52 protein-coding genes (1 of these 52 only partly in view) are annotated in these 56,612 nt (G+C 61.7%); 28 read left to right on the plus strand and 24 right to left on the minus strand.

Going from position 1 to position 56,612, the window contains the following annotated elements; translation table 11 throughout:
- Positions 1 to 4: 4 nt before the first annotated feature.
- Positions 5 to 454 carry a DUF4879 domain-containing protein gene (locus tag AC1RBR_RS23275; RefSeq protein WP_492566761.1) on the minus strand — a complete coding sequence of 150 codons (450 nt, stop codon included), beginning with the start codon at positions 452 to 454 and terminating at the stop codon, positions 5 to 7.
- Between the two features lie 224 nt (positions 455 to 678).
- Here AC1RBR_RS23275 and AC1RBR_RS23280 point away from each other — a divergent pair, with 224 nt between their 5' ends.
- The 4 genes from AC1RBR_RS23280 (at position 679) to AC1RBR_RS23295 (ending at position 4,549) form a co-directional block, all read left to right on the plus strand.
- Positions 679 to 1,974, plus strand: a complete 1,296-nt coding sequence (locus AC1RBR_RS23280; protein ID WP_007963748.1) for an NCS2 family permease — start codon at positions 679 to 681, stop codon at positions 1,972 to 1,974.
- Positions 1,971 to 3,050, plus strand: a complete 1,080-nt coding sequence (gene trmA, locus AC1RBR_RS23285; RefSeq protein WP_095139271.1) for a tRNA (uridine(54)-C5)-methyltransferase TrmA — start codon at positions 1,971 to 1,973, stop codon at positions 3,048 to 3,050. Before AC1RBR_RS23280 ends, trmA begins: the two co-directional genes overlap by 4 nt.
- A 198-nt stretch (positions 3,051 to 3,248) precedes the next feature.
- Complete coding sequence (gene aroQ / locus AC1RBR_RS23290) at positions 3,249 to 3,698, plus strand: type II 3-dehydroquinate dehydratase (protein ID WP_025108744.1); 450 nt, start codon at positions 3,249 to 3,251, stop codon at positions 3,696 to 3,698.
- Positions 3,695 to 4,549 (plus strand): shikimate dehydrogenase, encoded by an 855-nt coding sequence (locus tag AC1RBR_RS23295; RefSeq protein WP_492566764.1) that lies wholly within the window; start codon positions 3,695 to 3,697, stop codon positions 4,547 to 4,549. Before aroQ ends, AC1RBR_RS23295 begins: the two co-directional genes overlap by 4 nt.
- Before the next feature lie 117 nt (positions 4,550 to 4,666).
- Here the strand turns inward: AC1RBR_RS23295 and AC1RBR_RS23300 are convergent, their stop codons facing one another.
- Positions 4,667 to 5,344, minus strand: coding sequence for a TetR/AcrR family transcriptional regulator (locus AC1RBR_RS23300; RefSeq protein ID WP_115986800.1), 678 nt, complete (start codon positions 5,342 to 5,344; stop codon positions 4,667 to 4,669).
- 102 nt (positions 5,345 to 5,446) lie between these two features.
- Complete coding sequence (quiC, locus tag AC1RBR_RS23305; RefSeq protein ID WP_492566766.1) at positions 5,447 to 7,348, minus strand: 3-dehydroshikimate dehydratase QuiC; 1,902 nt, start codon at positions 7,346 to 7,348, stop codon at positions 5,447 to 5,449.
- Positions 7,349 to 7,691: 343 nt separating this feature from the next.
- On the opposite strand from quiC, the gene AC1RBR_RS23310 reads away from it, so the two are divergent.
- Entirely contained in the window at positions 7,692 to 9,029 is a 1,338-nt protein-coding gene (locus tag AC1RBR_RS23310; RefSeq protein ID WP_492566767.1) for an MFS transporter, read from the plus strand.
- 128 nt (positions 9,030 to 9,157) lie between these two features.
- Here the strand turns inward: AC1RBR_RS23310 and AC1RBR_RS23315 are convergent, their stop codons facing one another.
- The 4 genes from AC1RBR_RS23315 to AC1RBR_RS23330 all read right to left on the minus strand — a co-directional run bounded on the left by AC1RBR_RS23315 (position 9,158) and on the right by AC1RBR_RS23330 (position 12,981).
- Positions 9,158 to 10,036, minus strand: coding sequence for a DMT family transporter (locus AC1RBR_RS23315; protein ID WP_007963736.1), 879 nt, complete (start codon positions 10,034 to 10,036; stop codon positions 9,158 to 9,160).
- A gap of 64 nt (positions 10,037 to 10,100) precedes the next feature.
- Entirely contained in the window at positions 10,101 to 10,916 is an 816-nt protein-coding gene (locus AC1RBR_RS23320; RefSeq protein ID WP_492566769.1) for a sugar phosphate isomerase/epimerase family protein, read from the minus strand.
- Between the two features lie 2 nt (positions 10,917 to 10,918).
- Positions 10,919 to 11,980: a Gfo/Idh/MocA family protein gene (locus tag AC1RBR_RS23325; RefSeq protein ID WP_492566771.1), complete on the minus strand. Its 1,062-nt coding sequence runs from the start codon at positions 11,978 to 11,980 to the stop codon at positions 10,919 to 10,921.
- Positions 11,981 to 12,204: 224 nt separating this feature from the next.
- Entirely contained in the window at positions 12,205 to 12,981 is a 777-nt protein-coding gene (locus tag AC1RBR_RS23330) for an IclR family transcriptional regulator (RefSeq protein ID WP_492566773.1), read from the minus strand.
- 176 nt (positions 12,982 to 13,157) lie between these two features.
- Here AC1RBR_RS23330 and AC1RBR_RS23335 point away from each other — a divergent pair, with 176 nt between their 5' ends.
- From AC1RBR_RS23335 to AC1RBR_RS23350, 4 genes are all read left to right on the plus strand, one after another.
- Complete coding sequence (locus AC1RBR_RS23335; RefSeq protein WP_492566774.1) at positions 13,158 to 14,897, plus strand: FAD-dependent oxidoreductase; 1,740 nt, start codon at positions 13,158 to 13,160, stop codon at positions 14,895 to 14,897.
- Positions 14,881 to 15,714, plus strand: a complete 834-nt coding sequence (locus AC1RBR_RS23340) for an aldo/keto reductase (RefSeq protein ID WP_492566775.1) — start codon at positions 14,881 to 14,883, stop codon at positions 15,712 to 15,714. The genes AC1RBR_RS23335 and AC1RBR_RS23340 overlap by 17 nt, the downstream gene beginning before the upstream one ends.
- A gap of 190 nt (positions 15,715 to 15,904) precedes the next feature.
- Positions 15,905 to 16,795 carry a KPN_02809 family neutral zinc metallopeptidase gene (gene ypfJ, locus AC1RBR_RS23345; RefSeq protein ID WP_204895964.1) on the plus strand — a complete coding sequence of 297 codons (891 nt, stop codon included), beginning with the start codon at positions 15,905 to 15,907 and terminating at the stop codon, positions 16,793 to 16,795.
- Complete coding sequence (locus AC1RBR_RS23350) at positions 16,796 to 17,746, plus strand: alpha/beta hydrolase (protein ID WP_492566777.1); 951 nt, start codon at positions 16,796 to 16,798, stop codon at positions 17,744 to 17,746.
- 117 nt (positions 17,747 to 17,863) lie between these two features.
- Here AC1RBR_RS23350 and AC1RBR_RS23355 read toward each other — a convergent pair whose 3' ends face one another.
- From AC1RBR_RS23355 to AC1RBR_RS23365, 3 genes are all read right to left on the minus strand, one after another.
- Positions 17,864 to 18,457 carry an HAD family hydrolase gene (locus AC1RBR_RS23355; RefSeq protein WP_492566779.1) on the minus strand — a complete coding sequence of 198 codons (594 nt, stop codon included), beginning with the start codon at positions 18,455 to 18,457 and terminating at the stop codon, positions 17,864 to 17,866.
- Complete coding sequence (gene tesB, locus AC1RBR_RS23360) at positions 18,454 to 19,323, minus strand: acyl-CoA thioesterase II (RefSeq protein ID WP_003228466.1); 870 nt, start codon at positions 19,321 to 19,323, stop codon at positions 18,454 to 18,456. The genes AC1RBR_RS23355 and tesB overlap by 4 nt, the downstream gene beginning before the upstream one ends.
- Before the next feature lie 105 nt (positions 19,324 to 19,428).
- Positions 19,429 to 19,998: a GNAT family N-acetyltransferase gene (locus AC1RBR_RS23365; protein ID WP_095139254.1), complete on the minus strand. Its 570-nt coding sequence runs from the start codon at positions 19,996 to 19,998 to the stop codon at positions 19,429 to 19,431.
- An 82-nt stretch (positions 19,999 to 20,080) separates the two neighbouring features.
- Here AC1RBR_RS23365 and AC1RBR_RS23370 point away from each other — a divergent pair, with 82 nt between their 5' ends.
- The gene (locus tag AC1RBR_RS23370) at positions 20,081 to 21,001 is read left to right on the plus strand and encodes a histone deacetylase family protein (RefSeq protein ID WP_492566781.1); all 921 of its coding nucleotides are present in this window, start codon (positions 20,081 to 20,083) and stop codon (positions 20,999 to 21,001) included.
- A 281-nt stretch (positions 21,002 to 21,282) separates the two neighbouring features.
- On the plus strand, positions 21,283 to 22,524 hold the full coding sequence (locus AC1RBR_RS23375; protein ID WP_492566783.1) for a TIGR03862 family flavoprotein: 1,242 nt from the start codon (positions 21,283 to 21,285) through the stop codon (positions 22,522 to 22,524).
- A gap of 117 nt (positions 22,525 to 22,641) precedes the next feature.
- Here AC1RBR_RS23375 and rhlE1 read toward each other — a convergent pair whose 3' ends face one another.
- Entirely contained in the window at positions 22,642 to 23,982 is a 1,341-nt protein-coding gene (rhlE1, locus tag AC1RBR_RS23380; RefSeq protein ID WP_115986815.1) for an RNA helicase RhlE1, read from the minus strand.
- Positions 23,983 to 24,047: 65 nt separating this feature from the next.
- Positions 24,048 to 24,989, minus strand: a complete 942-nt coding sequence (yedA, locus tag AC1RBR_RS23385) for a drug/metabolite exporter YedA (protein WP_456017991.1) — start codon at positions 24,987 to 24,989, stop codon at positions 24,048 to 24,050.
- A gap of 163 nt (positions 24,990 to 25,152) precedes the next feature.
- On the opposite strand from yedA, the gene AC1RBR_RS23390 reads away from it, so the two are divergent.
- Positions 25,153 to 25,605 carry an Lrp/AsnC family transcriptional regulator gene (locus tag AC1RBR_RS23390; RefSeq protein WP_492566786.1) on the plus strand — a complete coding sequence of 151 codons (453 nt, stop codon included), beginning with the start codon at positions 25,153 to 25,155 and terminating at the stop codon, positions 25,603 to 25,605.
- Positions 25,606 to 25,739: 134 nt separating this feature from the next.
- Here the strand turns inward: AC1RBR_RS23390 and AC1RBR_RS23395 are convergent, their stop codons facing one another.
- The 3 genes from AC1RBR_RS23395 to AC1RBR_RS23405 all read right to left on the minus strand — a co-directional run bounded on the left by AC1RBR_RS23395 (position 25,740) and on the right by AC1RBR_RS23405 (position 27,833).
- Positions 25,740 to 26,345, minus strand: coding sequence for a 3'-5' exonuclease (locus AC1RBR_RS23395; RefSeq protein WP_492566788.1), 606 nt, complete (start codon positions 26,343 to 26,345; stop codon positions 25,740 to 25,742).
- Between the two features lie 24 nt (positions 26,346 to 26,369).
- Positions 26,370 to 26,849 carry a LabA-like NYN domain-containing protein gene (locus tag AC1RBR_RS23400; RefSeq protein ID WP_007963710.1) on the minus strand — a complete coding sequence of 160 codons (480 nt, stop codon included), beginning with the start codon at positions 26,847 to 26,849 and terminating at the stop codon, positions 26,370 to 26,372.
- A 231-nt stretch (positions 26,850 to 27,080) separates the two neighbouring features.
- Positions 27,081 to 27,833, minus strand: coding sequence for a DUF2076 domain-containing protein (locus AC1RBR_RS23405; RefSeq protein WP_492566790.1), 753 nt, complete (start codon positions 27,831 to 27,833; stop codon positions 27,081 to 27,083).
- Between the two features lie 178 nt (positions 27,834 to 28,011).
- On the opposite strand from AC1RBR_RS23405, the gene AC1RBR_RS23410 reads away from it, so the two are divergent.
- The gene (locus tag AC1RBR_RS23410; protein WP_115986818.1) at positions 28,012 to 28,686 is read left to right on the plus strand and encodes a YciC family protein; all 675 of its coding nucleotides are present in this window, start codon (positions 28,012 to 28,014) and stop codon (positions 28,684 to 28,686) included.
- Positions 28,687 to 28,760: 74 nt separating this feature from the next.
- Entirely contained in the window at positions 28,761 to 29,840 is a 1,080-nt protein-coding gene (locus AC1RBR_RS23415) for an endonuclease/exonuclease/phosphatase family protein (RefSeq protein ID WP_492566792.1), read from the plus strand.
- Between the two features lie 161 nt (positions 29,841 to 30,001).
- Here the strand turns inward: AC1RBR_RS23415 and hrpB are convergent, their stop codons facing one another.
- On the minus strand, positions 30,002 to 32,521 hold the full coding sequence (hrpB, locus tag AC1RBR_RS23420) for an ATP-dependent helicase HrpB (RefSeq protein WP_492566794.1): 2,520 nt from the start codon (positions 32,519 to 32,521) through the stop codon (positions 30,002 to 30,004).
- Between the two features lie 109 nt (positions 32,522 to 32,630).
- Between hrpB and AC1RBR_RS23425 the strand changes: the two genes are divergently transcribed.
- Both AC1RBR_RS23425 and AC1RBR_RS23430 read left to right on the plus strand, forming a co-directional pair.
- On the plus strand, positions 32,631 to 33,050 hold the full coding sequence (locus AC1RBR_RS23425) for a polyribonucleotide nucleotidyltransferase (RefSeq protein WP_115986821.1): 420 nt from the start codon (positions 32,631 to 32,633) through the stop codon (positions 33,048 to 33,050).
- Positions 33,051 to 33,065: 15 nt separating this feature from the next.
- On the plus strand, positions 33,066 to 33,974 hold the full coding sequence (locus AC1RBR_RS23430; RefSeq protein WP_492566796.1) for a cation diffusion facilitator family transporter: 909 nt from the start codon (positions 33,066 to 33,068) through the stop codon (positions 33,972 to 33,974).
- Here the strand turns inward: AC1RBR_RS23430 and AC1RBR_RS23435 are convergent.
- Positions 33,968 to 34,999, minus strand: a complete 1,032-nt coding sequence (locus tag AC1RBR_RS23435) for a DUF6515 family protein (RefSeq protein WP_115986823.1) — start codon at positions 34,997 to 34,999, stop codon at positions 33,968 to 33,970. The two genes, AC1RBR_RS23430 and AC1RBR_RS23435, sit on opposite strands and share 7 nt — an antisense overlap.
- 455 nt (positions 35,000 to 35,454) lie before the next feature.
- Between AC1RBR_RS23435 and AC1RBR_RS23440 the strand changes: the two genes are divergently transcribed.
- Together AC1RBR_RS23440 and AC1RBR_RS23445 are read left to right on the plus strand one after the other, a co-directional pair.
- The gene (locus AC1RBR_RS23440) at positions 35,455 to 35,934 is read left to right on the plus strand and encodes an Lrp/AsnC family transcriptional regulator (protein ID WP_008081091.1); all 480 of its coding nucleotides are present in this window, start codon (positions 35,455 to 35,457) and stop codon (positions 35,932 to 35,934) included.
- Positions 35,935 to 36,521: 587 nt separating this feature from the next.
- Positions 36,522 to 36,731, plus strand: coding sequence for a DUF2788 domain-containing protein (locus AC1RBR_RS23445; RefSeq protein WP_003228500.1), 210 nt, complete (start codon positions 36,522 to 36,524; stop codon positions 36,729 to 36,731).
- On the opposite strand, the gene AC1RBR_RS23450 is transcribed toward AC1RBR_RS23445, so the two are convergent.
- From AC1RBR_RS23450 to AC1RBR_RS23465, 4 genes are all read right to left on the minus strand, one after another.
- Positions 36,726 to 37,361, minus strand: a complete 636-nt coding sequence (locus AC1RBR_RS23450; RefSeq protein ID WP_492566798.1) for a pseudouridine synthase — start codon at positions 37,359 to 37,361, stop codon at positions 36,726 to 36,728. The genes AC1RBR_RS23445 and AC1RBR_RS23450 overlap by 6 nt on opposite strands.
- A gap of 70 nt (positions 37,362 to 37,431) precedes the next feature.
- Positions 37,432 to 38,931 carry an AMP nucleosidase gene (amn, locus tag AC1RBR_RS23455; RefSeq protein WP_166497266.1) on the minus strand — a complete coding sequence of 500 codons (1,500 nt, stop codon included), beginning with the start codon at positions 38,929 to 38,931 and terminating at the stop codon, positions 37,432 to 37,434.
- Positions 38,932 to 39,113: 182 nt separating this feature from the next.
- Positions 39,114 to 40,763: an acyl-CoA dehydrogenase family protein gene (locus tag AC1RBR_RS23460; protein WP_492566800.1), complete on the minus strand. Its 1,650-nt coding sequence runs from the start codon at positions 40,761 to 40,763 to the stop codon at positions 39,114 to 39,116.
- 97 nt (positions 40,764 to 40,860) lie between these two features.
- Complete coding sequence (locus AC1RBR_RS23465) at positions 40,861 to 43,215, minus strand: hybrid sensor histidine kinase/response regulator (protein WP_492566802.1); 2,355 nt, start codon at positions 43,213 to 43,215, stop codon at positions 40,861 to 40,863.
- Positions 43,216 to 43,656: 441 nt separating this feature from the next.
- Here AC1RBR_RS23465 and AC1RBR_RS23470 point away from each other — a divergent pair, with 441 nt between their 5' ends.
- From AC1RBR_RS23470 to AC1RBR_RS23485, 4 genes are all read left to right on the plus strand, one after another.
- Positions 43,657 to 44,454, plus strand: coding sequence for a hydroxymethylpyrimidine/phosphomethylpyrimidine kinase (locus tag AC1RBR_RS23470; protein WP_492566804.1), 798 nt, complete (start codon positions 43,657 to 43,659; stop codon positions 44,452 to 44,454).
- 18 nt (positions 44,455 to 44,472) lie between these two features.
- A complete protein-coding gene (thiE, locus tag AC1RBR_RS23475) occupies positions 44,473 to 45,096 on the plus strand; it encodes a thiamine phosphate synthase (RefSeq protein ID WP_481395846.1) in 624 nt (207 codons plus the stop codon).
- Between the two features lie 15 nt (positions 45,097 to 45,111).
- Positions 45,112 to 46,395, plus strand: coding sequence for a glutamate-1-semialdehyde 2,1-aminomutase (gene hemL, locus AC1RBR_RS23480; RefSeq protein ID WP_115986827.1), 1,284 nt, complete (start codon positions 45,112 to 45,114; stop codon positions 46,393 to 46,395).
- Between the two features lie 225 nt (positions 46,396 to 46,620).
- Entirely contained in the window at positions 46,621 to 47,175 is a 555-nt protein-coding gene (locus tag AC1RBR_RS23485; RefSeq protein WP_003228518.1) for a tetratricopeptide repeat protein, read from the plus strand.
- 166 nt (positions 47,176 to 47,341) lie between these two features.
- Here the strand turns inward: AC1RBR_RS23485 and AC1RBR_RS23490 are convergent, their stop codons facing one another.
- Positions 47,342 to 47,671 (minus strand): DUF1820 family protein, encoded by a 330-nt coding sequence (locus AC1RBR_RS23490; RefSeq protein ID WP_003185742.1) that lies wholly within the window; start codon positions 47,669 to 47,671, stop codon positions 47,342 to 47,344.
- A 132-nt stretch (positions 47,672 to 47,803) separates the two neighbouring features.
- On the opposite strand from AC1RBR_RS23490, the gene miaB reads away from it, so the two are divergent.
- The 5 genes from miaB to lnt all read left to right on the plus strand — a co-directional run bounded on the left by miaB (position 47,804) and on the right by lnt (position 53,254).
- A complete protein-coding gene (gene miaB, locus AC1RBR_RS23495; RefSeq protein ID WP_003228520.1) occupies positions 47,804 to 49,132 on the plus strand; it encodes a tRNA (N6-isopentenyl adenosine(37)-C2)-methylthiotransferase MiaB in 1,329 nt (442 codons plus the stop codon).
- 250 nt (positions 49,133 to 49,382) lie between these two features.
- On the plus strand, positions 49,383 to 50,381 hold the full coding sequence (locus AC1RBR_RS23500) for a PhoH family protein (RefSeq protein ID WP_095139208.1): 999 nt from the start codon (positions 49,383 to 49,385) through the stop codon (positions 50,379 to 50,381).
- Positions 50,374 to 50,868: an rRNA maturation RNase YbeY gene (gene ybeY / locus AC1RBR_RS23505; protein WP_095139206.1), complete on the plus strand. Its 495-nt coding sequence runs from the start codon at positions 50,374 to 50,376 to the stop codon at positions 50,866 to 50,868. Before AC1RBR_RS23500 ends, ybeY begins: the two co-directional genes overlap by 8 nt.
- Positions 50,869 to 50,873: 5 nt before the next feature.
- A complete protein-coding gene (locus tag AC1RBR_RS23510; RefSeq protein ID WP_027612886.1) occupies positions 50,874 to 51,713 on the plus strand; it encodes a CorC family transporter in 840 nt (279 codons plus the stop codon).
- Between the two features lie 17 nt (positions 51,714 to 51,730).
- Positions 51,731 to 53,254, plus strand: a complete 1,524-nt coding sequence (gene lnt / locus AC1RBR_RS23515) for an apolipoprotein N-acyltransferase (RefSeq protein ID WP_492566808.1) — start codon at positions 51,731 to 51,733, stop codon at positions 53,252 to 53,254.
- A gap of 91 nt (positions 53,255 to 53,345) precedes the next feature.
- Here the strand turns inward: lnt and AC1RBR_RS23520 are convergent, their stop codons facing one another.
- Positions 53,346 to 54,125, minus strand: a complete 780-nt coding sequence (locus AC1RBR_RS23520) for a YdcF family protein (RefSeq protein WP_492566810.1) — start codon at positions 54,123 to 54,125, stop codon at positions 53,346 to 53,348.
- Between the two features lie 105 nt (positions 54,126 to 54,230).
- Complete coding sequence (locus AC1RBR_RS23525) at positions 54,231 to 54,554, minus strand: hypothetical protein (RefSeq protein ID WP_096796296.1); 324 nt, start codon at positions 54,552 to 54,554, stop codon at positions 54,231 to 54,233.
- Positions 54,555 to 54,810: 256 nt separating this feature from the next.
- Between AC1RBR_RS23525 and leuS the strand changes: the two genes are divergently transcribed.
- A protein-coding gene (leuS, locus tag AC1RBR_RS23530) for a leucine--tRNA ligase (protein WP_492566812.1) crosses the window boundary here: on the plus strand, positions 54,811 to 56,612 show its 5' portion. Its footprint extends 805 nt past the window's final position; only the first 1,802 of its 2,607 coding nucleotides appear in the window; the start codon lies at positions 54,811 to 54,813; its stop codon lies off the right edge, out of view.

The following is a 56,612-nucleotide window of genomic DNA, read 5'->3' on the forward strand; positions in this document are numbered from 1 at the left end:
GCCGTTACTTGATGTAAAGCTGGGTCGACATCGTGTTGCGTGGCGCGTTGATCGAGGTGTTACTGAAGGTGAAGGTGCCTTCCTGCTTGCCCGCCAGATCAAAGGTATACAGTGAGCCGACGGTGTTGCTGCCGGGCGTGCACTCGGTCAGATTGCCGTTATCAAAAGCGCACACCGGCGCCCGGGTGCCGTTGACTTCAAAGCCGTCCAGCGTGGCGTGTGGCTGGTTCTGGCCATAGCCGACTTCCAGTACGTACACCTTGATGCTCGGCCCGGCGTGATTGCATTGAGTCTGGGTCTGTCCGTCACCGATGTCTTCCAGCCCGCAGGCGGGCGACTGAACCTTGATCACTTTCACCTGCGTCAACGGTGGTGCGGAGGCTGCCAGCGCCGCCGTCGACCCGGCCATCAGCCCTGCCATTACCCAGAAAGCCTTCATCCAGCGCTTGTCCATGTGATCGCGTTTCCCCGAAAAATTCAGCGCGCAGTATGGCGCAGTTGGCCTTGTGGCAAAACTTCGACGACGTTCGGCACCAACAACCGCCATATTCCTCACGCTGCTGGTATGATGCGCGGCTTTTTCCGGCCCACCACAAAATCCCAGGCGCTTGCGACGGTCTGTGCTTTGCTGTTGAGGTCGATACATTCACGGCGCCGCGCGCGCCACGGGGAGCAGACATGCTGGAAAGGCTGTTTCAACTCAAGGCACACAACACCAACGTGCGTACCGAGATTCTGGCGGGCGTCACGACCTTCCTGGCCATGGCCTACATTCTGTTCGTCAACCCGAGCATTCTCGGCGAGACCGGCATGGACAAGGGCGCGGTGTTCGTCGCCACCTGTCTGGCAGCCGCCATCGGCTCGACCATCATGGGCCTGATCGCCAACTACCCGATCGCGCTTGCTCCGGGCATGGGCCTGAACGCCTTCTTCACTTACACCGTGGTCTTGCACATGGGCCACACCTGGCAAGTGGCGCTGGGCGCGGTGTTCATCTCGGCGGTGTGCTTCTTCCTGCTGTCGATCTTCCGCATCCGCGAATGGATCATCAACAGCATCCCGCTGCCGCTGCGCTCGGCGATTGCCGCCGGTATCGGCCTGTTCCTGGCGCTGATCGCCCTGCACAACGCGGGCATCGTGGTCAGCAACCCGGCGACCATGGTCGGCCTCGGTGACCTGAAAGCCCCGGCGCCGATTCTCGCCACCCTCGGCTTCGCCCTGATCGTCGCCCTCGAAGCGCTGAAAGTGCGCGGCGCAGTGCTGATCGGCATTCTGGCAGTGACCATCATTTCCATCGCCATGGGCTTCACCCCGTTCGGCGGCGTGACCTCGATGCCACCTTCGCTGGCCCCGACCTTCATGCAACTGGACATCAAGGGCGCGCTGGACATCGGTCTGGTCAGCGTGATTTTCGCCTTCCTGTTCGTCGACCTGTTCGACAACTCCGGCACCCTGATCGGCGTCGCCAAACGCGCCGGCCTGATGGGCAAGGACGGCCACATGCCGAAAATGGGCCGGGCACTGATCGCCGACAGCACCGCGGCGATGGCCGGCTCGCTGCTGGGTACTTCGACCACCACCAGCTACATCGAATCCGCTGCCGGCGTGAGCGCTGGCGGGCGGACCGGTCTGACGGCGATCGTCGTGGCGATCCTGTTCCTGTTGGCGCTGTTCTTCTCGCCACTGGCGGCCAGCGTGCCAGCCTTCGCCACCGCACCGGCGTTGCTGTTCGTCGCCGTGCTGATGACTTCCGGCCTGGCGGAAATAGACTGGGAAGACATCACCGTTGCCGCACCGGTCGTGGTCACCGCGCTGGCGATGCCGTTCACTTACTCGATCGCCAACGGCATCGCTTTCGGTTTCATCTCCTGGACCGTGATCAAGCTGCTGTCGGGCCGCGCCCGTGAGCTGAACCCGGCGCTGGTGATCCTGTCGATTCTGTTCGTGATCAAGTTGGGTTGGTTCAACGCATGACTTTCGATTCCCAGGCCTACGCCACTCAGCTCGAAGACAAGGTCACGCGTTTGCGTGACCTGCTGGCCCCGTTCGATGCACCAGAGCCGACCGTGTTCGATTCGCCCCTGCAGAACTTCCGCCTGCGCGCGGAATTTCGCCTGTGGCGCGAGGCCGGTGAGCGGCACTACGCGATGTTCTCCCAGGACGACAAACGCACGCCGATCCTGATCGAAGAGTTTCCGATTGCCAGCCTGCGCATCAACCAGTTGATGCCGCAGCTCAAGGCGGCATGGCAGGCCAGCTCGGCGCTGAGCCACAAGCTGTTCCAGGTGGAGTTCCTGACCACCCTGGCCGGCGATGCGATGATCACCCTGTGTTATCACCGTCCGCTGGACGAGCACTGGCATGCGGCCGCGTCGAAGTTGGCGGCTGATCTCAACGTCAGCGTCATCGGGCGTTCCAAGGGCAAGCGCGAAGTCATCGGCCACGATTACGTGGTGGAGAAACTCGACGTTGGCGGTCGCACTTTCAGCTACCGTCAGCCGGAAGGCGCGTTCACCCAGCCCAACGGCACGGTGAACCAGAAAATGCTCAACTGGGCATATGAAGCATTGGGTGATCGCACTGACGACCTGCTGGAGCTGTACTGCGGCAACGGCAACTTCACCCTGCCGCTCGCCACCCGCGTGCGCAAAGTGCTGGCCACCGAAATCAGCAAGACCTCGGTCAACGCGGCACTGAGCAACCTCAGCGAAAACGCTGTGGATAACGTCACGCTGGTGCGCCTGTCCGCCGAAGAGCTGACCGAAGCGCTGAACGAAGTGCGCCCGTTCCGTCGCCTGCAAGGCATCGACCTGAAGAGCTACGAGTTCGGCAGCGTGTTCGTCGACCCGCCGCGCGCCGGCATGGACCCGGACACCTGCGAGCTGACCCGGCGCTTCGACAACATCCTGTACATCTCCTGCAACCCGGAAACCCTCGCGGCCAACATCGCCCAACTGCACGACACGCACCGCATCACCCGCTGCGCGATGTTCGACCAGTTCCCGTGGACGCATCACATGGAGTCCGGGGTGTTGCTGACTCGGCGTTGATGGCGAATGCCCAATACAAAAAAGCCGTCGTGATTGACGGCTTTTTTGTGGGTGCAGTTTCTTGATCTGTGCGATCACCGAACATAAAACGTCGGACGCAACGCCGTTCAATTGACCATGGTAACCATCTGGTACATTTTACCTCCACAGGCTGAAACACTCGGCCAAAGCCAAAAACAATAAGTGGAGTTTGCCCCCATGCCCCCTATCGTTCTGGTGCTCAACGGCCCGAACCTGAACCTGCTCGGCACCCGTGAACCGGCAACCTACGGTCACGAAACACTGGCTGATATTTCTGCTCTGTGCGGCCGCGCCGCCGAAGAATTCGGCCTGGCCGTGGAGTTTCGCCAGACCAATCACGAAGGCGAATTGCTCGACTGGATTCACGCGGCACGCGGTCGTTGCGCCGGGATCGTGATCAACCCGGCGGCGTGGACGCACACCTCGGTGGCGATCCGCGACGCGCTGGTGGCCAGTGAGTTGCCGGTGATCGAAGTGCACCTGTCCAACGTGCATGCGCGTGAGCCGTTCCGCCATCACTCGTTCGTCTCGGCCATCGCCACGGCAGTGATGTGCGGCTTCGGCAGTCATGGCTATCGTCTGGCCCTGGAACATTTCAGTCAGCGACTGAAGGGGCGCGCAGCATGACCCGTAAACCGGTAATACTGGCTGGCCTGATCGGCGCCGGCATTCAGGCCTCGCGCACGCCGGCACTGCATGAACACGAAGGCGATGCCCAAGGCCTGCGTTACCTGTATCGGCTGATCGACCTCGATCAGTTGCATCTGGACAGCAACGCCCTGCCCGACTTGCTGCAGGCGGCCGAGCGGATGAACTACACCGGCCTGAACATCACTTTCCCGTGCAAGCAGGCGATCATCCCGCTGCTCGATGAGCTGTCGCCGGAAGCCCGCGGCATCGGCGCGGTCAACACCGTGGTGCTCAAGGACGGCAAACGCATCGGCCACAACACTGATTGCCTGGGTTTTGCCGAAGGTTTTCGTCGCGGCTTGCAGGATGTCGCCCGTCAGCGTGTAGTCCAGATGGGCGCCGGCGGTGCGGGAGCGGCAGTGGCCCACGCGCTGTTGAGCGAAGGCGTACAGCAACTGAGCATTTTCGATGTCGACCGCGAGCGTGCCGAGAGCCTGGCGAACAACCTCAACCAGCATTTCGGCTCAGGCCGAGCGTTCGCCGGGCGCGATCTGCCGGGCTCGCTGAACCAGGCCGATGGTCTGGTGAACACCACGCCGATGGGCATGGCCAAACTGCCGGGGATGCCAGTGCCAGTGGAGCTGCTGCGCAAGGAGTTGTGGGTCGCGGAGATCGTTTACTTCCCGCTGGAAACCGAACTGCTGCGCAACGCCCGCGCCCTCGGTTGCCGCACGCTGGACGGCGGCAACATGGCAGTGTTTCAAGCGGTGAAGGCGTTTGAGTTGTTCAGCGACGTGGTGCCGGATGCGCAGCGCATGCTCGCGCATTTTCAAAGCATGAATGGCTGAAGCTCAATATGGAACCTGTGGGAGCGGGCTTGCTCGCGAAAGCGGTGTGTCAGGCGCCAGATGTATAGGCTGACACGCCGCCTTCGCGAGCAAGCCCGCTCCCACAATGGGTAGGTGTCACGGCTGCAAGTAGCGCAACACCGACTCGCAGATCATCTCGCGATGACGCTGCTTGATGCTTTCGTCCGGCAGGTCGATCTGAAAAATCTCACCGAACGTATGGCGGTTCGAGACGCGGTAGAAACAGAACGAACTGATCAGCAAGTGCACATCCAGCGCGTCCAGCCCGGCGCGGAACACACCCTCCTCGGCACCGCGACGCAAAATCTCGCCCAGTGAATCGAGGATCGTATTGTTCATCGCCTTGATCGTGTCCGAACGCTTCACGAACTCGGCGTTGTGGATATTTTCGATACAGACAATGCGCACGAAATCGACGTTGCGGTCGTGGTGATCAAAGGTGAACTCCACCAGTCGGCGGATCGCCACCACCGGCGGCAACTCGGCCAGGTGCAGGCGGTTTTCGGTGGTGCGGATGTCGCCGTAAAGCTTCTCCAGCACTTCGACGTACAGCTGCTCCTTACTGCCGAAGTAGTAATAGATCATGCGTTTGGAGGTATGGATACGCTCGGCGATCGCATCGACGCGAGCACCCGACAAACCCTGCTGGACGAACTCGACGATCGCCTCCTGCAGGATATTCTCGCGGGTCTTTTCCGGGTTGTTCTTGCGACTCTTGCGCGGCTCGATGCCAGATGCGACGGGGGCTGCGGGGAGTTCTGAAGTCATTGTCATTGCGGGCTCACGGCCATCACTGCACAGGTTGGCGATTATGGGCCGCGCTGCACAGTGAAGGAAGCCACGCGGCTCGTGTTTAATCCCGCGTTTACGAAATTCCTACAACTTCGCCTGGCGCGCCGCACCGCTGCGTGATTTGGCCATCGCCGCCAGACGGACCGCGACGTTCGCCGCACCGTAACCGGCGTAACCGTTTTTACGCTGGATGATCTCGAAGAAAAAGCGTCCCTCGAACGGCTCGGTGTACACGTGGAACAGCTCTCCGCCCTGTGCGTCACGGTCGTAGAGCACGTTGTAGTACGCCAGCTCGCTGAGGAATTCGTCGTCGAAATCGAAGCGCGCAGCGAGGTCGTCGTAATAGTTGAGCGGGATATCCAGCAACGGAACGCCAGCTTCTTTGGCGCGGCTGACTTCGGCGAAGATGTCATCACAATCGAAGGCGATGTGATGCACACCGGAGCCGCGATAACTCGACAGTGCGTGAGAGATCGCAGTGTTGCGGTTCTCCGAGATATTCAGCGGCAAGCGGATCGAACTGTCGCGACTTCTCAGCGCCCGGCTCTTCACCAGACCGTACGGATCGGGCAGTACCACTTCATCGTCGGCCTCGAAATCCAGCAGGCTCTTGTAGAACAGCACCCAACTGTCGAGGCTGTCGGCCGGCAGCGCCATGGCCATATGATCGATGCGCTTGAGGCCGCCACGGGCCTGAGCATTCGGCAGCAGATTGAAGTCGGTGCCATAGACGTCCGCCGCCTCATCCACCAGATAAATCAGGCTGCCATCCGGTGCACGCACCGCGGCCAGTTCCAGTTCATTGGGGCCGACCAGTCCGCGATAGGGCTGGCCCTTATAGGCAACGGCTCGGGCCAGGGCGCTGGCGCTGTCCTTGACCCGCACAGCGGTGGCACACAGCGACGGGCCGTGGGCCTCGAAAAAACTGTGGCCGAACGAATACGGTTCGGCGTTGAGGATCAGGTTGATATCGCCCTGGCGCAACAGGCTCACGCTCTTGGAGCGGTGCTGCCCGGCCTTGACGAAGCCCAGACGCTCCAGCCAGTTGCTCAATTTGGCGCCGAGGCTTTCATCGACGGCGAACTCAAGAAACTCGATGCCGTTGTACTCGCTGGCCTGCGGCGTTTCGAAGAGGATGTCGCGGTTGGCCACCGGCGTTGTTTGCTGTTCCAGGCGCTGACGGGTTTTCTCTTCCAGATACAGCAACGAACGCAGACCATCAGCGGCATTCGCCCGTGGTGGTGCGGCGCGGAAGCCATCGTTGAAAACTTCCAGCGACAACGGCCCGGTGTAACCGCTCTGGATGATTGGCGCGAGGAACCCCGGCAGATCGAATTCGCCCTGCCCCGGGAAACAGCGGAAATGCCGGCTCCACTCCAAGACGTCCATGGCGAGTATCGGCGCGTCGGCCATTTGCACAAAGAAGATCTTGTCGCCGGGAATGTCGGCGATCGCGCTTGGATCGCCTTTCAACGACAAGGTGTGAAAGCTGTCGAGCAGCACGCCGAGCGCCGGGTGATCGGCCTGGCGCACGATGTCCCAGACCTGTTGATAAGTATTGACGTGACGGCCCCAGGCCAGCGCTTCATAGCCGATGCGCAACCCGCGAGCGCCTGCATGTTCGGCCAACAGCCGCAGGTCATCGACCAGAATCTGCCGGTCGCCGACGCTGTCCGCCGAGGCGTTGCTGCAGACCAGCACCAGATCGGTGCCCAGTTCCTGCATCAGGTCGAATTTGCGCTCGGCCCGTTCCAGATTGCGCGCCAGCCGATCACGGCGGCAGCCTTCGAAATCGCGGAACGGCTGGAACAGGGTGATGGCGATCCCCAGGTCAGCACACATCTGCCTGATTTCCCGCGGACTGCCGTCGTAATACAGAAGATCGTTCTCGAAGATCTCGACGCCGTCGAACCCGGCGGCGGCAATGGCTTCGAGCTTTTCCGGCAGGGTGCCGCTCAGGGAAACGGTGGCAATGGAACGCTGCATGTTTCTACTCCCGATGGGGATCGTCTTGTCACGCGTCCCTGTAGGAGCTGCCGAAGGCTGCGATCCTTTGATCTTCACAAACAAAGATCGCAGCCTTCGGCAGCTCCTACAGAGGTACGTTTTTTATCGTGAGGAAATTATTGGCTGCATCGTCTTCAGCAGCAATTTAAAGTGTACCAGCCGGTTAGTTTTGCGTGCGATTATCGAACACTATGGCGTTTCGGCGAATTGACGATTTTTCGTCCACTGCCCACCATCGACGTCACATTGAGTCCGGAAATGAACCTTCGGTCGCAGTGCGTGCAAACAACACCACATAACAAATTCAAAAACGGGTGGAACAATGATTCCTTCACAGACTTCCCGCATGGCTCCGGCCATGAGCACTGCCACGGGTGGCATCGGCGACAAGATCCGCGGCGCCATGGCTGTCGGCAAGACCCGTTGGGGCATGCTGGCGCTGGTGTTTTTCGCCACGACCCTGAACTACATCGACCGCGCCGCCCTCGGCGTCATGCAGCCGATCCTCGCCAAGGAAATGAGCTGGACGGCGATGGATTACGCCAACATCAACTTCTGGTTCCAGGTCGGCTACGCGATCGGCTTCGTCCTGCAGGGACGCTTGATCGACCGCGTCGGCGTCAAGCGCGTGTTCTTCTGCGCAGTGCTGCTCTGGAGCCTGGCCACTGGCGCCCACGGCCTGGCGACGTCGGCCGTCGGCTTCATGGTCTGCAGGTTCATCCTCGGCCTGACCGAAGCGGCCAACTACCCGGCCTGCGTGAAAACCACACGCCTGTGGTTCCCCGCCGGTGAACGCGCAGTGGCCACCGGCATCTTCAACGCCGGGACCAACGTCGGCGCCATGTTCACGCCGATGCTGCTGCCGCTGATTCTTCACGTGTGGGGCTGGCAGGCGGCGTTCCTGTGCATGTCGGCACTCGGCGGGATCTGGCTGCTGTTCTGGGGCCTGAAATACTTCAACCCGGAAGACCATCCACGGGTGAAAAAATCCGAACTCGACTACATCCAGCAGGAAGTCGAACCGGAACAGGCCCGCGTACCGTTCTCGCGAATCCTGCGCATGCGCGGCACCTGGGCGTTCGCCCTCGCCTATTCGCTGACGGCGCCGGTGTTCTGGTTCTACCTGTATTGGCTGCCGCCGTTTCTCAATCAGCAATACAACCTGGGCATCAACGTCACCCAAATGGGTATTCCGTTGATCATCATCTACGTGACGGCCGACTTCGGCAGTGTCGGCGGCGGCATTCTGTCTTCGTTCCTGATCGGTCGCGGCATGAACCCGATCAAGGCGCGGCTGCTGTCGATGTTCCTGTTCGCCTGCTGCATCATCGGCGTGGTCATGGCGGCCGGTTCGAGCAATCTGTGGGTCGCTGTCGCGGCGATCTCCCTGGCGATCGGTGCGCATCAGGCCTGGACTGCGAACATCTGGAGCCTGGTGATGGACTACACGCCCAAGCACATGATGAGCACGGTGTTCGGCTTCGGCGGCATGTGCGCAGCGATCGGCGGGATGTTCATGACCCAGATCGTCGGCCACATCCTGACCGTCACCAATAACAACTACACGGTGCTGTTCACCCTGATCCCGGCGATGTACTTCCTGGCGCTGACCTGGATGTACTTCATGGCGCCGCGCAAGATTCCAGACGTCACCGAATAACCTGCCTGCACCCCCTCCCCCCTGTGGGAGCGGGCTTGCTCGCGAAAGCGGACTGACATTCAACATTGATGTTGACTGATCCACCGCCTTCGCGAGCAAGCCCGCTCCCACAGGGTTATGTATCTCTCTCACCTGCGGCTCTGTTGCCATGCCGCCGCCAAGCCGCTGCAACAGATCACCGCAATGCCGATCACCGTCAACAGACTCGGCGTGTGATTGAACACCACCCACCCCAACAGCCCGGCAAACACGATCTGGCAGTAGCCGAACGGCGCCAGCAACGCTGGTGCTGCGTGGCGGAACGCCTGGGTCAGAAACAGGTGCGCGGTCATTCCGCAGCTGCCCAGCGCCAGCATCAACACGGCGTGAGACAAGGTCGGCACTTGCCAGAAGAACGGCACCAGCGCACTCATCACCAGCGTGTTGCACAGACCGGCGAAAAAGTTGCTGGTGGTCGGACTGTCGACCTCACTGAGCTTGCGCGTCAGCAGTTGATAGAAGCAGAAAAACAACGCCGAGCAGAACGGCAGCAGCACCGCCGGGGTGAACAATTCACCGCCCGGGTGAACGATGATCAGCACGCCGATGAATCCACAGATCACCGCAATCCACTGCCCGCGCGTCACCCGTTCCTTGAGCAACGGCACCGACAGCGCCGTCACCAGCACCGGCGCGAGAAAGTTGACCGCGGTGGCCTCGGCCAGCGGGATGTACAGCAGCGCCGTGGTGAAAAACAGACTGGTGCCGAGCAGGCACAACGCCCGCGCCAACTGCCATAAAGGTCGTTTGGTGCGCAGCACGCGCAGCCCTGATTGCGGCAGGAAAATTCCCGCCATCAGCAAGGTGTGCACCAGATACCGCGCCCACACCACCATGACGATCGGGTAGAAACCCGAGAGGTATTTCGACAGCGCGTCGTGGCTGGAAAACAGGAAAGTCGCCACGACAATCAGCAAGATCCCCTTGAAGGGTTGGTTGACACCGGAGAGCGGGGTGCTGACGGTCATTGGATATCTCTGAAGGAAAAATAAACAGTGGCGAGGACGCTGGCGCCCCGCCACAAAAACTGACTTACAACTGCGCCAACAATTCCCGCGTCCTGTCGAGCGCCATCTGCGCTCGTTGCAATCCGCTTACGCCCTGCTCCAGCAGTTTTATCGTGGGGATCTCCAGGCTCAGTGGAATATTAGCTGGCAGACTGCGCAACAAACCGTGCAGGTCGCAATCGCCCTCGCCGGGAAACCGCCGCTCATTGCGCGCCTGACGCAAGATCTCGGCCATGTCCGCCGGTCGCGGTCCCGCCACATCGCACAATTGCGCATAACGCAGGCGCGCGGGCGCAACGCTGGCCAGATCCTCCAGCCGTGAACCCGAGCGGTCGAAATGAAAGGCATCGACCAGCACCGCGGCGTTTTCCCGCTCGGCATTGGCAACGATGCGCAACGCCTGCTCGAGGTTGCGCGCATCGGTCCAGGGCATGAACTCCAGATGCGGATGCAAACCGTAAGGCGCCGCCAGATCACACAACGCCGCAAAGTTGTCGGTCAGCCGATGCTCGTCAGGATCATTGCCGGCGACCAGTAATTCACTGGCGCCGAACTCCGCGCCGACGGCCAGCAGCCTCTCGAAATCGGCGACCACGGTTTGCGGTTTCAGGCGCAGGATTTCCACATCGAGCACAGCGATGCCAGTGTCGCGCAAACGCGCCAACGTCTGACGCCGTAAGCCGCCATCGGCCACCAATGGAAAGTGATATTCCTCAGGCGTCGCCGGCTCCAGGCGCAGGCCGACATGGCTGTAACCGGCACGCGCCGCCACCTCGACCATTTGCGGCGGTGACAACTCGAGTACGGTGAGACTGGCCAGAGAAAGAATTCGTTCGTTCATGTTCAAGCCTCGACCGCTGCCGGGGAACAGGCACGACCGCTGGCCGCCGCCTCACGTATCGCCTCGACCAGCGCCAGGGTTCGCGCGGCATCGGCGGCACTGACCAAGGGCTCGACCTCACGCCGCGCGACCTGCACAAAATGCTGCAGCTGCAACCGCAACGCGTCCCCGGCCTCACACTGTTCTTGCTGCGCGATCAGCGCTTCGTGCCAGCCGGCATCGACTTGATCGGCAGCGTAATGCCAGCGCTTGAGTTGCGGAATGCTCAGCGCCCCGGCGGTTCCCGCCAGCAGATAACACGGCTGATCGTCCTGACGCGGATAGACCGGGTTCTCCCCGGAGTTCAGCTCCCAACTCCACGGCGCGGCAACCGCATCGGAACCGCTCAGCGTGCCCAGTGCACCGTCGGCAAATTGCAGTAACACAGCGACGCTGTCTTCGTTGGCAAACCCACGCACCGCGTTGTCGGCGACGGCCTGCACCGACTGCACTTCACCGCACAGGTGACGCAGCAGATCGAGGTCGTGAATCAGATTGGTCAGCAACAGGCCCGCGCCCGGTTCACGGCGCCACGGGACCTCGAAATATCGGTCGGGTTTGCGTAGCTGGAACAGCGCGGTAACCGTGGTCAGCCGCCCGAGCGCGCCGCTGCGCAGCAATTGGTGGGCACGCACGATCAACGGATTGTGCCGCCGATGATGGCCGACCAGCACCGGCACGCCACTGCGTTTGACTGCCGCCACTAACTCACTCACCTCATCCAGGTGCACGCCGAGCGGTTTCTCCAGCAGCACCGCAACCCCGGCAGCGAGGCAATCCAGCGCCGTGCTGACGTGCTGATTATTCGGATTGGCCACGATCACCGCATCGGGCCGCACCTGCTCCAGCATCTGCCGATGATCAGCGAAATACGCCACGCCCCACTGCGCCGCCAGCGCGGGAGCCTGCGGGCCGGGATCGGCCACTGCGCACAACCGGGCTTCATCGAGGGTTTGCAGGTGCTGGTAATGCTGCTGGCCCATGTTGCCAGCGCCGATCAGGGCGATATGAAGGGGCGAAGTCAAGGTGCGATCCTCTTGTGATTGTTGTTGGAAATGTCACTCCAGCAACAATTTAGAACCACGTTCCACAATCCAACACCCAGTGGTGGGAAAACCGTGCGGACACCGCACAACTTTGTACTTGACGCTCAACCTGTAGGAGCTGCCGCAGGCTGCGATCTTTTGATCTTGATATTGAAAACAAAGTCAAAAGATCGCAGCCTTCGGCAGCTCCTACAAGGGATCGGTCAGACGAACAATTCGGACGCCAGACTCGCCGCCGACAATTCCTCGGCGAACGTCACCAGCAAAGGCGCCAATTCGTGCAGCCGCGCGCCGGGCATCCGCGCGCTTGGCCCGGCAATGCTCAGTACACCGATCACCCGCCCGTCAACGGGATGCTTGACCACCGCGGCAATCGCCGAGGTGCCCACCGCCGAACTTTCCTCGACACAGGCATAACCCTGCTCCCGCGCCAGCCGTAAGCGCTCCAGCAGTTCGATATTGGAGCGCGGCGCATTCGGCCCGACGCCCACCGGCACTTCCGCGCCCTGGCGTTCAACCAGCGACAACGCTTCGGCGTCGCTCATGCAGGCCAGCCAGGCGTGCCCGGAAGCGGTGTAGAACAACGGCGCGTCGCGGCCCATGTCTGGATCATAACGCAGGCCCGTCCGTGCGCCCTGCGCCTTGGCGATCCAGGTCTGGCGCTCGCCATCGATCACCCCCAGGCGCACCAGTTCGCCGGTTTCCTGAGCCAGTCGATCCAGCACCGGTTGCACGATGTCGGCACCGCTGCCCGACAGGTACTGAAACCCCATCGCCACCAGTTTGGTCGACAGGTGATAGCGCAAAGTGTCGGCATTCTGCCGCACGTAGCCCAGGCGAATCAGCTCTGCGAGCATCCGGTGAGTGGCACTTTTCGGGATGTCCAGTTGCTCGGCCAAGGTCTGCATCGGCAGCCCGCGCGGCTCACTGGTGAGGCTTTCCAGCACGCTGAAAACCCGTTCGATCTGACTGCCGGCCATGGGAAGGTCCAAGTGAAATTTTGCCGATTCTAGAAGACATCCGAGACAAAGCGAAATCCGGAACTAGCTGTGCGATAACCGCCCACTTTACTGAACCATGCCTTGTTGCAACTGCACATCATTGGTTAATTTCTGGAACCTAATTCCAATAAAACCCAGCTGCGGAGCTTTGCCTGATGCCTGCCGAACTTCCCGAAATCGACTGCGACGTTCTGGTCGTCGGCTCCGGTGCCGCCGGTTTATCCACCGCGGTCACTGCCGCGTGGCACGGACTGAAGGTCATCGTGGTTGAAAAAGATCCGGTGTTCGGTGGTGCTACTGCGTGGTCCGGCGGCTGGGCATGGGTGCCGTGCAATCCGCTGGCTCGGCGCGCCGGCATCGTCGAAGACGTCGAGCAACCGCGCACGTACCTGCGCCATGAACTCGGCGAGCATTACAACCCGGCAATGGTCGACGCTTTCCTCACTGCCGGGCCGCACATGGTGGCGTTTTTCGAACAGCACACTGCTCTGCAATTTGCCGACGGCAACGCCATTGCCGACATTCATGGCGATACGCCCGGCGCGGGCACGGGCGGTCGCTCGGTCATCGCGGCGCCTTACGACGGACGAAAAGTCGGACGCCTGCTCAGGCGCCTGCGTACAACAATGCGCGAAACGTCCTTCATGGGCATGCCGATCATGGCCGGCGCCGACCTTTCGGCGTTCCTCAATCTCAGCCGATCATTGAAAGCCGCGTGGCACGTAACCCGTCGCTTTACCCGACATCTGCTGGATCTCGCGCTACACGGCCGGGCCATGCAATTGGTCAACGGAGTGGCGCTGGTCGCAAGGCTGGCGAAGTCCGCCGAGGACCTTGGCGTTTTGTTATGGGAGTCGGCACCCGTGACCGAACTGCTGCGCGATGAAGCAGGGGTTTGTGGGGCGCTGGTCAACAGCGCCAAAGGCCCGATCCGCATTCATGCACGCAAAGCCGTGGTGCTGGCCGCCGGCGGATTCGCCAACGACGTCGAACGGCGCAGGGCGTTGTTTCCGCGCACGCCCACGGGTCATGAACACTGGGCACTGCCACCGCTGGCGGTGAACGGCGACGGCCTGCGCCTGGGCGAAAGCGTCGGCGCCACGGTCAACACCGACCTGGCGTCGCCCGTGGCCTGGGCGCCGGTCTCGCAAGTGCCGCATGCCGACGGCAGCATCGGCCATTTCCCGCACATCATCGAACGCGGCAAACCGGGAATCATCGGCGTACTGCGCAACGGCCAGCGCTTCGTCAACGAAGCCAACGGTTACTACGACTACGTCAGCGCCATGGTTGCCGCCACCCCTGAAGGCGAAGAAGTCGCCTCGTGGCTGATCTGCAGCCGCGCCTTTCAACGGCGATATGGTCTGGGCATGTCGCGGCCATTTCCCGTTCCGGTGTCCGGGTTTATCCGCAGCGGCTATCTGAAAACCGGCAACACCGTGGAAGAATTGGCCAGCGCCTGCGGCATCGACCCGAGCGGATTACGTCACACGGTGGATCACTACAACCTGCAGGCTCGCCTTGGCGAAGACCCGTTGTTCGGGCGCGGTTCCACGTCCTACAACCGCAAACAGGGCGATCCGGCGAACCTTCCCAACCCTTGCGTTGCCCCAATAGAGGCCGGCCCGTTCTATGCCGTGAAAGTCCAACCGGGCTGCTTCGGCACCTTTGCCGGGCTCAAGGTCAACCCGCATGCGCAAGTGCTCGATGCCCATGCCCGGCCCATCGCCGGGCTCTATGCCGCCGGTGGCGACATGGCCAGCATCATGGGCGGGCACTATCCGGCGGGTGGAATCAACCTTGGCCCCGCGCTGACTTTCGGCTACATCGCCGCCCGGCATATCGCCGGCATCACTGCTTTCGAACAGGAGATCGACCATGCAGCACATCGTTAACGCCCAGGGTTTGAACATGCCGAAACTCGGCCTCGGCACCTGGCCGATGCTCGGCGACGAATGCACCCGTGCCGTCGAGCAGGCCCTGGAACTCGGCTACCGGCACATCGACACGGCAGCGGCCTACAACAACGAAGACGCGGTCGGACAAGCATTGGCGAACACACCGACACCCCGCGAGCAGATTCATGTCACCACCAAGGTCTGGTGGGACCAGTTGCAACCCGACGCCATGCGCCACTCGATGGAACGAAGCCTCAAGGCTTTGTGCAGCGAGTACGTCGACCTGTTCATGATCCACTGGCCGAGTACCGATTGGGATCTGCCGCGCACTCTCGACACGTTGGCCTCGTTCAAGGAACAGGGTCTGGCACGCAACATCGGTGTGGCGAATTTTCCGCTGCCGCTGCTGCGCACAGTCGTCGAGGAATATGGAATTGCGCTGTCAGCCATTCAGGTCGAGTACCACGTCCTCCTCGGCCAGAACGCCCTGCTCGACTACGCGCGCCAACACGATCTGGCACTGACGGCCTACACGCCATTGGCGCGTAACAAAGTCTCGGAGATTCCACAGATTCAGCAGATCGCGGAAAAACACGGCGTGCTGCCGACTCAGGTGGCGTTGAAATGGCTGCTGGATCAGCCCAACGTCGCGGCGATTCCCAAAGCCAGTAGCCGCGCCAATCAACTGGCGAACCTGGCTTCGCTGCAGGTTGAACTGGACGCTGAAGACCGCGCGCTGATCGCCGCCCTGCCGAAGAATCAGCGTCAGGTCAGCCCGGATTTCGCCCCGGTGTGGGACGCCTTCGATCGCTGACGCACAGCGCGCCGAGAGAAATCCGCCAACGGATTGAATTAGTCGCCCACACGCTCGTCAATAACAGGCCCGCCCTCGTCACCCGAGGCCGGGCCTGTTTGCGTGTACGCCAATAGACGGACGACCGGACTGGCGCCACACTCCCACACCAGCAACACTCATCACCACGAACAGAAAAGAGGATTCCCACATGCTATGGAAAAAAGGCCGACGCAGTGACAACGTCGTCGATGCCCGTGGCGATGATAGCGGCGGCGGTGGTGGCATGCGGTTCGGTGGCGGCAAAGGCCTGAGCCTGGGGGCGATCCTGCTGATCGTCGGCATCGGCTGGATCACCGGGCAGGATCCGTTGCAGATCCTCGGCCAGCTCACCGGGCAAATGACCGAACAATCGGCACCGGCCTCGACGCAAACCCGTCAGGCGCCACCGGTCAACGACCAGCAGGCCGAATTCGTGCGTTCGATCCTCGGCGATACCGAAGACACCTGGGGTGCGATTTTCCAGCAGGCCGGGCGCCAATATAAGGATCCGACCCTGGTGCTGTTCAGCAACCGCGTGAACTCCGCCTGCGGCCTGGCGACTTCTGCCACCGGCCCGTTCTATTGCCCGGCGGATCAGAAAGTCTATCTGGACATGGCGTTCTTCCAGGAAATGGCCCAGCGCTTCAAGGCCGCCGGCGACTTCGCCCAGGCCTACGTGATCGCGCATGAAGTCGGCCACCATGTGCAGACGCTGCTCGGCGTCTCGGCGAAGATTCAGACGGCTCGTCAGCAAGGTCGGCAGATGGAAGGCGACGGCGGTTTGCTGGTGCGTCAGGAACTGCAGGCCGACTGCCTCGCCGGCGTCTGGGCCTACAACGCGCAGAAGCGTTTGAACTGGCTGGAACCGGGCGATATCGAAGAAGCCTTGAACGCGGCCAACGCCATCGGTGATGATCGCCTGCAACAACAGGGTCAGGGCCGTGTGGTGCCGGACTCGTTTACCCATGGCACGTCGGCGCAAAGGGTGCGCTGGTTCAAAACCGGTTTCGCCCAGGGCCAGGTCGGCCAGTGCGATACCTTCGCGGCGAAAAACCTGTAAATGCGCAAATGGCTTCTGGCTTTACTGATCATCGGCGGCAATGCGCACGCGGCAGGCGTCGATGCCATCAGCCCCGGGCGCCTGCAATTCGAGGCCGGCGAAATGGCCGTCGGCATCAGCCCGGCACCGGAAAAAATCGAGCGGGTGCTGATCGTCATTCACGGTCGTCTGCGCAACGCCGAGACCTATCGCAAGAGTGCCGAGCGCGCCACCGGACTGGCCGGACAAACCGCGCACACGCTGGTGATCGCGCCGCAGTTTCTCAATGAAAGCGACGTCGCCCTGTATTCCCTGCCCAACACCCTGCTGCGCTGGAACGGCAACGAATGGATGGGCGGCGGGTTATCCACAGGGCCGAATCCGCTGAGTTCCTACGCCGCGCTGGATGAAATCGTCGCCCGGGTCAGCGACCGCAAGCAGTTTCCGGACGTGCAGCAGATCGTGATTTTCGGCCATTCCGGTGGCGGTCAAGTGGTGCAGCGTTATGCCCTGCTGGCCAAGGAGCAACCGGCGCTGAAGGCCAACGGCATTCGCCTGCGGTACGTGGTGGCCAATCCGTCGTCGTACGCGTATTTCAACGAACAACGGCCGGTGGCGTTCGATCATGCACAGTGTCCGGGATTCAATCGCTGGAAGTACGGGCTGGCAGACATGCCGGTCTACGCCGGTGGGCAAACGCCGTTGCAGCTTGAGAGCAGTTACATCAAACGCGAGGTGATTTATCTGCTGGGGCAGCAGGACACCGACCCGCAGCACCCGGCGCTGGACAAGAGTTGCGCCGCCGAGGCGCAAGGCGCGTATCGGCTGGAACGCGGCAAACTGTTTTTCGGCTACCTGCTGCGCCGCCATCCGGAAGGGGTCAATCAGCGGCTGGTTGAAGTGCCCGGGGTCGGGCATAACGGCGATGGGATGTTGACATCGCCGGAGGGGCTGAAAGCGCTGTTTGATTAATGACTTGTGGTGACTGTTGAGGCGCCATCGCGAGCAGGCTCACTCCTACAGGGGAAACGCATTCCAATTGTAGGAGTGAGCCTGCTCGCGATGAGGCCAGATCAGACAATAAAGAACTCAGGCCAAAAGCATCCGCCGCAACTCGACACAATCCTGCGCATGCCAATCCGTCAGTTCCGGCCACGGGTTGTCCGGCAGATTCACCAGCACCGTCCGCGCCCCGGCCGCCCGCCCGCAATCCAGATCGAAGCGGTAATCACCGACCATCACCATCTCGCTGGCCGGCACGCTCCAGGCCTCGGCCAGTTTCAGCAAGCCACCGGGATGCGGCTTCGGCGGTGCTTCGTCACGGCCCAACACATCATCCACGGCGAAGCAGTCGGACAGGCCAATTGCTTCAAGCGTCACATGCGCCAGCTCGCGCGCATTGCGCGTCAGTATGCCAAGCCGATAGCCGCGCCCGTGCAGGTCGCGCACTAGCTCCACCGCACCGGCCGCCGGTTTCGAGCCCAGCGCCAGATCGCGCTCATGCTCCAGCAACCACGCGTGTTTCGCTGCGGCTTCATCAGCAGGCAGCGCCGCGAGATGGGTGAGAATGTCGTCCTCGGGCGGAATTGCCAGCGCCACGCGGATCGCCGCAAAGTCATGCACGGCGATGGTCAGGGTGCCGTCCATGTCGAACACCCAGTGCTTCACATCGCTCAGGCTCATGCCCAATCCTTGCGGTGACGAATCAGGCCTTCCTGGGTCACCGATGCCACCAGTTGCCCGGCGCGGTTGTACACGCTGCCACGGGAGAATCCACGGGAGTTGCCGGCCCACGGGCTGTCCATCGCATAGAGCAACCAGTCATCGGCCCGCAGATCGTTGTGGAACCACAACGCATGATCGAGGCTGGCGACCTGCATGTCTTTCTGCCAGACCGACTTGCCGTGCGGCAGCATCGAGGTGGTCAGCAGACCGAAGTCCGAGGCGTAGGCCAGCAGGTATTTGTGCAGCGCCGGAATGTCGGCCAGTGCACCGTCGGCACGGAACCACACATACTTCACCGGATCGGCGGGCTGCGGGTTGTACGGGTCTTTTTCAGTGACCGGGCGCACTTCGATCGGTTTCGGGCACAGCAGTTTTTCGCGCATGTGCTCGGGGATCAGGTGCGCGCGTTGCTGGGTCAGCTCCAGCTCCGACGGCAGGTTTTCCGGGCCGACCACCACTGGCATCTGGCTCTGGTGCTCGAAGCCTGCCTCGTCATACTGGAACGACGCGCTGCAGGTAAAGATCGGGTGCCCCTTCTGAATGGCCGTGACCCGCCGGGTGCTGAAACTGCCGCCGTCACGCACGCGATCCACCGAGTACACCACCGGCAACTTCGCGTCGCCCGGGCGCAAAAAATAGCCGTGCATCGAATGCACATGACGCGCCTCTTCAACCGTCTGACTGGCCGCCGACAGCGACTGACCGAGCACCTGGCCACCGAACAACTGACGGAAACCCAAGTCCTGGCTGCGGCCACGGAACAGGTTTTCCTCGATCGGCTCCAGGGTCAGCAGGTCGACCAGATCTTCCAACACTTGGCTCATTCAGACTCTCCTCACACAACGCTATGCCGCGCAGTCTTGGCTGCGGCGGCCCATTCAGGTTCTGGCGCGAGCCATTGTCGCGCCATTGTAAACGTCCGTGTCGGCTTAGCCATGCAAGGTCTGCAGCCATTGCTCCCGGGTGATGCGGTACAACAGATGCCGACGCAACGGGTGATCGACGGCAAGTTTGGGGTGATCGAAATCATCGGCCGGATCGTGATGCATGCCAATCGCCTGCATGACTTTCTCCGAAGGCAGATTGCTCTGGGCGGTGAAAGACACGATTTCCTTCAGCGATAACCGGTCAAAGCCGCAACGCAGAGCGGTCCAGGCCGCTTCACTGGCATAGCCCAGGCCCCAATGCTCGCGGGCCAGACGCCAGCCGATTTCCACCGCCGGGGTGAACGGGGCATCGAAACCGACCACACCCAGGCCAGTGAAACCGATGAACTCACCGCTGTCCTTGCGCTCCAGCGCCCATAATCCGAAACCGTGTTCGGCAAAATGTCCGCGCACCCGCCCAATGAGCGATGCACTTTCCAGACGGCTCAAAGGCTGTGGAAAGTAACGCATGACCTGCGGATCGGCACACATCGCCGCAAATGCCGGCAAATCCTCGTCCTGCCATTGGCGCAGCAGCAATCGTGCACTTTCCAGTTGCAGTATCGGCTCCATCGTGCCCCTCCGTTTCCATGCCGCAAGTCTACATCGCTGGTAGGATCCTTCACTCTTTCCATCGTTCCTACATGAAGTCGCCATGCCACTGCCGCTGATCTATCACGAAGACTACAGCCCCGAGTTTCCGGCGGATCACCGCTTTCCAATGGACAAGTTCCGCTTGCTGCGCGATCACCTGGTCGACAGCGGCCTGACCCGCGACGCCGACCTGCTGCGTCCCGAGATCTGCCCCAACGACATCCTTGCCCTGGCGCATGACCGTCGCTATATCGAACGCTACATGAGCGGCGAGTTGTCCCGCGAAGACCAGCGGCGCCTCGGCCTGCCGTGGAACGAAGCCCTGGCGCAGCGCACGGTGCGGGCGGTCGGCGGCTCGATTCTGGCGGCAGAAAAAGCCCTGGAGCACGGTCTGGCCTGTCATCTCGCCGGCGGCACCCATCACGCCCACTACGACTACCCGGCCGGGTTCTGCATTTTCAACGACCTGGCGATCATCAGCCATTACCTGTTGCAAAGCGGCCGGGTGAACCGGGTGCTGATCTTCGATTGCGACGTGCATCAGGGCGATGGCACCGCGCGGATCCTGCATGACACCCCGGAGGCGATCACCGTTTCCCTGCATTGCGAAAAGAATTTTCCTGCACGCAAGGCCGAAAGCGACTGGGACATTCCGTTGCCCAAAGGCATGGGCGATGGCGACTATCTGCAGGTGGTGGAGGACACCCTCAACTACCTGCTGCCACTGTATCAACCGGACCTGGTGCTGTACGACGCCGGGGTCGATGTGCACAAGGACGACGCCCTCGGTTATCTGCAGCTGACAGACGAAGGCGTCGCCGCCCGCGATGAAAGCGTGATGCGCCATTGCCTGGGCCGCGACATCCCGGTAGTCGGCGTGATCGGCGGCGGCTACAGCAAGGATCGCCACGCCCTCGCCCGCCGCCACGGCATCCTCCATCACAGCGCACAACGGGTCTGGACGTCACACGGTTGTCACTAAGCTGTGCTTCGTTACCCACAATGGCTGTGGAACGGCCTGTGGATAACCTGAGCGAAAGGGACTACAGACCATATCGAACATGGCCTGCAGCACGATGGTTGTTTTTTAACCACATACTGAATTCACCTCGATCTCTTTGTAGGAGTGAGCCTGCTCGCGATGGCGGACCAACATTCAGCACTTATGTCGCCTGATAAACCGCCATCGCGAGCAGGCTCACTCCTACAAAGGTCTGCGCTGTTAGAATGCGCGCCTTATCCCGCCATACCGCAGCGCACGCCATGACCCAGACCTCCGCCCCCTTCCCCGCTCACGTCGCCATCATTGGCGGTGGCCCCGCCGGCCTGATGGCCGCCGAAGTGCTGAGCCAGGCCGGCGTGCGCGTTGATCTGTACGACGGCATGCCCTCAGTGGGGCGCAAGTTCCTGCTGGCCGGGGTTGGCGGCATGAACATCACCCACTCCGAGCCTTACCCGGCGTTCCTCGCACGCTACGCCGAACGCGCGCCGCAGATCGCGCCACTGCTGCGCGGCTTCGACGCCGATGCGTTGTGCCGCTGGATTCATGATCTGGGTATCGAAACCTTCATCGGCAGCTCCGGCCGGGTATTTCCCACCGACATGAAAGCCGCGCCGTTGCTTCGCGCCTGGCTCAAGCGCCTGCGCGACAGTGGCGTGGTTATCCACACCCGTCATCGCTGGATCGGCTGGGATGAACACGGTGCACTGCGCATCAGCAGCCCCGACGGCGAAATCACCGTCAAACCCGACGCCACCCTGCTCGCCCTCGGCGGCGGCAGTTGGTCGCGCCTGGGTTCGGATGGCGCGTGGATGCTGCCCCTGGAGCAAAAAGGCGTAGGACTGGCGCCGTTGCAGCCGAGCAATTGCGGATTCGAGGTGCAGGCCTGGAGCGAATTGCTTGTCAGCAAATTCGCCGGCGCACCGCTGAAAAATGTCGCCATCGGTTTGAACGACGATATCCCACGCTTGGGCGAATGCGTGATCACCGCAACCGGGGTCGAAGGCAGCCTGATCTATGCGCTGTCGGCACCGATTCGCGAGGCAATCAACGCGCATGGTTCAGCCACGGTGCACATCGATCTGCTGCCCGGCCGACCTGTGGATAAATTGCAGGCAGCGTTGAGCAAACCGCGCGGCTCGCGTTCGATGGCCAAGCATCTGCACAGTCAGGTCGGGATTGATGGGGTGAAAGCGGCGTTGTTGCGGGAATTGACTGACGCGGCAACCTTCGCTGATCCGACGTTGTTGGCGCGGGCGATCAAGGCGTTGCCGCTGACGTTGGTGAAAGCGCGGCCGCTGGATGAAGCCATCAGTAGCGCCGGTGGCGTAACGTTTGAAGCGATGGATGAGCGCTTGATGCTCAAGGCGTTGCCGGGGGTGTTTTGTGCAGGCGAGATGCTGGATTGGGAGGCGCCAACGGGCGGATATCTGCTGACGGCGTGTTTTGCCAGCGGGCGTGCGGCGGGATTGGCAATGTTGGAGTGGTTACAGAGTAAGGGCTGAAGACCGCGGCGCGCCCTTCGCGAGCAAGCCCGCTCCCACAGAAGGTCTGCATTTCACTGGAGACCAATGTGGGAGCGGGCTTGCTCGCGAAGGCGCCTTTACAGACAGCGCATCAAATCAAGGCTTGCGCTTGCGTGGCCCGGTATTAAATACCGGCACTTTACGCACAGGCTTGATCGACGGCTCCGGCGCCTGGGTGTCACCACTGTCGACCCACTTGCCCAGATTGCGCTTGCCGCCACCGCCGCCGGACGTTTTCGGCTTTTTCGGTTTCTTCGGCTTCTTGATCACCTGACCGCTGGCATCGGTATCCGGCACGCGGTGCTCAGGTTCGAAGTCCGGCTCGTTCTGGCGCTTCAGGGTCTGACGCGTGAGCATCTCGATCGCCGAGAGCATGTTCACTTCATCGGCACACACCAGCGAAATCGCCTCACCGGTCGCACCGGCACGGCCAGTACGACCAATGCGATGAATGTAATCCTCGGCCACGATCGGCAGGTCGAAGTTGACCACCAGCGGCAGGTCTTCGATGTCCAGACCACGGGCCGCGACATCGGTAGCCACCAGAATCTGCACTTCACTGAGTTTGAAACGATCCAGCGCACGCTGACGGGTCGCCTGCGGTTTGTCGCCGTGGATACCGTCGGCGTTCACACCGAGGCCCTGGAGTTTTTCCACCAGCGCGTCCACTCCATTGCGGGTTTTGGCAAACACCAGCACCTGCTTCCACTTGTTCTTGCGCATCAGGTGCACGAACAGTTCCGGCTTGCGCTTCTTGTCTACCGTCACCACCCACTGTTTGACGGTGTTGGCCGCGACGTTGCGCGGGCTGACTTCAATACTCAGCGGATCGTTGAGCATCTGGCCGGCCAGCAGTCGGATGTCATCGGAAAAGGTCGCGGAGAACAACAACGTCTGGCGCTTCTTCGGCAACGCACGGTAGATGTTCGCCAGCTCTTCGGAGAAGCCGAGGTCGAGCATGCGGTCGGCTTCGTCGAGCACCAGGGTTTGCAACTGATTGAATTTCAGCGCGTTCTGACGGAACAGGTCGAGCAGACGGCCCGGGGTCGCCACCAGCAGATCGACGCCGCCGCGCAGCTTCATCATTTGCGGGTTGATGCTGACGCCGCCGTACACCGCATAAGTGCGCAGTGGCAGATTTTCGGCGTACTGGCGCACGGATTCGTGCACCTGCTCGGCGAGTTCGCGGGTCGGCACCAGAATCAGCGCGCGAACCGAGTTGGCGGTGACTTTCGGCCCTTCCATGGCCAGCAACTGCAGCAGCGGCAAGGCGAAACCGGCGGTCTTGCCGGTGCCGGTCTGGGCCGCAGCCATCAGGTCGCGACCGGCCAGCACGGCCGGAATGGCTTGCGCCTGAACCGGCGTTGGAGTCTGGTAGCCGAGCGTCTCGAGGGAGCGCAGCAAGGGTTCGATCAGGCCAAGGGTGGCGAAAGTCATGGGAGTACCGTAGGAAAATTCAGCGCAATTGTGCGACACGAGTGTGCAATGGCGCGCAGTTTACCCTAATTCACACGCTGTTCTGCTGGAACGGCGGTCTTCGGTGGCTCCGCGACGAGCGGCTGCGCCGGCCGCCGCCACTGCGGCAGACCGATCAGCACCACGGCACTGATGATCACCAGCATCGCCAGCGCCTCTTCCATGCCGATGGTCTCGCCGACAAACACGATCCCCAGCAACACCGCCACCGCCGGGTTGACGTAGGCATAGCTGGTGGCCGCCGCCGGACGCACGTGTTTGAGCAGGTACATGTAGGAATTGAAAGCGATGATCGAGCCGAAGAAGATCAGATAACCCAGGGCCAGCCAGCCCTCCATCGGTGGCAAGGCTTGCAGGTGCTCGCCGCTCACTGCGCTGCCGATCAACAGCACCACCCCGCCCACCAGCATCTCCACGGCACTGGCCATCGCCCCTTGCGGCAGCGGCAGGTGCTTGCTCCACACCGAACCGAACGCCCAGGTCGCCGCCGCAAAAATCAACAGCGCCGCGCCCATCGGACTCGATTGCAGGTTGGAACCCATGTTGAGCATGGCGATGCCGACAATCCCCAACGCCACCCCGGCCCACTCCAGGCGAGTATTGCGCGCGCCCCAGAAATACCCGAAGAGCAACGTGAACAACGGCACCGTCGCCACCGCCAGTGCCGCCACGCCGGAAGCCACCCCCGTGTGTTCGGCGACGCTGACCGCGCCGTTACCGAAGCTGAGCAGCAAGATCCCGATGATTCCCGCCGCTTTCCACTGCGCCCAGGTCGGCGCCGGTGCCCCGCGCCAGCGCAGGAAGGCGTACATCAGGCTGCCGGCAATCACGAAGCGCACCCCGCCAAGCATCAGCGGTGGCCAGTATTCGACGCCAAGGCGGATCACCAGATAGGTCGATCCCCAAATCACGTACAGCGCAAAAAACGCGGCGATCAGCGGCAGAGAAAAACGGCGCAAGGCAGGCATGGGCAGCTCGACAGTCAGAGGCAGGGTGTGAATTATTCTAGAAAGGCCCGCGAGCAAAAATAAGCTACAAAACCTGTTTATCGCGCCGGTACACTTTTGAAACAACGGAGATCGACGGGATAAACCACGATTTCGAAAGTCTGGCAATTTCAGGAGTCCGGCCTTGGACAAATACGACCGCATGCTGCTCAGCGCCCTGTTGGAAAACGGTCGCGCGTCTTATGCCGATCTGGCGCGCAAAGTGAACCTGTCCGCCCCGGCAGTGGCCGAGCGCGTGGCCAAGCTTGAAGCCGCCGGAGTGATCACCGGGTATCAGGCGAACATCGACCTGTCGAAAATCGGTTTGCCGATCCAGTGCATGATCGAATTGCGCCTGCACCAGAACGGCAGCCAGAAGGTCTACGACGAACTGGTGAAAATCCCGCAGCTGACCGAGTGCTTTCGGGTGACGGGCGATCCGTGCGTGATGATGAAGGGTGCAGTGGCGTCGATGACGGAGCTGGAAGAATTGATCAATCGCGTGGCGAAGTTCGGCTTCAGCAAGACCTCGATTGTGTTGTCGAGCGCAATCGAGAAGCGCGTGCCGCTCGGCCATATCGAAGGCAACGGCAAATAATTCAGCCCACCACAAACCCACTGTAGGAGTGAGCCTGCTCGCGATAGCGGTGTGTCAGTCACCGATAATGTCGAATGACAGACCGCCATCGCGAGCAGGCTCACTCCTACAAGGATGTTGTGTTGGATTCGGGATCAGCGGTAGCGCAGCAGGTGTTCGCTGACTTTCGCGGCGGGGACTTTCTGCAGTTTGCACAGCAGGTCGTGATTCAGCTCACGCACCCCATGCTTGTGCCGCAGTTCCTGCGCCAGATGCGCCATCAGATTGGCCGCCATCTCGGCATCCGCCATCGCCCTGTGCGCCTGGCCGGTGTGCGGCAGGCGAGCGAACGTGGTGAGCGTGCCGAGCTTGTGATTCGGCGCAGCCGGCATCAGGCGCCGGGCCAGCAGCAACGAACAGGCGAAATTCTGCAGACGGGTGCGCTTGATCCGTCCAAGCTCGAAGTCCCAGAACTTCTGGTCGAACGAGGCATTGTGTGCGACCAGTGGCGTGCAGCCGACGAATTCGTTGACCTCTTCCATCACCCGCTCTGCCGGCGGCGCGCTGCGCAGCATGGCGTTGCTGATGCCGGTCAGTTGTTCGATGAACGCTGGAACGCGGACGCCGGCGTTCATCAGGCTCTGGTAACGCTCGACGATACGGCCGTTTTCCAGCATGACCACGGCGATTTCCGTGGCGCGACAGCTGCTGTTCGGCGACAGGCCGGTGGTTTCAAAGTCGATGACTGCAATGCGTTCCAAACCGGGTTCAACTCCGTACAAAAATCAATTTTTGAGCAACAGCGCGCCTTCAATTGGCACATAACGGCTGGCAGCGCGGATCAGCGAGTTGGCGGTCAGGCCCGGCACGCCGTAGGCCACTGCCTGTACGCCGTGCTTGCTGATGATGCGTTCGAGCAGCATGTCGAAGTCGCCGTCACCGGAGGCGAGGACGATTTCGTCGACGTGGTCGGCGGCGTCCATGATGTCGAGGGTGATGCCCACGTCCCAGTCGCCCTTGGCCGAGCCGTCGCTGCGCTGGATATAGGGTTTGAGCTTCACGGTGAAACCGAGGTTGCGCAGGATCTGCTGGAACTGCTGCTGCTTGCTGTCGCCACGGTCGATGGCATAGGCATAGGCCTCGACGATCTGCCCTTGCTTGCTAATGTCAGCCCACAGCGCGGCGTAGTTGAAATGGCAACCATAGGCCTGACGCACGGTGTAGTAGAGGTTCTGCACGTCGGCGAACACTGCGATTTTTTTCACCGGAATTCCTGTGAGCGCGCGAGCGCACGAAGCGGAATCAGGCACCAGGCCCGAAAAAGGCGCTCAGTATGCCAGTAAAAAGCAGTGTGGCGAGGGAGCTTGTCGAATCGTCGCACCGTCCCGCTGGGTTGCGCAGCGACCCTGTCTTTTAAAAGAAGGGCCTGCTGCGCAGTCCAGCGGGAGCAAGCTCCCTCGCCACAGAAACGGTGTTGCCTGGTGCCTGACCGTTAGTCAGACGAACGAATCGTCGTCATCGAAGAATGACGAACTGTCGTCGGTGTAATCAGTGTCGGTAAATCCGCCCTGGTCATTGCCAGTGAAACCGTTATCGGCCACACGCTGGTCATTGCCCCAGTCGTTGCCGCTCTGGTCAGCCACCTGCGCTGGCTCTTCCTTGATCACTTCAACGATTTCTTCGGGCTGCTGGTTGTGATGGAACAGGCTGCTGATGCCCTGCGCCAGCATCACGCCACCGGCCACTCCTGCGGCAGTTTTCAGAGCGCCGCCGAGGAAGCTGCTGCCCGCGGCCGGAGCGGCTTGCTGGGCGTAGTTCGGCGGCGCGGCATAGTTCTGTTGTGGCGCTGGCGCACCGAAGTTCTGCTGCGGAGCCGGTTCACGCCAGCCACCGGTGGACGCCGGAGCGCTTTGGGTCGGCGCCGGACGCGAGTTGCCGCCGCCGAAGATGCTCGACAGGAAACCACCGCCGCCTGGCGCCGGGGCCGCAGTCTGGGATTTGGCCGCTTGCAGTTCAGCCTGCAACTGCTGGACTTGTCGGGTCAGCTGCTTGTTCTGTTCGTCGAGGCTCTTGATCGCCGCCTCTTGCACCAGAATCGCCTGGGTCATGAAATAACCTGCCGCCGGCTGGCGGGTCAGGTGTTCCTTGATCCGCGCCTCGGCCTGGGCGTCGCGCGGGGCTGCCTCCGTTTCGGCCTGTTGCAGCCGGGAAAACAGTCCATCGATCAGGGTTTGCTCTTCGCTGTTCATGGCGACCTCGTAGATTGCCGGGGATAACGTTGCCCGTGCCCACTGCGGACATGGCGCACCTCTGTAATGGAGGCAGTGACAGGATGTTTCAACGACCTTTACCGAATGTTTACGTTTGTGTCGGCCCGCGCGTCATCGGTTAAAGTGAGCCACTGTTTTCGACCTGCGATACCGACTGATGAATGCCTTCGATGTACTGCGCGACTCTCTGTATTTTTTCAAACGCCACCTGGTCAGCATCGTGCAGTTATGCCTGCCGTTGGTGATCTTCGAGGCCGTGCTGCAGCAAGTGGTGGATCGCGCCACTGACCCCGACAGTTTCTCCGCCGCCAGCGTGGTCGTCGGTTTGCTGGTGTATCCGCTGTACACCGCCGCGCTGATCCTGTTCCTCGACGCCCGCACCCGTGGCGACGCTCCGCGCAACCTCGACCTGCTGGCAATGTCCGCCCGCCTGTGGCCGCGCCTCGCCCTGCTCACGGCGCTCAATACCTTGCTGATTCTGCTGGGGTTGTCGCTGTACTTCCTGCCGGGCCTGATGCTGATGGTCATGCTCGCATTCGCTGAATACCTGCTGGTGCTGCGCGGGATGGGGCCGTTGCAGGCGATGAAGGAAAGCCTGCGCCTGACCCGTGGGCATTTCTGGCGGATCCTGCTGTGCATTCTGTGTGTGATGGGGCCGCTGTGGCTGCTCAAGGGTGCAACGCTGGCGGTGTACCCCGACCCGCAGAATCCGCTGATCGCGGTACTGATCGACAGTGCGCACAGTTTCCTGCAACTGTTCACCAGCGTGGTGCTGTTCCGCCTGTTCATGCTGATCAGCGAATTGCCTGACAAACGTAACGGAGCGGTCTGACCTCGCGGCCCTTGGGCCAAGCGTCCGCGGTCGGGTATGCTCGGGATCACTTTTGTAACGCGATAAGCCGAGCCATGCCCCGTCTGCTGCGCTACACCCTGTTACTGATTGTGCTCGCCATTGCCGTGATCGGCGGGCTGATCTATAGCCTGACCTGGCGCCCCGATGCGCGAGAAACCTTGCCCGTCACCTGCAGCGGTACGCCGCCGACCCTGGTGCCCGGGCAAGCGCTGAAAGTCATGACCTGGAACGTGCAGTATCTGGCGGGCAAGCGCTACGTGTTCTGGAACGATCTCGCCCAAGGCTCTGATGAAGCGCCATCCCCGCAAGACATGGCCTTCAGTCTCGACGAAGTGGCACGGGTGATCCGCGACGAGCAGCCCGACGTGGTGCTGCTGCAGGAGCTGGATGACGGCGCCAAGGCCAGTGATTACCAGAACCAGCTCAAGCTGCTGCAGGAACGGGTCACCGATCTCTACCCGTGCAGCGCCCATGCTTTCGACTGGAAAGCCGAGTTCGTCCCCGACCCGCACATCTTCGGCAGCGTTGGCCGGCAACTGGTGACCCTGAGCCGTTACCGCATCGAACACGCCGAACGCCTGCAATTGCCGGTACCCCCGGCGAATTTCATCTCCCGCCAGTTCCAACCCAAAGACGCCCTGCTCGCCACCAAGCTGCCGCTGAGCGACGGCGGACAACTGACGGTATTCAACACCCATCTGGATCGCGCCCGCCAACCGGACGAGACCTTGCAGGCGCAAGTGACAGCGGTGGCTAAAGTGCTCGACAAGTACGAAAGCCAGGGCCTGCCATGGCTGATCGGCGGCGACTTCAATCTGTTGCCGCTGGGCCAGTATCAGCGTCTGCCCGCCGAGCAGCGCACGCCCTACGCGATCGACAGCGCCCTGCATCTGTTGTGGGACAAGTACCCGATGATCCCGACCAACAACGAAGCCAGCGGCATCGACCGCGCCCACTGGCTGACCCACTACCCCAACGACCCCGGACTGAATGGCCCGGATCGCACCGTCGACTATCTGTTCTACAGCCCGAAAATCAAACGGGTCGAAGCGCGGGTGCGCCAGGACGATACCTTGCGCATTTCCGATCACTTACCGGTGATTGCACGGTTCCTGCTGCCCGCGGCTCAGTAGACAGTTAACACTATATCCCCCTGTGGGAGCGGGCTTGCTCGCGAAAGCGTTGTGTCAGTTGATGCATTCGTGTCTGGCACACCGCCTTCGCGAGCAAGCCCGCTCCCACAGTAGATTGATGTCGTACCGTGATTGGGTGGCAGGCTGCGATGTTTTGCTCTTCAGGTGCCGCGCGGTTTGGCCCGCGCAGTCGCCTCGGCCACCAACGGATCATCCGGCCAATAATGCTTCGGATAGCGCCCCTTCAGATCCTTCTTCACCTCGGCATAGGTGCTGCGCCAGAAGTTGGCCAGATCCTGCGTCACCTGCACCGGCCGGCGCGCCGGGGACAACAGGTGCAGCTTGACCACTTGCCGGCCGCCAGCAATTCGCGGCGTCTCGGCCAGACCAAACAACTCCTGCAGACGCACCGCGAGAATCGGCGGAGACTCGCTGTAATCCAGACGAATCGATGACCCCGACGGCACGCTGATGTGATGCGGCGCCAGTTCATCAAGTTTCTGCGGCAACGGCCACGGCAGCAGATTGCGGACGATGCTCGACAGGTCCAGATTGGCGAAATGGCTGAGCCGCGAGACCTTGCCCAAGTAAGGCATTAACCAATGCTCGAGAGTGTTCAGCAACGTTGCATCGCTGACATCCGGCCATTGGCTTTCGGCCTGAGCGTTCAGATCCAGTTGCCGCAGCAACGCGACCCGCGCCTGCCACTGCCGCAACTCCGGCGTCCACGGCAGCAACTCCAGCCCCTTGCGCCGCACCAGATTGACCAGCGCCTGACTGCGCGCCGCTTCGTCGAGACCGGTCAACGGTTCGCGGCTGAGGATCAGTTCGCCAACCTTGCGCTGACGCTCGGCGCGCAGCACGCCTTCGCGCTCATCCCAGTCCAGTTGATCGACAGCGCGCACTTGCTCGGCGAGCACCGAATCGAACAGCGCCGGATCAAAATCCGCCGCCAGGTAAATCCGTTCCTCACGCTGGCCCTGACGGCTGCCCAGGTCGGCGATCACAATCCACGCCTCCTTCATCAGGCTGTCGGCTTCGGCGAACAGTGCTGCGCGCCCATTGGCCAGACGATATTCGGCGCCACCGGCACGCCGCTGTTGGGCAACCCGATCCGGGTAAGCCAGCGCCAGCAACGCACCGAGCCAGCGCGGGTGATCGGGATCGCTGACCGGCGCGCTGGCCTTGCCGCGCAGGTAACCGCGATATTGCCGCGCCAGTTGCCGCGCACGCTGCACGCCGCCCTGAGCACCGCGTGCCGCGCGTTCTTCACCGGAGAGCAGCACCAGGCGACTGTGCAGATCCGCACCGGCGCCGCGCAGGATATCGCGCTCGCCGAGCAGTGCCGCGACGTCGCACGCCATGTTCGCCAGCCCCAACGCCTGACCGCGCAGCAACAGATGGGCGATGCGCGGATGCGCCGGCAACTCGGCCATGGCCTGACCGTGGGACGTCAGCGCATCGCCTTCGAGTGCGCCCAGGCGCTGCAACAAATCCTGCGCCTGGGCATAGGCCGCTGCCGGCGGCACATCGAGCCAGACCAGCTCGCCCGGGGTCACGCCCCAGCGTCCAAGTTGCAGCGCCAGACTCGCCAGATCCGCCGACAGTATTTCCGCACTGCCGTAAGCGGCGAGCTGCTCGTGCTGATCCTGCGACCACAGGCGATAACAAACGCCCGGCTCCAGACGTCCGGCCCGGCCCGCACGCTGGGTGGCGCTGGCCCTGGAAATGCGCTGAGTATCGAGACGGGTCATGCCGCTGCCGGGGTCGAAACGCGGCACCCGCGCCAGCCCGGCGTCGATCACCACGCGCACGCCGTTGATGGTCAGGCTGGTCTCGGCGATGTTGGTCGCCAGCACCACTTTGCGCTGGCCGGTCGGCGCCGGGTCGATGGCGGCGCGTTGGGCATTCAGGTCCAGTTCGCCGTGCAATGGGCAGAGCAATACGTCTTTACGCTCGCCGATGGCATCGCTCAGTTGCTGATGCACCCGACGGATTTCCGCCTGCCCCGGCAAAAACACCAGCAGGCTGCCAGTTTCATCGTGCAGCGCTTCGAGGACGGTCTGGGTCACGCGCTGGTCGATGTATTCGCCGGGCTGGAACGGCCGCCCCCAGCGCATCGTCACCGGGTACATGCGCCCTTCGCTGCGCAGGATCGGCGCGTCATCCAGCAACCCGGCCAGACGCTCGCCTTCCAGCGTGGCGGACATCAGCAGAATCTTCAGCGGCTGTTCAGCGCGGAACAGTTCGCGACCGTTCAAACTCAGGGCCAGTGCCAGATCGGCATCAAGACTGCGTTCGTGAAATTCGTCGAAGATCAGCAGGCCGACGCCTTCCAGCGCCGGATCATCCTGCAGACGCCGGGTGAGAATGCCTTCGGTGACCACTTCGATACGGGTCTTTGGGCCAACCTTGCTGTCGAGACGGATGCGGTAACCGACGGTTTCGCCGACCTTCTCGCCCAGTTCGCTGGCCAGACGTTCTGCGGCTGCGCGCGCGGCGAGACGGCGCGGTTCGAGCATCAGTATGGTCTGCCCGGCCAGCCACGCTTCATCGAGCAAGGCCAGGGGCACGCGGGTGGTTTTACCGGCGCCGGGCGGTGCCTCGAGCACGGCTTCGTGGCGTGTCGCCAACGCTTCACGCAGGGCGGGTAAAACTTCATCGATCGGCAAAGAAATCATGCTGGCTCCCAAACAGAGCGGCGAGTATAACGGCGAACTGCTTGGCGTTCGTCAGGGTCTTAACTTCACAAGACGAAGCTTCGTTAATAGATGACTCAGGAGATTTTCCATGCGCTTACCTTCTCGCCTGATCGGCGGTGTACTGGTCGCCACCCTGTTCACTCAACTCACGGCCTGCGGTTCGATTTTCTATCCGGATCGTCGCGGGCAGATCGACGGCAAGATTGACCCGGCGATTGCCGTACTCGACGCCGTGGGCCTGCTGTTCTACGTGATTCCCGGGCTGATCGCCTTTGCGGTGGACTTCGCCACTGGCGCGATCTATTTCGAACCGGGCCACACCGCTCAGGTCGATCCGGCCAAACTCAAACAAGCCATTGGCCCGGACGGTCAGGTCGATAACCTCAAGTTGCAGGCTATTCTCGAAACAGAACTGGGCCGCAATCTGCCGCTGGACGATCCGCGCCTGATCCAGCACAAGGGCAGCACGCAACAACTGGCGATGTTTGGCCTGCAACCTGCCGCATAAGGACTTTCCTGCCCCATGACCTCCAGCCCCGAACACGGCCGCCTGCTGCGGCTGGCAACCCGCGCTTCGGTGGCGGTGGCCTGCACGCTGATCATCGCCAAAGCCATCGCCTGGTGGCTGAGCGGTTCGGTGAGCATGCTCGCCGGCCTCACCGACTCGGCGCTGGATGGCGTCACTTCGCTGCTCAATCTGCTGGCGGTGCATTACGCGCTGCGCCCGGCCGATGACGATCACCGTTACGGCCACGGCAAGGCTGAATCGCTGGCAGGCATGGCTCAAGCGCTGTTTATCGGTGGCAGTGCGATGTTGATCGCGTTTCAGGCATACGAACGCATCCAGCACCCGGAACCGCTTGGCGCGCCGTGGATCAGCATTGGCGTGATCATTTTCTCATTGCTGCTGACGGTGGCCTTGCTGGTGCTGCAGCATCGAGTGATCAAGCAGACCGGCTCCAACGCCGTGCGTGCCGACTCACTGCATTACCGATCCGATCTGTTACTCAACGGCAGTATTCTGGTGGCGCTGATGCTGGCCGGATTCGGCTGGCATCAACTGGATGCCTGGTTCGGACTGGGAATTGCCGCCTACATTCTGTGGAGTGCAATCCAGATCGCCCGGGAAAGTTTTTCGGTGCTGATGGATGAGGAGCTGCCAACCGATGTCAGTCAGCACATGCTCGAACTGGCCTGCAGCGTGCCGGGTGTGTTGGGCGCGCATGACTTGCGCACGCGGATCTCCGGCAACCACTGGTTTGTGCAGTTGCACCTGGAATTACCGGGGGAATTGACGTTGTCGGTGGCGCACGGCATCAGCGACCAAGCCGCCGATGCCATTCACAAAGCCTACCCGCGAGCCGAAGTGCTGGTGCACGCCGACCCGCAGGAAGTGGTCAAGTCAGAACGGGCGCAAACCCGGCTTCAGTAACTGACCTGATAACCGCGACTGCTCAGGCAATTGCCTTGAGCCTGACGATAGGCCTGAACCACTTCGGGCGCCGGTTGATAGGTCGCGGTACGCGGGTCGAAACCGCTTTGCTGCACGGCGTATTGGTAGCACTGGTAACCGTCTTGCTGCACCTGCTCGGGCGACTGGCCGTTGGCCGGGTACGCTACAACGTCGTAGCCTTGGGACTGCGGCTGCGGCGGCTGCACCGGCGGCTCGACCACGACGTAATCCTGGGTGGCTTCCTGATACGCATAGTAGGAACCGGCAGCGAGGAACAGCAGCGCACCGCCGATCCACACTTCACGGGCGTAATCCGGCAGATACTGGGTACGAATCCCGCGTGGCGGCTGCACGACGATGTAGCGCGGGCCTTGCGGGCGATACCAGTAGCCGCCGGAATAGAAGTAATCCTGACCGCGATACGGCACGCGATATTCACGGTCCGGGAAACGGTCGATCACGTGCCCCGGACGGTATTGCGGGCCTGGGCCCCAACCGTTGCCGTGTCCGTCCGGGCGACCCGGCCAGCGATTGTCATTGGGCCGGTTGCCGGTTTGCCATTGCTGGTTGTGGTAACCGTTCTGCGGACGCTCGTCGCGGTAGTAACCCTGGCGCGGCTCCTGAGTCTGGCGCACGGTGTCGGGCCGTGGCTGGATCGGCAGGTTGTTCGACGGTGGTGCCTGATGCACCGGACCAGGCGGGTTCGGCGCGCGGTTCTGGTTCTGCCACTGGCCATTGTTGTGCTGCTGGCCGTTGTGCTCGAACTGGCGGCTATTGTCGCCCCGAATGATTTCGTTGTTCTGCGGCCGCGGCTGATTTTGCGGCGGCGGATTGTTCTGCCCGCGGGGCTGATGATCGCCGCCACGGCCCTGATTGCCCTGATGCTCACCGCCGCGCCCGTTATTATCGGGGCCACGATTCTGTGGCTCGTCGGCCAGCGCTTGCGCACCGACGCTCACACACAGCAAACCAACACCGGCCAGACGCCAGATGCGCGACTTCATGCTTTTCCTCACTGCGGGTATTAAGAGGGTTTGTAGCTAAGACCGGGAATACGCACACCGGGTTCTGCGACAGGTTATCAGTCACGAGACTTATTTATTGAGGGTGGCCACGCGGCAAGGCACAAAAATCGCGGGCAAGAAAAAAGGGAGACCCGTCGGCCTCCCTTTAGAGAACTTCGTCCTGGCTCGACGCTTTTGACGTCGGCTCACCTCACGCCGTCTTCTGGACAGTGTGCAGCTCGGGGGCCGGCACATCCCCGGTGGGGGTGGCGGCCGCGGCGGGCCTGATTGGGCGGGCCGCAGTGGACTGTGTTACCGAGCAGTGATTCTGGTGATAAGAATAGGCCGCAAGGCGCGACAGAGGATTGCGAAGATTGCTCAAATAAACACCGCTTGCGCAATTTTTAACCCTGGATAGATAATCTGCCGCAATAGTTACAACCAAGGACTGATTCATGAGCAAACTCGACCGTTACGACCTGAGTATTTTGGCGGAATTGCAGCGCGACGCCCGCATTTCCAACCAGGAACTGGCCGAGCGCATCGGTCTGTCGCCCTCGCCCTGCTCGCGCCGGGTCAAGCAACTGGAGGACGACGGCTACATCTCGCGCCAGGTCGCCCTGCTCGACCGCAAGATGCTTGGCCTGAGCCTGACCGCCTACGTACTGATCGGCATGGACCGGCACACACCGGAGCGTTTCGAGAACTTCGAAGCGGCGATCCGCACCCTGCCGCAGGTGCTGGAGTGCAGCCTGGTGACCGGCGTGGATGCCGACTACCAATTGAAAGTCGTGGTGCCGGACATGGATCACTATCAGAAGCTGTTGCTGGGGCACCTGACCCGGATTGAAGGGGTGACCAGCGTGCGTTCGAGTTTTGTACTGAATCAGGTGCTCAACAGCACCGAACTGCCGCTGACGCATCTGCGCAACTGACATCGCCTTCGCGAGCAAGCCCGCTCCCACAGTTGAGCTTCGTCAAGCACACAATTTGTGTTCAACCGAGATCCACTGTGGGAGCGAGCTTGCTCGCGAAGAGGCCGGTACAGGCACCCCACAGTTGAGCTTCGTCAAGCACACAATTTGTGTTCAACCGAGATCCACTGTGGGAGCGGGCTTGCTCGCGAAGAGGCCGGTACAGGCACCCCACAGTTAAGCTTCGTCAAGCACACAATTTGTGTTCAACCGAGATCCACTGTGGGAGCGGGCTTGCTCGCGAAGAGGCCGGTACAGGCACCCCACAGTTAAGCTTCGTCAAGCACACAATTTGTGTTCAACCGAGATCCACTGTGGGAGCGGGCTTGCTCGCGAAGAGGCCGGTACAGGCACCCCACAGTTAAGCTTCGTCAAGCACACAATTTGTGTTCAACCGAGATCCACTGTGGGAGCGGGCTTGCTCGCGAAGAGGCCGGTACAGGCACCCCATAACTGCGGCACACCGACGCAGATCAATGCGGCCTCCGCCACCCTCGGCGTATAATCGCCCAGCCCTTTTTCAGCCCTGTGCGCGCCGGAGATGCCCGATGGATCCAGCAGTATTCGAAGAATGGATGATGACTGGCCTGGTCAGCATCCTGATCATTTTCATGGGTTTCATCGTCTGGGATCTGGCGAAGAAGTCCAAGGCCGGGCGTTTCGGCTCGTTCATTCTGTTCTTCGTCCTGGGCCTGGGCGTGGCCGCGTTCATCATCAAGAGTGTGGTGATCGGCCTGATCGAATCCGGCGCTCTATAACCGCGCCGGTACTTCTTTCCACTGGCCCTGATCGAGCCCTTCGAGCGTCCAGTCGCCAATCCGCACCCGCACCAGCCGCAACGTCGGCAGCCCCACCGCAGCGGTCATCCGCCGTACCTGACGGTTGCGCCCTTCACGAATCACCAACTCCAGCCAACGGGTCGGCACACTTTTGCGAAAGCGTACCGGCGGATTGCGTGGCCACAGTTGCGGCTCGTCCAGTTGCCGCGCCTCGGCGGGCAGGGTCATGCCGTCATTCAGCTCGACGCCCTCGCGCAGTCGCTGCAATTGTTCAGCACTCGGCTCGCCTTCGACCTGTACCCAGTAGGTCTTCGGCAACTTGTGTTTCGGGTCGGCAATCCGCGCCTGCAACTGGCCGTCGTTGGTCAGCAGCAGCAAACCTTCGCTGTCGCGATCAAGGCGTCCGGCCGGGTAGATGCCAGGCACATCGATGAAATCCTTGAGCGTCGCCCGCCCGCCTTCGTCGCTGAACTGCGTCAGCACATCGAATGGCTTGTTGAACAGGATCAGCTTCGGCTCGGCCGGTGGCGCTTTGGCGACACGACGTGGAGCCGAGGAGGATGGCTTCGCACCGGGACGGCGGGAAGGTGGACGCGGGGGACGAGACATGGCGAAAAGAACATCTAACGGTCAGGGCTGCCAATGCTAGTAGCCCCGCCGTTAAATGACCATCAACAAATCAGCGGAACGGCGGCTCGTCGAAGCTGCGCAGTTTGCGCGAATGCAACGAGTTGAGTTCGGTGCGCAGCAGATCCACCGCCGCGATGCCGATCTTCAAGTGCTGGCTGACCGCACGCTCGTAGAACGCGTTGGCCGAACCCGGCAGCTTGATTTCGCTGTGCAGCGGTTTGTCCGAAACGCACAGCAACGTGCCGTAAGGCACCCGCAGGCGATAACCCTGGGCAGCGATGGTGCCGCTTTCCATGTCCACGGCCACGGCGCGGGACAGGTTGATCAGCGGACGTTCCTGCGCCCAGCGCAGTTCCCAGTTACGGTCGTCGTAGGTCAGCACGGTGCCGGTGCGCAGGCGCTTTTTCAGCTCTTCGCCTTTTTCTCCAGTGACGTTAGCCGCGGCTTGCTGCAGCGCCAGTTGCACTTCGGCCAGCGCCGGGATCGGAATGTTCGGCGGCACCACGCGGTCGAGAATCCCGTCGCGGCGCATGTAGGCGTGGGCCAGCACGTAGTCGCCGATGGTCTGTGACTGACGCAGACCGCCGCAGTGACCGATCATCAGCCAGCAATGCGGACGCAGCACCGCCAGGTGGTCGGTGATGTTCTTGGCGTTGGACGGGCCGACGCCGATGTTGACCAGGGTCACGCCATGGCCGTCATTGGCGATCAGGTGATAGGCCGGCATCTGGTAGCGGTGCCAGACCACGCCAGCGGCGATCGCCGAGGCTTCGCCGTGATCCATGCCTTTCTCGATGATCACGTTGCCCGGCAAAACCATGCGCACGAAACGCGGGTCGTTGCGCAGTTGTTCCAGGCCATGGACGATGAACTGGTCGACGTAGCGGTGGTAGTTGGTCAGCAGAATCCACGGCTGCACATGGCGCCAGTCGCTGCCGGTGTAGTGCACCAGGCGACGCAGGGAGAAGTCGACCCGTGCGGCGTCGAACAGCGCCAGTGGCAGCGGATCAGTGTTTTCCCAATCGTAGAGGCCGTCGGCGATGCCATCGGTGGCGGCGGACAGGTCGGTACTCGGAAACACCCGCGCCAGCACCGCAGCGGTGACGCCGGAGCCGGCCAGTTCATCGCCCTGCTCGACCACGTACGGGTACGGAATGTTCTGTTGGCTGACACCGACTTCCACGGTCACCGTGAAGTCATGCATCAACGGCACCAGCTGTTCCAGCAGGTATTTGCGGAACGCCTTGGGGTGGGTGACGGTGACGCTGTAAGTGCCCGGCAGTTGCACCTTGGCGTAGGCGCGGGTGGTCTGCGGGACTTCGCCCTGACACAGGTAGGTCAGACGCAGTTCGGGGTAACGAAACAGAGCACGCTGTTCGGCGTCAGGCTCGACGCGATCCTTGAGGTAACGCTTGAGCGCCGAGTTCAGCGCAGTGGTGGCCCGCTCATGCAGCTCGGCCAGACGATCCACGGCTTGTTCGGCGGTTTGAACGACAATAAACGCTTCGGTCACGATCAGCTTCCTGTGTTCTGACTTGCAGGGCTTCATCTTGCCTGCATCGTGGTCTCACGGGAACAGTGGCGTTGTGGGTGTACCCAAATCTCCCTGTCAATGGAGATCCCCTGTGGTAGCGGGCTTGTTCGCGAATGCGCTGTGTCAGTCGACCTATCCATTGACTGACACACCGCATTCGCGAACAAGCCCGCTCCCACAAGGGGATTTGTGGTGGGTCAGAAACCCTGGGGGGTTGCGCGTGCGACGATGGCTTCGACGTCCAGCCCACGCGGCAAGGCGCCGTAGACGCGGCCGCCACCGCTCAGGCGGCTGGCAATGAACGCGTCGCTGACCGCCGAGTTGCCGGCCTCCAGCAATAGCTTGGCCTGCAAGCCGAGCGCGATGTCTTCGGTGAGTTGGCGCGCCCGATACTGAATGTCGCTGGTGTCCTTGAACTGCGCCTGCAACTGCTGGATATGCGCGGCCAGGCGTTTGTCGCCATGGCCGTCGCCCAACTCACTGAACAACACATCGAGCACACCCGGTTCTTTCGACAGTGCGCGCAACACGTCGAGGCACTGCACATTCCCCGAGCCTTCCCACGTCGAGTTGACCGGCGCCTCGCGATACAGCCGTGGCAGGATGCTCTCCTCGACATACCCGGCGCCGCCCATGCATTCGGCGGCTTCGTTGATCATTCCGGGGGCGCGTTTGCAGATCCAGTACTTGCCCACCGCCGTCACCAGCCGGGCGAATTGTGCTTCGTGGCGATCATCCAGATGATCCAGCGCCTTGCCCATACGCAGGCTCAGGGCCAGTGCGGCCTCGCTTTCCAGCGCCAGATCGGCCAGCACGTTCTGCATCAACGGCTGTTCGCTGAGCAGTTTGCCGCCGACCTTGCGGTGCGCGCAGTGGTGGCTGGCCTGAGTCAGCGCCTGACGCATCAGCGAGCTGGAGCCGACCATGCAATCGAAACGGGTCATCGCCACCATCTCGATGATGGTCGGCACACCGCGCCCTTCTTCGCCGACCATCCACGCCAGCGCGCCACGGAATTCAACTTCGCTGGAAGCGTTGGACTGATTGCCGAGTTTATTTTTCAGGCGCTGGATGTAGAACTGATTGCGCGTGTCGTCGGGGCGATGGCGCGGCAGCAGGAAGCAGGTCAGGCCCTTGTCGGTCTGCGCCAGCGTCAGGAACGCATCACACATCGGCGCCGAGCAGAACCATTTGTGCCCGACCAGTTCATAGGCCTGCCCCGGGCCACTGGCGCCAACCGGATAGGCCTTGGTGGTGTTGGCCCGCACATCGGTGCCGCCCTGTTTCTCGGTCATTGCCATGCCGATAGTCACGCCGGCCTTGTGCGCCATGCCGACGTTGCGCGGGTCGTATTCGGTGGCGAGGATTTTCGGCAACCATTGTTCGGCCAGATCCGGCTGCAAGCGCATGGCCGGGACGCTGGCGAAAGTCATGGTCAACGGGCAACCGCTGCCCGCCTCGGCCTGGCTGTGCAGATAGCTCATCGAGGCGCGGGCGACATGCGCGCCGTCCTGCGGATGGGCCCATGGCAATGAAGTCAGGCCATGTTCGATCGCGGTGCGCATCAGCTCGTGATAAGCGGGATGGAATTCCACCAGATCGATGCGATGGCCGTAGCGGTCATGGCTGACGAACACCGGTTTGTTCTGATTGGCAAGGAACCCGGCTGCCATCAACGGCCCGCCGGCCAGCGCACCGTAGGCATCGATCCGCGACTCGGCCCACCCGGCGCCAAAGCGGCGCGACCACTCCTGCAATGGCAGGTCGATGCGATACAGGTTGGCACCGTCCAGCGACGGTGGCTGGTTGGTGACTTCGTGGGTTTCGGCGAACTGATGCAGGTTCATGACGGGGCTCCTTTGGTCAGCCAAGGGATTCAGTTAAGCACCGGCCCGTGGCTGATCAAAGTGTCATATGCGCCGAACTGTCGGCGCTTTCACCCTATTACGCGCTGAGCACCCGACGCTCCAGTGCGGTCTGCAGGTCTTCGAATTTCACCGGTTTGTTCAGGTAATCGATGCGCGTACCCGGCGCGCAGTGCTCGCGATCCGTGCCCAGCGCCAGCATGAACACCGGCAGATTGGCGCAGCCGGGCAACGCATGAATCTGGCAGCACAACGACGCGCCTTCATGATTGGGCAACTGGCAATCAATCAGCACCGCATCGAAGGTTTCCCGTTGCAGACAGTCCAGCGCCGCCGCGCCGTTGTCCGCAGTACGTACGCGAAACCCCAGTTTGAGCAGCATGCCGCGCATCACCAGTTGGTTGACGCTGTTGTCATCCACCAGCAACACCGTGCAGTCCTGCGGTGCACGGCTGCGCTCGTGCAGCGCTTCCGGAGTTGGCGCCGCTTCGAGCGGCGGCAGCTCGAACTCGACATCCAGTTGAAAACGGCTGCCGCTGCCAGGCTGGGAGCGGTGAGTCAGCTTGCCGCCGAGCAGTTCCACCAGTTGCCGACAGATCGCCAGCCCCACGCCCAGGCCGCCGTATTCGCGGGTCATCGAGCCGTCGAGCTGGAAGAAGCGCTGATACATCGTCGCCTCGCCCAGATCGGTGAAACCGATGCCGGTATCGATGACCGCAAACGACAGCGCCAGGCGGTTGTCCGTCGCCGGTTTGCCAGTGACCCGCAGCGCCAGACCGCCGACCCGAGTGAACTTGATCGCGTTGTCCAGCAGGCACTCCAGGCACTGCGCCAGTTTTGCGCTGTCGCCGTGCAAGCGATCTGGCAGGGTCGGCAGCACCTCGACCTTGAAGTCCAGCGACTTGCTCGCCGCGTTGCCGTCGAACTGCACGCGCAAGGCCTCGACCACCGCGCGCAGGCTGAAACTGCCCGGCGTCGCCTTGAGCTTGCCGGCCTGCAGTTCGGTGAGGGTGAGGATGCCGTTGACCATGCGCATCATGTCGCGCGCGGAACCGGCGGCGGTTTGCTGGTATTGCTCCAGTTCAGGCTCCAGCTCGACGGTCTGCATCAGCTCCAGCGATCCGATCACCCCGTTCATCGGCGTGCGCAACTCATGGGTCAGGGTTGCGAGGAATTCATCCTTGAGCTTGTTGCTGTGGGCCAGTTGCTGGTTGAGCACTTCGAGTTTCTGCCCGGCATCGAACAGGGTTTGCGCCTGTTGCTCGCGCATCGCGTTGATGCGATCGGCCAGCGCCAGCGACAGCAGCGCGACTTCGATCGCCGAACCGATCTGGCTGGCGTACATGGTCAGGAACACGTTCGGCAGCAGGCCCAGCACCATCAGCGTATTGACGATGCCGCCGAGCAGGAACGCCGACCAGGCAATAATGAAATAACGCGCCACCCGCAGGCCACGCCACCAGGCGAGAATCCCGGCGGCGAAGATCACCACGGTGAACACCAGCGCCAACAGGGTCGCCAGGCGCAGCGACAATGCGTAACTGGTCATCAGCGATAGCCCGACCACCAGCGCGCCGAACGCGATCAGGGCGATCAGCAAATAGTCGAGCCAGCGGCTGTGGATTCTGGTCTGCAGGAAACTGCGGGCGAACTGGCTACCGAACAGCCCGGCGCAACCGATGAAAAACGGCGTGGCGGCGTTGGCCCACCACGGATTGTCCGGCCAGAAATACTCGACCGCCGCGCCGTTCACCGACAGTTGATAAAGGCCGAACGAGGCGATGTAGAAGATGTAATAGAGGTAGCTGGTGTCGCGCACGCTCAGGTAGATGAACAGGTTGTAGACCAGCATCCCCAGCAGCACGCCATAAATGATCCCCAGCACATACAGGCGCACCGGTTGATCTTCCAGGTAGGCGGTGCTCGACCATAACGTCACCGGAGCCTGAATCGAGCCTTCACTGGCCAGGCGCAGATACACGGTTTTTTGCTGATCAGGGGCGAAGATCAGGTCGAACAGGTAATTGTTCTGCCGGATCTCGCGACTGGCGAACGGCAAGGCGTCGCCGGTCTGCCGGATCAGCCGGTAGTCGCCATTGGCATCGGCCATATAAAGGTCGAGGTGATCGAGCGGCGGATAAGCCAGCTCCAGCAGCCAGGTGCGCTGCGCGGCCGGGTTGTTCGGACGGTAATGCAGGTCGATCTTCAGCCAGAACGCCGAGCGCGAGTAACCGGCATTGAGCGTGGCTTTGTCGTGAGGTTTGAAATTGCCCGCCGCCGCTTGAGCGCGGACGTCGGCGATGTTCGCCTGACCGCTCGGGTCTTCGAACACTTGCAAGGAGCGGCCCAGGGGAAGGCTCTGGGTATTTTCGTCGAACTCGACGGCGCTTGCGAGGAGGGGCAAGCAGAACAGCAACATCAGCAAATAGCGCATTGAAGCCCCAGCGTGGCTCGTCCGGTTGTGTCAGGAAGCCCCCCATTCCCTTTGAGTAGACGTAAAACCGGTATTACCTGTTATTGGTTTGGATCCAGACTAGCATAGCCGTTGATGGCCATTGAGCACCATCGAAATTTTTCCTACAAAGGCTCTAGAACGGGCGTTTCAGAGCAAAGCGGCGGACTAGAGCTGTTGAGTTGGTCAACTCAATCATTGCGATCCGCTTTTGTGGCGAGGGAGCTTGCTCCCGCTCGGCTGCGCAGCAGTCGTAAAATCTGTAAATGCGCTGTGCCTGAATAAATGCAGGGGGCTGCTTCGCAACCCAGCGGGAGCAAGCTCCCTCGCCACAATGGTAGCTGCAGTGTTGTCCGACAATCTGCTCGCAAACACCGTCAGGACTGAACCCGAAAATCAGCTTTGGTGGTAAGCTCGCGCACCATGAATATCTACAGCTCCCGCCCCGTTGTCCTCTGTCTCTCCGGCCACGACCCCAGTGGTGGCGCCGGCTTGCAGGCAGATATCGAAGCCCTGCTCGCGCAGGGTTGCCATGCGGCTCCGGCCGTCACCGCCCTGACCGTGCAAGACACCGTCAACGTCACTGACTTCCGCGTCCTTGACCGTGAGTGGGTGCTGGCGCAAGCCAATGCCGTGCTCAACGACTCCGAAGTCGCAGCGGTCAAACTGGGCATGCTCGGTTCGCTGGAAATGGTCGACACCGTGGTCGAACTGCTTTCCGCGCACCCGCATCTGCCGGTGGTCTGCGACCCGGTGCTGCGCGCCGGCGGCGGCGGACGCCTGGGCAAGGATGAAGTCGGTTGTGCGATGCGCGAGCGTCTGCTGCCGCTGTCGATCATTGCCACCCCCAACCTGCCCGAAGCGCGGATTCTCGCCGAACTGCCCGAAGGCACTGCGGACGAGTGCGCGGAAAAACTCCTGCCGTTCGTCAAAAACCTGCTGATCACCGGCGGCCATGGCGACGAAACTGAAATCCACAATCGCCTGTACAGCCGTGACGGCCTGCGTGAAACCTTCTATTGCCAGCGTTTGCCGGGCAGTTACCACGGTTCCGGCTGCACATTGGCCAGCGCCCTCGCCGGTCGGCTGGCCCAGGGTGAAAACCTCACCAGCGCCGTGCGTACGGCACTGGATTACACCTGGCGCACCCTGCGCGATGCCGAACAACTGGGCAAAGGCCAGTTCGTGCCGCGTCGCCTGCCGCTGGATTTCTGCTCGTAACGTCGTGAGGTCTGCCTGATGAAACTACGTGGCCTGTACGCCATCACCGACAGCCAATTGCTGGCGGGTAAGTTTCTGTCGTACGTGGAGGCGGCGCTGGAAGGCGGCGTCACCCTGCTGCAATACCGCGACAAAAGCAGCGACGAGGCCCGCCGTCTGCGCGAGGCCGAAGCCCTGCGCAATCTGTGCGAGCGCTACAAGACGCAACTGATCATCAACGATGACGCCGAACTGGCTGCGCGCCTCAACGTCGGCGTGCACCTGGGGCAGACCGACGGCCCGCTGTCGCCGACCCGCGCCCTGCTCGGCTCCAAGGCCATCATCGGTTCGACCTGCCACGCGCAACTCGAACTGGCTGAACAGGCCGCCAAAGAAGGCGCGAGTTATGTCGCCTTCGGTCGCTTCTTCAATTCCAGCACCAAACCCGGCGCGCCAAGCTGCAGCCTCGATCTGCTCGACGAGGCCAAACGCAAGCTGCATCTGCCGGTTTGCGCGATTGGCGGCATCACCCTCGACAACGCCGCGCCGCTGGTGGCACACGGGGTCGACCTGCTAGCGGTGGTCCACGGTTTGTTCGGTGCCCAGAGCACCGCCGAAGTGACCCGCCGCGCCCGCGCCTTCAACGAACTTCTGAAAATCTGATTTGAGAGCCCGAACATGTCTCGTTCCGAAACCCTGTTTGCCAATGCCCAGAAACACATTCCCGGTGGCGTCAACTCGCCGGTTCGCGCGTTCAAGAGCGTGGGCGGCACGCCGCTGTTCTTCAAACATGCCGAAGGCGCCTACGTCACTGACGAGGACGACAAGCGCTATGTGGATTATGTCGGTTCGTGGGGGCCGATGATTCTCGGCCACAGCCACCCGGACGTGCTCGACGCGGTGCGCAATCAACTGCAACACGGCCTGTCCTACGGCGCGCCGACCGCGATGGAAACCGAGATGGCCGACTTGGTCTGCTCGCTGGTGCCGTCGATGGACATGGTGCGCATGGTCAGCTCCGGCACCGAAGCAACCATGAGTGCGATTCGTCTGGCCCGTGGTTACACCGGTCGTGACAGCATCATCAAGTTCGAAGGCTGCTACCACGGTCACTCCGACAGCCTGCTGGTCAAGGCCGGTTCCGGCGCGCTGACACAGGGTGTACCAAGCTCCGCCGGTGTACCGGCAGCGTTCGCCAAACACACCCTGACCCTGCCGTTCAACGACATCGACGCCGTGGAGAAGATGCTCGCCGAAGTCGGTCAGGACGTGGCGTGCATCATCGTCGAGCCAGTGGCTGGCAACATGAACTGCGTGCCGCCGGCGCCGGGCTTCCTCGAAGGCTTGCGCACGCTGTGCGACAAACATGGCGTGGTGCTGATTTTCGACGAAGTGATGACCGGTTTCCGCGTCGCTCTCGGCGGTGCCCAGGCGTACTACGGCGTAACCCCGGATCTGACCACCTTCGGCAAGATCATCGGCGGCGGCATGCCGGTCGGCTGCTTCGGCGGCAAGCGTGAAATCATGGAACGCATCGCGCCGCTGGGTCCGGTGTACCAGGCCGGCACCCTGTCGGGTAACCCGCTGGCGATGGCCGCCGGTCTGACCACCCTGCGCCTGATCAGCCGTCCAGGGTTCCACGCCGAACTGACCGACTACACCACGCGCCTGCTCGACGGCCTGCAACAACGCGCCGATGCGGCGGGCATTCCGTTCGTGACCACGCAAGCGGGTGGCATGTTCGGCCTGTACTTCAGCGGCGCCGACGACATCGTCACCTTTGAAGACGTGATGGCCAGCGATGCTGCGCTGTTCGGTCGCTTCTTCCATCTGATGCTCGAAGGTGGCGTGTACCTGGCGCCGAGCGCATTCGAAGCCGGTTTCACCTCGATCGCCCACGGCGAGGCCGAGCTGAAAATCACCCTGGACGCTGCCGAGCGCGCCTTCGCTGCACTGAAGTAATCGCCGTACCGCTGACGTTGGCCATGGCCAGCGTCAGCTTTCACCTACACTCACGCCGTTTTTCCCACGCCTCTGCTAAAAATCCAGCAGAAAGTGGCCGATATATTCCCCGCGCAGCAGAAAAACGAGTAAAGACTTTGTAAGGTTGGCCCTGCTTATTTCATAATGCGCGCTTATTGGATCCCTCGATGGGTCCGCGTGCCCTTCAGAGGTAAGTCGATTCCCATGAACCGCACCGGCCGCACCCTTGCCTTGGGCTGCCTGTTGCTCCTTCAGCCCCTGCTCGCGCATGCACAAGCAGGCGGCAACTCGTTGTTGATCCCGGCGATGGGTCGTTGCACCCTCAACACTCAGCCGCAAGACGTCACGCAGGCACTGGCCGCCTGCCAGAAAGCGGCGGACGAAGGGGATGCGCAAGCGCAATACGAGTTGGGTGAGTTCTACTACGACGGCAAGAATGCGCCACGCGATCTCAATCAAGCCCTGAGCTATTTCGAAAAGGCCTCGTTGCAAGGCCACGCTCAGGCGCAGTTCAAGCTCGGTACCATGTTCTTCCACGGTGAAGGCGTGCAGGCCAACAACATTCAGGCGTACATAGTGCTGAAGATGGCCGCGGTCAACGGCGCCGAAGATGCGCTGGACACCGCCGACGAAGTCTCCGAAAAAATGTCCCGCGAAGATCTCGAAACCGCGACCCAGGTGCTCGGGCAAATTTTCCGTAAATACCTGATGGAACTGCAGAGCGCCGATGGGCGTACGCCGTTTTCGCCATTGCCATAAGAGCTTTTGTGGCGAGGGGATTTATCCCCGATGGGTTGCGAAGCAGCCCCAAAATCCTGCAATCAAGCTCCTTCTGACATACCTTGCTGAATGGACTTGCGACTGCTTCGCAGTCGATCGGGGATAAATCCCCTCGCCACAAATCATTTCAAATCCAGATCAGGGCTTACTTCTCAGGCATCGGCATCGGAAACGGCATCACATTGCCGACCGCGCCACGGGCTTCGCTGATTTTCGGGGTGCCCAGACGTTCCACCTCGTCGATGCGCACGATCGAATGCATCGGCACGAAGCTGCGCACCACGCCTTCGAACTGCGCCTTGAGCTTCTCTTCGCTCGGATCGACCACCACTTGCGTGCGCTCGCCAAAGACGAACTCTTCCACTTCCAGAAAACCCCACAGATCACTTTGATAGATCTGCTTGGCGTACATTTCGAACACCTGGCCCTGGTTGAGGAAAATCACCTTATAGATTGGAGCTTCGCGTTTGGTCATGGCGGGGGATAACATCGGGGATAAAAATGAGGGCGCAAACTATAGCATAGCCACCGGACGCACAGCGGTAGGAACCTGAGGGCTTGTTCCCTATAATGCGCGGTTCTTTGAATCACGTGACGACCAAAATCCATGGCCAAGAAGCTTTACATCGAAACCCACGGTTGCCAGATGAACGAGTACGACAGCTCGCGCATGGTCGATCTGCTGGGCGAACATCAGGCCCTGGAAGTCACCGCCCGCGCCGAAGACGCCGACGTGATTCTGCTCAACACCTGCTCGATCCGCGAACGTGCACAGGATCGGGTGTACTCGCAGCTCGGCCGCTGGCGCGAACTGAAGCTGGCCAACCCGGACATGGTGATCGCCGTCGGTGGTTGCGTGGCCAGCCAGGAAGGCGCAGCGATCCGTGATCGCGCCCCGTATGTCGACGTGGTCTTCGGCCCGCAAACCCTGCACCGCCTGCCGGAAATGATCGATGCCGCACGCAGCAGCAAGTTGCCGCAGGTCGACGTCTCGTTCCCGGAAATCGAAAAATTCGACCACCTGCCCGAGCCGCGCATCGACGGCCCGAGCGCCTACGTGTCGGTGATGGAAGGTTGCAGCAAGTACTGCACGTTCTGCGTGGTGCCTTACACCCGTGGTGAAGAAGTCAGCCGGCCGTTCGATGACGTAATTGCCGAGATCATCCACCTCGCCGAGAACGGCGTGCGTGAAGTGACCCTGCTCGGGCAGAACGTCAACGGCTATCGCGGCCTGACCCACGATGGGCGTCTGGCCGATCTGGCCGAGCTGATCCGCGTGGTCGCCGCTGTCGACGGCATCGACCGCATCCGCTACACCACTTCGCACCCGCTGGAGTTCTCCGACAGCCTGATCCAGGCTCACGCCGAAGTGCCGGAGCTGGTCAAACACCTGCACTTGCCGGTGCAATCGGGTTCGGACCGGATTCTGGCGGCGATGAAGCGCAACCACACCGCGCTGGAGTACAAATCCAAGCTGCGCAAACTGCGCGCTGCGGTACCGGGGATCTGCATCAGTTCGGACTTCATCGTCGGCTTCCCAGGCGAGACCGAGAAAGACTTCGAACAGACCATGAAGCTGATTGCCGACGTCGGTTTCGACTTTTCCTACTCGTTCGTCTACAGCCAGCGCCCGGGCACCCCGGCGGCCGATCTGGCCGACGACACCCCGGAAGAGCTGAAGAAAGAACGCTTGAACGCCCTGCAGCATCGTTTGAATCAGCAAGGGTTCGAGATCAGCCGACAAATGGTCGGCTCGATCCAGCGCATTCTGGTCACCGACTACTCGAAGAAAGATCCGGGCGAGCTGCAAGGGCGTACCGAGAATAATCGTATCGTCAACTTCCGCTGCGATAATCCGACCCTGATCGGCCAGTTCGCCGACGTGCACATCGACGCGGCGCAACCGCACTCGCTGCGCGGCTCGCTGGTGCAGTAAACGTAAGGCGTCAAAGTGCCTCTGTGGCGAGGGAGCTTGCTCCCGCTCGGTTGCGAAGCAGCCGCAAACCAGACACCTCGATCATCCTGAATGATCAAGGCTGGAGGAGTTGGGAGCGCTTCGCACTCCAGCGGGAGCAAGCTCCCTCGCCACAGTAATCCAGTGAGACCGTTTTAAGAGCTTTCGCACCCACGCCACTGGCGTTATCCTTGATTTCATCTTAATTGCCCCAGGGCGGCTAAATACGACCTTGAACGCACCCATAGAACCACATCGTTTTATCCTCGAGCCCTTTGAGGCTCGCCGCTTCGCCAATCTGTGCGGGCAATTCGACGAGCACCTGCGCTTGATCGAACAGCGCCTGGCCATCGAGATCCGCAACCGCGGAAACCAGTTCGAGCTGATCGGCGACCCCAAGCACACCACGTCTGCGGAAAACCTGCTGCGCCGCCTGTACCGCGAAACCAAGGGTACCGAGCTGTCGCCGGACATGGTGCACCTGTTCCTCCAGGAGTCGGCTGTGGTCGAGCTGGACAACCACGCCCCCGCCGAAGCCTCCGTCGCCCTGCGCACCAAGAAAGGCATGATTCGCCCACGCGGCCTGAATCAGCTGCGCTACGTGAAGGAAATCCTCGGTAACGACATCAACTTCGGCATTGGTCCGGCCGGTACCGGCAAGACCTATCTGGCCGTGGCTTGCGCCGTCGATGCCCTGGAGCGCGAGCAGATCCGCCGCATTCTGCTGGTGCGTCCGGCGGTTGAAGCCGGTGAAAAACTCGGCTTCCTGCCCGGCGACCTCGCCCAGAAGATCGACCCGTACCTGCGCCCGCTGTACGACGCCCTCTACGAAATGCTCGGCTTCGAATACGTGGCCAAGCTGATCGAGCGTCAAGTGATCGAAGTCGCGCCGCTGGCCTACATGCGCGGTCGTACGCTGAACAACAGCTTCATCATTCTCGACGAAAGCCAGAACACCACCGTTGAACAGATGAAGATGTTCCTGACCCGGATCGGCTTCGGCTCCACCGCCGTCATTACCGGCGACATCACCCAGGTCGACCTGCCGCGCGGCACCAAGTCCGGGCTGCACCATGTGATCGAAGTGCTCAAGGACGTTCCGGGCATCAGCTTCACGCACTTCCAGCCCAAAGACGTCGTGCGTCACCCGTTGGTGCAGCGGATCGTCGAGGCCTACGAGCGCTTCGAGACCCGTGCCGAAGCCGCCAAGGAAACCTCGCGCGATGCTTGAGCTGGATCTGCAAATCGCTACCGAAGCGAATGCCCCGAGTGAAGCCGACTTCCGCAAATGGTGCGAACTGGCCCTGCGCCAGCGCAGCGCCGACTCGGAAATGACCATCCGTCTGGTTGACGAGGAAGAAGGTCGTGAGCTGAATCACACCTGGCGCCACAAGGATTACGCGACCAACGTCCTGTCGTTCCCGGCCGAAGTCCCGGACGAGTTTCTCGACATCCCGCTGCTCGGCGATCTGGTGATCTGCGTAGCGGTGGTCGAGCGCGAAGCTGCCGAACAAGGCAAGGAACTCCAGGCCCATTGGGCACATCTAGTCATTCACGGCTGCTTGCATCTGCTCGGTTACGACCATATAGATGACGACGAAGCCGAAGAAATGGAAGCACTGGAACGCGAGTTGCTTGCCGAACTGGGCTACCCCGATCCGTACGCGGACGACGAACCCGAAACCTCCCCTATCGTTACAACAAAGGATTCAGAGTAATCGCTATGAGCGAAGATCGATCGAGCAACGGGCAGAAGTCATGGCTGGGTAAACTGACCCAGGCTTTTGCCCACGAGCCGAAGAACCGTCAGGAGCTGCTTGAGCTGCTGCGTGATGCACATCAGAACAAACTGTTGGACAGCGAAGCGCTGGCCATCGTCGAAGGCGCCATTCAGGTGGCTGACCTGCAAGTACGCGACATCATGGTGCCGCGTTCGCAGATGATCAGCATCAAGGCTAACCAGACACCCCGTGAATTCCTCCCGGCCGTGGTCGACTCGGCGCACTCGCGCTACCCGGTCATCGGTGAAAGCCATGACGACGTGATGGGCGTGCTGCTGGCCAAGGATCTGCTGCCGCTGATCCTCAAGGAGAACGGCGACAGCTTCAACATCAAGGACCTGCTGCGCCCGGCCACCTTCGTGCCGGAGTCCAAGCGTCTGAACGTGTTGCTGCGTGAATTCCGCGCCAACCACAACCACATGGCCATCGTCATTGACGAGTACGGCGGCGTGGCGGGCCTGGTGACGATTGAAGACGTGCTGGAACAGATCGTCGGCGACATCGAAGACGAGCACGACGTCGAAGAAGACAGCTACATCAAGCCGCTGCCCAGCGGTGACTTCCTGATCAAGGCCCTGACACCTATCGAGAACTTCAACGAGTTTTTCGACAGCGAATTCTCCGACGACGAGTTCGACACCGTCGGCGGCCTGGTGATGAGCGCGTTCGGGCACTTGCCAAAACGCAACGAAATCACTGAAATCGGCGCCTATCGTTTCCGCATCCTGAATGCCGACAGCCGTCGGATTCATTTGCTGCGACTGACCCCTATCGCCCGGTAAGAAATCTAAGGATTGAAATGCGCTGGACTACCCGCCCCGGCTGGCCCGGTAACCTGCTGGCCGTGGCGGCCGGTGCTATCACCACGTTCGCGCTGGCACCGTTCGATATCTGGCCGCTGGCCTTGCTCGCGGTCGGCCTGTTCTATGCAGGCCTGCGCGAGCTGAGTCCGCGTCAGGCATTGGGCCGTGGCTGGTGTTTCGGTTTCGGCCTGTTCGGCGCCGGTACCAGCTGGATTTACTACAGCATCCACCATTTCGGTGGCGCGTCGGTGCTGCTGGCCGGGTTCCTGATGCTGCTGTTCACCGCAGCGATCGCGCTTTTCTTCGCCCTTCCCGCCTGGGTCTGGGCACGCTGGTTGCGCCGAAATGAAGCACCGCTGGCCGATGCGCTGGCGTTTGCCGCACTGTGGGTCGGCCAGGAAGCGTTTCGTGGCTGGTTCCTCACCGGTTTTCCGTGGCTTTACTCCGGCTACAGCCAGCTCGACGGCCCATTGGCCGGGCTCGCGCCGGTGGGCGGCATGTGGTTAGTGTCGTTCGTGCTGGCGCTGACTGCGGCGCTGATCTACAACGCACCGCGCCTGCTGCAAACCGGTCGTAAAGGCTTTATCGCGGCCGGGTTACTGTTGCTGGTCGGGCCATGGGTGGCGGGCATTGCGCTCAAGGACCACGCCTGGACCAGTCCGTCCGGTCCGGCACTGAGCGTCGCTGCGATTCAGGGCAACGTCGAACAAAGCATGAAATGGGATCCGGCGCAGCTTAACGCGCAACTGGCGCTGTATCGCGACCTGAGTTTCCGCTCAAAACCGGTGGACCTGCTGATCTGGCCGGAAACCGCGGTACCGGTGCTCAAGGAGTCCGCCGAGGGCTACCTGAACATGATGGGCAATTTCGCCGCCGAGCGTAAATCGGCGCTGATCACCGGGGTGCCGATCCGCGAAACGGTTCGCCACGAAAAACGCTTCTTCAACGGCATTACCGTGGTCGGCGAAGGCGATGGCACCTACCTCAAGCAGAAACTGGTGCCGTTCGGTGAGTACGTGCCGCTGCAGGATCTGCTGCGCGGCTTGATCGCATTCTTTGACTTGCCGATGTCCGACTTCGCTCGCGGCCCGGCGGATCAAGCGCTGCTGCAAGCCAAGGGTTATCAGATTGCGCCGTTCATCTGCTACGAAGTGGTGTACCCGGAATTCGCCGCTGGCCTGTCAGCCCGCAGCGATCTGCTGCTGACGATCAGCAACGACACCTGGTTCGGCACCTCGATCGGCCCGTTGCAGCACCTGCAAATGGCGCAGATGCGCGCGCTTGAGGCCGGCCGCTGGATGATCCGTGCTACGAACAACGGCGTGACTGGGCTGATCAACCCGTTCGGGCAGATCACCGAGCAGATTCCGCAGTTCGAACAGGGCATTCTGTATGGCGAAGTGGTGCCGATGCACAACCTGACGCCGTACCTGCAATGGCGTTCGTGGCCGCTGATCATCGTCTGTGTGCTGCTGTTTGGCTGGGCACTGATGGCGAGCCGGATGTCGAAAACCCTTTAAAAAGCTTCGCGAGCAAGCCCGCTCCCACATTTGGAATGCAATTCAAATGTGGGAGCGGGCTTGCTCGCGAATGGACATCAGCAACACTCTATCAATCAGGGTTGGCATCACCCCGGTAGAACAACGAATAACCCACCTGCCCCACCGCCTCATTCAGCAACTGTCCGCTCTGCCAGATCGACTTGAACTCCGGCAGCCAGCCACCAAACGGGCGCGCATTATCGGTCCCGAGAAACCCGACGGGCGCCGGCACCACTTCGAATCCTGCCTGCTGGAAACACCACACGGCGCGCGGCATGTGCCAGGCCTGCGTGACCACCACGACGCGCTTGATGCCTTGGGGCAACAAGATGTCGGCGCTGAATTTGGCGTTTTCCCAGGTGGTACGGCTCTCGCCTTCCTGCCAGCGCGTGGTCACGCCGAAATCATCTCGCAGCGAATCGGCCATCAGCTTCGCCTCGGTCGGCGGCGTGCCGTAATGCAGGCCACCACTGGTCAGAATCGGCAGCCCGGAGGCCTTGGCCAGTCGCGCCGCATAGCGCTGACGCTCCAGCCCCACGCCAGTTGGCTGATCCTCACCCCAGGCCAGATCGCCGCGCTCGCGCCCGGAACCCAGCACCACAATCGCATCGGCGCGCTGCGCCAACATCGACCACGCGTCACGGGGCAGCGGCGGCTCACGCTCCAGCGCCTTGGCGCCCCACTGCACCACCACCGGCAGGCTCATCAGCCAGAAACCACCCAGGCCAAGAGCAAAACACAGGCCGGACAGCCGTGGCCGGGAGCGACGCAGCCACCAGGCGACCAGCAACAGCAGCAAAAGAATGCCGGGCGGCAAGAGCAGTTGTTTGATGAAATAACGAAAAGGCATCGGGGCATCTCCAGAGATGCCCGAAGCCTAAGAGTGTTAATGACGCGTTACAACCGATAGTCAGGATCCTGTTGGAAAAGATCCGTTATTTGACCTGCCATGCGTTTACTTGGCCTGCACAGAACGAACCTTGACGGTGTCTCTGCCGGGCGCCTTGTCCTTGAGCCAGATGACCTTGGCTGAATGTGCTGCATCGAGCTGTTTCACTGCCTGCGACAGGTATCCATGCGATTCACGCTCACTGCGATCCAGATAGGCCTTGACCAGTTTGAACTCGGCGGGGCTCAAGCCACGCAATTCCAGTTCCACGGGGCGCTCGTCGCGCAGCCGGCCAGCGGTTTTGGCAGCGTCGAGGGCCATGCCCAGACGATCCATCAACCGTTCGTACAACTCGGGTTTCGTCACGTTTTTTTGCCGTTGCTCCACCATCCCTCACCTCATTGAAGATAAGACTCACTCCCCAATAAGAGCTTAGCTTCGCTGCACAAACCGGCTGAACGCCGCGACCAACGGCCCTCGCCACGGTTTTCCGGGGCCAGACAGCTGTAATCAGGGTTTCCCTAGGCCAAGCGCGGTCATGTATGCTACGGCGCTTCCTGTCATTCCACTTCCAGCCTGTCCGGAGCATCCACCGGAGGGCGCGTTGAAGAGGATTAGGCCACCCCTATCCAGTACAAAAGTAGCCATGCACGAACAATATCAGCCCCGTGAAATCGAAGCCGCCGCCCAGTCGTTCTGGGACGAGCAAAAGTCCTTTGAAGTCAGTGAACAGCCAGGCAAGGAAACCTACTACTGCCTGTCGATGTTCCCTTACCCCAGCGGCAAGCTACATATGGGGCACGTGCGCAACTACACCATCGGCGACGTGATCTCCCGCTACCAGCGCATGCAAGGCAAGAACGTTCTGCAACCAATGGGTTGGGACGCCTTCGGCATGCCGGCAGAAAACGCCGCGATGAAGAACAACGTGGCACCCGCCAAGTGGACCTACGAAAACATCGCCTACATGAAGTCCCAGCTGCGCAGCCTGGGCCTGGCGGTGGACTGGTCCCGTGAAGTGACCACCTGCAAACCGGATTACTACCGCTGGGAACAATGGCTGTTCACTCGCCTGTTCGAAAAAGGCGTGATCTACCGCAAGAACGGCACCGTGAACTGGGACCCGGTCGACCAGACCGTGCTGGCCAACGAACAGGTGATCGACGGTCGCGGCTGGCGCTCCGGCGCGCTGATCGAAAAGCGCGAAATCCCGATGTACTACTTCAAGATCACCGCTTACGCGGATGAGCTGCTGGATAGCCTCGACGAACTGACTGGCTGGCCGGAACAGGTCAAGACCATGCAGCGCAACTGGATCGGCAAATCCCGCGGCATGGAAGTACAGTTCCCGTACAACGTCGACTCGATCGGCGAAGCAGGCACCCTCAAGGTCTTCACCACCCGTCCGGACACCCTGATGGGCGCGACCTACGTTGCCGTGGCAGCCGAGCACCCGCTGGCCACCCAGGCAGCGCAGAACAACCCAGAGCTGCAAGCCTTCATCGCCGAATGCAAGGGCGGCAGCGTGGCTGAAGCCGACGTCGCCACTCAAGAGAAAAAAGGCCTGCCGACCGGCCTGTTCGTCGAGCACCCGCTGACCGGTGAAAAACTCCCGGTATGGGTCGCCAACTACGTGTTGATGCACTACGGCGACGGCGCCGTGATGGCGGTACCGGCGCACGACGAGCGCGACTTCGAATTCGCCCACAAGTACAACCTGCCGGTCAAATCGGTGGTGCGCACCAGCTCCGGTGACACCAACCCGGCTCCGTGGCAAGACGCCTACGGCGAGCACGGCACGCTGATCAACTCCGGCGAGTTCGACGGCCTGGACTTCACCGGCGCGTTCGACGCCATGGAAGTCGCCCTGATCAAGAAAAACCTCGGCGCCTCGCGCACCCAGTTCCGCCTGCGCGACTGGGGCATCAGCCGTCAGCGCTACTGGGGCTGCCCGATCCCGATCATCCATTGCGCCACCTGCGGTGACGTGCCGGTGCCGGAAGACCAGTTGCCGGTAGTTCTCCCGGAAGACGTGGTGCCGGACGGCGCCGGTTCGCCGCTGGCACGCATGCCTGAGTTTTACGAATGCAACTGCCCGAAATGCGGCCAGCCTGCCAAGCGTGAAACCGACACCATGGACACCTTCGTCGAGTCCTCGTGGTACTACGCCCGTTACGCCTCGCCGCACTTCGAAGGTGGCCTGGTGGAAAAATCCGCGGCCGACCACTGGCTGCCGGTGGATCAGTACATCGGCGGTATCGAACACGCCATTCTTCACCTGCTGTACGCGCGCTTCTTCCACAAGCTGATGCGTGACGAAGGTCTGGTCAGCTCCAACGAGCCGTTCAAGAACCTGCTGACCCAGGGCATGGTAATCGCCGAGACTTACTATCGTCGCGAAGCCAATGGTGCCTACACCTGGTTCAACCCGGCGGACGTGGAACTGGA

It is taken from the genome of Pseudomonas sp. GW823-FHT01D03 (genome assembly GCF_058798255.1).

Excerpts from the sequence above, each read along its gene's own strand:
- thiE (WP_481395846.1), top strand. The coding sequence starts at position 44,473 with ATGAAACTACGTGGCCTGTACGCCATCACCGACAGCCAATTGCTGGCG.
- AC1RBR_RS23350 (WP_492566777.1), top strand. The coding sequence starts at position 16,796 with ATGCGCAAATGGCTTCTGGCTTTACTGATCATCGGCGGCAATGCGCAC.
- quiC (WP_492566766.1), bottom strand. The coding sequence starts at position 7,348 with ATGCAGCGTTCCATTGCCACCGTTTCCCTGAGCGGCACCCTGCCGGAA.
- ybeY (WP_095139206.1), top strand. The coding sequence starts at position 50,374 with ATGCTTGAGCTGGATCTGCAAATCGCTACCGAAGCGAATGCCCCGAGT.
- AC1RBR_RS23410 (WP_115986818.1), top strand. The coding sequence starts at position 28,012 with ATGAATGCCTTCGATGTACTGCGCGACTCTCTGTATTTTTTCAAACGC.
- AC1RBR_RS23335 (WP_492566774.1), top strand. The coding sequence starts at position 13,158 with ATGCCTGCCGAACTTCCCGAAATCGACTGCGACGTTCTGGTCGTCGGC.
- AC1RBR_RS23375 (WP_492566783.1), top strand. The coding sequence starts at position 21,283 with ATGACCCAGACCTCCGCCCCCTTCCCCGCTCACGTCGCCATCATTGGC.
- AC1RBR_RS23450 (WP_492566798.1), bottom strand. The coding sequence starts at position 37,361 with ATGTCTCGTCCCCCGCGTCCACCTTCCCGCCGTCCCGGTGCGAAGCCA.
- ypfJ (WP_204895964.1), top strand. The coding sequence starts at position 15,905 with ATGCTATGGAAAAAAGGCCGACGCAGTGACAACGTCGTCGATGCCCGT.
- AC1RBR_RS23300 (WP_115986800.1), bottom strand. The coding sequence starts at position 5,344 with ATGACAATGACTTCAGAACTCCCCGCAGCCCCCGTCGCATCTGGCATC.
- trmA (WP_095139271.1), top strand. The coding sequence starts at position 1,971 with ATGACTTTCGATTCCCAGGCCTACGCCACTCAGCTCGAAGACAAGGTC.
- AC1RBR_RS23485 (WP_003228518.1), top strand. The coding sequence starts at position 46,621 with ATGAACCGCACCGGCCGCACCCTTGCCTTGGGCTGCCTGTTGCTCCTT.
- hrpB (WP_492566794.1), bottom strand. The coding sequence starts at position 32,521 with ATGATTTCTTTGCCGATCGATGAAGTTTTACCCGCCCTGCGTGAAGCG.
- AC1RBR_RS23310 (WP_492566767.1), top strand. The coding sequence starts at position 7,692 with ATGATTCCTTCACAGACTTCCCGCATGGCTCCGGCCATGAGCACTGCC.
- AC1RBR_RS23520 (WP_492566810.1), bottom strand. The coding sequence starts at position 54,125 with ATGCCTTTTCGTTATTTCATCAAACAACTGCTCTTGCCGCCCGGCATT.
- lnt (WP_492566808.1), top strand. The coding sequence starts at position 51,731 with ATGCGCTGGACTACCCGCCCCGGCTGGCCCGGTAACCTGCTGGCCGTG.
- AC1RBR_RS23295 (WP_492566764.1), top strand. The coding sequence starts at position 3,695 with ATGACCCGTAAACCGGTAATACTGGCTGGCCTGATCGGCGCCGGCATT.
- AC1RBR_RS23320 (WP_492566769.1), bottom strand. The coding sequence starts at position 10,916 with ATGAACGAACGAATTCTTTCTCTGGCCAGTCTCACCGTACTCGAGTTG.
- AC1RBR_RS23435 (WP_115986823.1), bottom strand. The coding sequence starts at position 34,999 with ATGAAGTCGCGCATCTGGCGTCTGGCCGGTGTTGGTTTGCTGTGTGTG.
- AC1RBR_RS23445 (WP_003228500.1), top strand. The coding sequence starts at position 36,522 with ATGGATCCAGCAGTATTCGAAGAATGGATGATGACTGGCCTGGTCAGC.
- rhlE1 (WP_115986815.1), bottom strand. The coding sequence starts at position 23,982 with ATGACTTTCGCCACCCTTGGCCTGATCGAACCCTTGCTGCGCTCCCTC.
- AC1RBR_RS23525 (WP_096796296.1), bottom strand. The coding sequence starts at position 54,554 with ATGGTGGAGCAACGGCAAAAAAACGTGACGAAACCCGAGTTGTACGAA.
- AC1RBR_RS23430 (WP_492566796.1), top strand. The coding sequence starts at position 33,066 with ATGACCTCCAGCCCCGAACACGGCCGCCTGCTGCGGCTGGCAACCCGC.
- AC1RBR_RS23470 (WP_492566804.1), top strand. The coding sequence starts at position 43,657 with ATGAATATCTACAGCTCCCGCCCCGTTGTCCTCTGTCTCTCCGGCCAC.
- AC1RBR_RS23465 (WP_492566802.1), bottom strand. The coding sequence starts at position 43,215 with ATGCGCTATTTGCTGATGTTGCTGTTCTGCTTGCCCCTCCTCGCAAGC.
- AC1RBR_RS23340 (WP_492566775.1), top strand. The coding sequence starts at position 14,881 with ATGCAGCACATCGTTAACGCCCAGGGTTTGAACATGCCGAAACTCGGC.
- AC1RBR_RS23280 (WP_007963748.1), top strand. The coding sequence starts at position 679 with ATGCTGGAAAGGCTGTTTCAACTCAAGGCACACAACACCAACGTGCGT.
- AC1RBR_RS23275 (WP_492566761.1), bottom strand. The coding sequence starts at position 454 with ATGGACAAGCGCTGGATGAAGGCTTTCTGGGTAATGGCAGGGCTGATG.
- tesB (WP_003228466.1), bottom strand. The coding sequence starts at position 19,323 with ATGAGCCAAGTGTTGGAAGATCTGGTCGACCTGCTGACCCTGGAGCCG.
- AC1RBR_RS23365 (WP_095139254.1), bottom strand. The coding sequence starts at position 19,998 with ATGGAGCCGATACTGCAACTGGAAAGTGCACGATTGCTGCTGCGCCAA.
- AC1RBR_RS23355 (WP_492566779.1), bottom strand. The coding sequence starts at position 18,457 with ATGAGCCTGAGCGATGTGAAGCACTGGGTGTTCGACATGGACGGCACC.
- amn (WP_166497266.1), bottom strand. The coding sequence starts at position 38,931 with ATGAAGCCCTGCAAGTCAGAACACAGGAAGCTGATCGTGACCGAAGCG.
- AC1RBR_RS23490 (WP_003185742.1), bottom strand. The coding sequence starts at position 47,671 with ATGACCAAACGCGAAGCTCCAATCTATAAGGTGATTTTCCTCAACCAG.
- AC1RBR_RS23370 (WP_492566781.1), top strand. The coding sequence starts at position 20,081 with ATGCCACTGCCGCTGATCTATCACGAAGACTACAGCCCCGAGTTTCCG.
- AC1RBR_RS23460 (WP_492566800.1), bottom strand. The coding sequence starts at position 40,763 with ATGAACCTGCATCAGTTCGCCGAAACCCACGAAGTCACCAACCAGCCA.
- AC1RBR_RS23330 (WP_492566773.1), bottom strand. The coding sequence starts at position 12,981 with ATGGCCGGCAGTCAGATCGAACGGGTTTTCAGCGTGCTGGAAAGCCTC.
- yedA (WP_456017991.1), bottom strand. The coding sequence starts at position 24,989 with ATGCCTGCCTTGCGCCGTTTTTCTCTGCCGCTGATCGCCGCGTTTTTT.
- aroQ (WP_025108744.1), top strand. The coding sequence starts at position 3,249 with ATGCCCCCTATCGTTCTGGTGCTCAACGGCCCGAACCTGAACCTGCTC.
- AC1RBR_RS23510 (WP_027612886.1), top strand. The coding sequence starts at position 50,874 with ATGAGCGAAGATCGATCGAGCAACGGGCAGAAGTCATGGCTGGGTAAA.
- AC1RBR_RS23315 (WP_007963736.1), bottom strand. The coding sequence starts at position 10,036 with ATGACCGTCAGCACCCCGCTCTCCGGTGTCAACCAACCCTTCAAGGGG.
- miaB (WP_003228520.1), top strand. The coding sequence starts at position 47,804 with ATGGCCAAGAAGCTTTACATCGAAACCCACGGTTGCCAGATGAACGAG.
- hemL (WP_115986827.1), top strand. The coding sequence starts at position 45,112 with ATGTCTCGTTCCGAAACCCTGTTTGCCAATGCCCAGAAACACATTCCC.
- AC1RBR_RS23425 (WP_115986821.1), top strand. The coding sequence starts at position 32,631 with ATGCGCTTACCTTCTCGCCTGATCGGCGGTGTACTGGTCGCCACCCTG.
- AC1RBR_RS23440 (WP_008081091.1), top strand. The coding sequence starts at position 35,455 with ATGAGCAAACTCGACCGTTACGACCTGAGTATTTTGGCGGAATTGCAG.
- AC1RBR_RS23415 (WP_492566792.1), top strand. The coding sequence starts at position 28,761 with ATGCCCCGTCTGCTGCGCTACACCCTGTTACTGATTGTGCTCGCCATT.
- AC1RBR_RS23405 (WP_492566790.1), bottom strand. The coding sequence starts at position 27,833 with ATGAACAGCGAAGAGCAAACCCTGATCGATGGACTGTTTTCCCGGCTG.